A 57671-nucleotide genomic window follows, 5' to 3' on the forward strand; every position below is an offset into this window, starting at 1 on the left:
GCCTTCCGTCATGGCTACGTGGACCGTGCCGTGTAACTCGCCCTGCAGGTCTTCCTGGAAACGTTCGGCAGCGATCTGACAGGTCCGGTAGTAGTCGAGTAACCGATGGGCCGCCTCAGTTGGAATAATGCCGTAGGAACGCCGGTGGAACAGTGCGGCACCAATCTCTTCTTCCAGGCGATCGAGTTGCCGGGTAATCACAGATGCTGCCGTGTTCAGGTGATACGCGGCTTCACGTATCGAGGAGTGTTTCATGACCTCGATAAAGTAGGACCGGCGTCGATCATTCATTCTCATGAGATTCATCTAGCATATAAGTTGCAGATTAATTACGGTGCGTTGCCTTTTTCGGTTTGGCACGCAACGAAAATAGCTAGCACGCGGCGCACGCCCCCCGACTATATTGATGACCGACTGTTTCCGGAAGAGGGGTGTCCGTTCATCAGCGAGCGCGGCTGGTTCCACGCAGTGGATCGCACAGCGTGGTGGGGCAGATTCCTTGATTCGGGAGAATTTAGTGTTCAAGACAATGGTGGCAGCATCGGGCGGCGAGCAGGCGCAGTTGTTTAGCCGCATCGACAGGCGAATTCTGCCGTTTCTGGCTTTGTGCTACGCGTTTGCGAGCCTCGATCGAACCAACATCGGGTTTGCAAAATTGCAAATGGCGGGCGCGATCGGCCTCGGTGATGCCGCTTACGGTTTGGGAGCAGGCATTTTTTTCCTGGGCTATGTGCTGTTCGAAATGCCCAGCAATTTTCTGCTGACCCGAATCGGGGCCCGTAAAACGCTGAGCCGAATCATGGTCCTGTGGGGACTGACGTCGGTGGCGATGCTTTTCGTGCGAAACGAGCAGTCTTTTTATGCGTTGCGATTTCTGCTCGGTGTGTTCGAAGCTGGATTTGCGCCGGGCATGATCTTCTATCTGACCTGCTGGTATCCACGAACGCAAATGGCGCGGGCATTGTCCATCGTGCTCAGCGCGACGCCCATCGCCGCCATGTTGGGTGGGCCGCTTTCCGGATGGGCGATGACGACGTTAGACGGCGCTTACGGAATGGCTGGATGGCAATGGATGTTTTTGATTGAAGGTGCCCCGGCTGTCATTCTGGGCGTGGTGGCATTTTTCTATCTCGACGACTATCCAGTGCATGCTCGCTGGTTATCCGACGACGAGCGGCGGCAACTCGATGTTGCGCGGGGGGAACCCAGCACGCCGCGGGCGGCTTCGCTCGCCGAGGTGTCCAGGGTATTGCGAAATCCGAAAATCTACGCGTTGGCGTTGCCGTACTTCTGCATGATCAGTGGACTTTATACAGTCGCATTCTGGCTGCCCACGTTGCTGAAGATTGCAGGCGAAGACAGTACGGTCCGCATCGGTTTTTATTCGGCGATTCCTTATCTGGTTGCCATTCCGGTGATGATGGTGCTAGCCAGAAGGTCTGACCGGCTAGGCGAGCGGCGCTTGCATAGCACGATACCGTTACTGGCCGGTGCACTCGCTTTGGCGGTGGGGACATACGCCATGCATCGATTCACGATCGCACTGGTGTCGATCACGTTGGCGACAGCGCTCGTCTATTCAGCATACGGCGTGTTCTGGGCCATGCCATCTGAGTATCTAAAGGGACCGGATGCGGCGATTGGGATCGCGCTGGTCAATTCGATCGGTTTGCTCGGTGGATTCGTTAGTCCGACCATCATAGGTTGGGCGAAAGCCGCGACAGGCGATATCCGCGGCGGCCTGGCCGTGATGGTCGGTCTGTTGGTTGTCGGCGCCATATCCATGGCAATGACACGCCCTGCCACGAAGCGCGGGGAGGTGTGATGCGGATTATGCTCGCTGGGTTCCGGCATGAATCCAATACGTTTGCGTCCACCAGGGCATCTTACGAAGACTTTGTTCATGGTGGGAGTGGGCCGCCATTGTCGCGCGGTGCGGAAATCCTGACGTTCAAATCGTTGAACCTGCCTGTTGCAGGTTTTATGAAGGAAGCGGAAGCGAACGGGCACACCTTTGTTCCGTCCGTTTGGGCCAATGCGATTCCCTCTGCGCCTGTCGAACGCGAAACGTTTGAACGTCTCACGAACGAAATTGTGGATGCGGCCCGGCAACATGCGCCCGATGCCATTTACCTCGATCTTCACGGCGCCATGGTGGCCGAGCATGTCGATGACGGTGAGGGCGAGCTGCTGTCGCGCTTAAGAACGGCGATAGGAGGCAACATTCCGTTCGTGGCTTCGCTCGACCTGCATGCAAACATGACCGGCCGGATGCTGGATCATGCGAACGGACTGGTTGCATACCGCACGTATCCACATGTCGACATGGCTGAAACGGGCAAGCGCGCGGCGCGGTTGCTGGAGGTCATGTTGGGCGGCAAGCCGTTACATCGTGCGGTACGACGCGTGCCGTTCCTGATCCCGATCAATGCAATGAGCACAATGTTCGAGCCCGCGAAAGCCGTGTATGAACGACTCGCCGAGCTTGAAGTGGGAGATGTTGCATCGCTGTCGTTTACGCCCGGATTTCCCGCTGCAGATTTTCCAGAATGTGGCCCGGTTATCTGGGGTTATGGGCACGATCTCGATGCGGTCAATAGAGCCGTCGACGAGTTGTATGAGTGTGTCGTAGCGCAGGAATCCAATTGGCGCGTTCAGTTTCTGTCCGCCGACGAAGCTGTCGCCGAAGCGATCAGGATCGCTCGGGGTGCTGACAAGCCGGTCGTCATTGCCGATACGCAAGACAATCCTGGCGCGGGCGGCGACTCTAACACCACGGGAATTCTCAAGGCGTTGGTCGGGCAGCGCGCCGAAGATGCCGTGCTGGGTATTTTTTACGATCCCGCTGCAGCCAGCGCTGCACACACGGCCGGCGTTGGTGCTGCAATTTCCCTTCAGCTGGGCGCACAGTCAGGTGACGGCTTTGAGGGAACGTTTCGAGTCGAGCATCTTTCGGACGGCCGTTGCATCTGCCATGGGGAAATGCTGGCGGGCGCAACGATTGAACTCGGACCGACGGCATGTCTGAGTATCGGCGGAGTGCGGATTGTCGTGGCCTCCGCGAAAGTGCAGATGCTGGATCGAGCGTTCTACAAGGTTGCGGGTATCGATCCGGAGACGGCAAAAATCGTCGTCAACAAAAGCTCGGTGCACTTCAGGGCGGATTTTGAGCGCATGGCTGAAGCGGTATTGATTGCCAAGTCTCCTGGCTCGATGATCGCCGATCCTGCCGACATCCCGTGGACGCGACTCGCCCATGGCATGAAGGTCAGCCCGAACGGAAAGGTCTTTGAGTTGTAGTGGAAATGGTGTTTGCCTGCGGCGCTGGCACCTCGCAGCCAGTAGTTGAAGGAGCAATTGAAATGAACAGAAACGTCAAGGGATCTTCCGATCGGCACACGTCACGAAACCCGGTTTGGGCAGCTGACCACGACATGATCGATCTCGCGCCTCGATGGAGGACGCTCGTTCCGATTCTGCTTTCCGCCATCGAGCACGGGACGGAACACGGGCGCAGCAACGCGCGGCGCAGCTTTCGCAATCTTGCCGAAGAGGCGGATTCGTCACGCCAGCTTCAATTGCGAACGCGAGAAGTTCTAGCTCGCCTCGTTGCCACGTGGTCCGAAAAGTCGGCACTGAGCGTCGAAGAGCAGGACGCGCTTGCCGAGGCCTCAGCGGTCCTTGCGTTGACCGGGAAGGATCTGATGGCCGTTCGACACGACTAGGTCGGCGGACTCCTGCAGTCCGCTTTCGTCCCGTTTCAAGACTCGCCCCCTTGTTCCAGCCAGGACGGAACAACCACGTCGCCCCGCCCATAGCAATCCAGAACCCGTTGCGATAATCTCCAGCGTGCACGCCGGATCGGGTGTCGCTCGCGCACAAGTTCAGGAACATAGCCAAGGGGTTTATCTCACGATGCCTGACCGTACCGGTCGTAGTTCTGCATTGCGTCAAGTCGCAGCTTCAAGGTTCTTTCTCGGCGCAACGATTGCCATGTTTCTGTCGGGCCTTGGTACGTCAGCGGCCGCACCACAGATCGTTCTGTTCCTGGTGAAGGAACTCGGCGCCTCGCTACCGCTGGCGGGACTCTACTACCTGACGAGCCTTGCAGCGCCAGTTGCGGGGTATTGCATCGGCCGCTACTCCGATCGCACAGGCAATCGCCTCGGTCTTTTTCGCATGTGCGCCGTGGCGGGTTTCCTGGGCTGGGCGGGCCTGGCTCTCTCTACTTCGGTCTGGATGGCGTTCGTCATCGCGGTCGTTTTGCTGGCTGTTGCCGGTGCGACCGCCTCGCAGATCTTTGCGGCTGTCCACGACGAACTCAGCGACAAACCCGGCGATGCGAATGAAAGTGTCGTCGCCATCATCCGGATGGCGCTTACCGGCGGATGGATCGTCGGACCTGTCCTGGGCGCTTGGGTAGCGGCTGTCTATGGCTTGCGCCCCATGCTGTGGCTGACCGCCATCTGCATGCTGCTACAGATCGTGCCACTCGGAACACTGAATCCAGTCGCGAGCCCCAAGCTGGAATCGACGGGTGAACCCGCGCGTCACGCCAGCCTGCGCGCCATGCTTCCATTGCTAACGTTTACGGGGCTCTTCGTTCTGGTCTACGCAGGCGAGCCGGTGAAGTTCGGATTCTTGCTGATCTACATGGAAGAGCAGCTCAAGCTAAGTCCGGCTGTACGCGGTGCGGTCATCGGGATACAGCCGTTCATCGAGCTGCTCATCATGCCCTTCAGCATCGGGCTCGGCCGCAGGTTTGGTAACGTGTGGCTGATGTGTATCGCTGCCGCAATGGGGATACTGGCCAATCTTTGCTTTGCGTTGTGGTCGTCCGCGGCTGGGATGTTCGCTGGACAGATTCTGATGGGCGGTGTCTGGGGCATCTTTATGGTCTTGGGTATCCTCGTTGCTCAACGCCTGCTTCCCAACGCGGTAGCGACGGCGTCCGCAATCTTCATGAGCTCGACGGCGCTTGCCTCGGCGTTAGGAGGTATTGCGGGCGGTTTCGGCGTCGCGTTGCTGGGCTTGCCTAACGTCTTTTTGCTGCCCGCGCTCTTTGGGTGTATAGCAGTTGTCGGACTGGCATGGATGGCACGTACCGAAAGATTCAGCGCATATTGATCCCGGTCAGTTGCTTCGTCAGTCTGAATCATCACGTGGAGATTCGCTAAATGAATGCTGTTTCGCAGGCACCGTTGATTCTGATAACGGGTGGAGCCCGCGGCGTAGGCGCGGCCACTGCGCGGCTTGCTGCCGCACAAGGTTACGACGTAGCGATAAGCTTCGTCTCCGACGAGTCGTCCGCCCTTGCAGTCGTGGCCGATGTGGAAGCTGTCGGGCGCCGGGCTTTAGCCATGCGCGCAGACAGCGCCGATCCTGAGCAGGTCGTTCAGCTATTCGCGGCGATCGACCAGAAGTTTGGCCGTATCGATGTGCTGGTGAACAACGCTGCAATCATTGCACAGCAATCGAAGCTGGAGGATCTCAGCTTCGAACGGATGCAACGTATCTTCGCGGTCAACTCGATAGGTCCTATCCTCTGTGCGCAACAGGCAGTGAAGCGGATGTCGTTTCGTCACAATGGTCGAGGCGGCGTTGTGATCAACATCTCGTCGGCATCGGCCCGGCTCGGTAGTCCAAACGAGTATGTCGACTACGCTGCGTCGAAGGGTGCCCTTGAGACATTTACGATGGGCTTCGCCAAGGAAGTCGCGCGGGATGGAATACGCGTCAACTGCATTCGCCCAAGGCATATCTACACCGACATGCATGCTAGCGGTGGAGAGCCGGGACGGGTGGATCGCGTGCGAGACTCAATCCCAATGGGAAGAGGTGGTCAACCTGAAGAGGTTGCGCGAGCGATCTTGTGGCTGGCAAGCGATGAGGCTTCTTTTATCACCGGCACGTTTCTCGACGTTACCGGTGGCAAGTGAGTAAAAACGGGCGGCGCCGAGCGCTTTACTTGATATCCGCAAAAAAGAAATCAAGCGTCGGAAACGAAGCCGTCCCGTGTATGCAGTTCCACAGATAGATCGCGAACCCAGGGTCTCCGGTCCACAACGAATAGCGTAGCTGGCCGTATTGACGTTCCGCTGCCATCGTTTGCGCGATGCCGTGCATGGCGAATGCGCGTGCGCGACGCAGCCATTTGCTATCGCCAGTCCGCCGATAGAGCGACAGAAAGGCGAAGCCGTTGCCGCCCGTGCCGTGACACAGGTTCGAGCCTTTCTTCAATGGGCCTGCTGCCCAGGTTGCTTCGCCCGCGGCCAGCAGTAACGTGTCCAGTTCGTCGCCTGGCATATTGGCAAGACATATGACGAACCCCGGTGCGCCGTGACAGAACTGCATCAGGTGTGGCGCGGCATTTGCGTTTTCGCGGATGAGCTGAGCGTGCCAGTTCGCCTTTCCGTCGTCGACGACTGCGGTGCGCGAGATGGTGGTCGTGATGCGTTCACACCACTCGTTCCAGCGTTCGTCGCTCAGCAAATGCCGACCGGCGATCAGCGGTACAGCCGTGGCAACGAAACCGTGGACGCTATCGAGGTAAGTCGATTGCTTGCCATACAGATCCTGCGTCCAGTAGAAGCACGCATGTTCCGGCGACCAGAGCAACTCGGACCACAGCTTGTCCGCGGTCAGCCGAAACAGATCGGCCCAGCGCTCATCCGATGTTCGCTCGTAGAGAAACTTCGATGCCAGAAGCGTTCCAGGCGAGCCCCACATGAGTTCGCGAGTCGGATTGTCGAGATTCGACAGAATAAGATCCGCCAGATTGTCGGCGAGTTGTTCGGTTGGTGTGCGTTCGTATTCGAGCAGCAGGATCGGTACGTCGCCCATCATGTATGAGGCAAGCGACTGGGCCGATTCGTCTTGCAGCGCGATCCGGTTTCGCTCCAGCAGCATCGAATAGTGCGGAGCGTAATCCACACCGGGCGCTGTCGCGCCGGTTGATTCAAGAAAGGCGAGCGCCCAGAACGTTCCGCACGCGCCGTGATAAAGATACGTGAGCGTGTCCGACGGACCTCCATCGAGCGAGTGCGTGGGCCAGTACGTGTCTGGGTTAAAGCTGGCGTGCGTACCGGCAGCGATGTACTGGATCGTTGCCCGGGCGACGTGTTCGTCCCAGTCGGTTTCGATCAGCGGCTCATGTCGTGTGGGGTCGAAAAGTGTCATGGGTGAAGCGACGCTTCGGGGTCGGGTTAAGCGATGATCGTACCAGTCCGCTCGGTCGATATGTTAGTTAGCCCGTCGCAATACCTGAAGTCAGTTTGAGCGACACGACACCGAACGTGATGATCGAGATGCCTATCCATTGCGGCACACTCGGGCGCTCACCGCGGATAGCGAATCCAAGCACGGCCGTAACAGCACTCGCCAATGAACTGAGCACCGTGACGATCGCCACGTGACCCGTGCCCGAACCGTATGCGAGTGCGGAAAATCCGCACAGGCTAAGCAAGCTGATGGTAAGAATCAGGGCGAAAATCGAACCTCGCGGCGGGGACAGATTGCGGCTCCTGATCAATATGGCCAACAGGACAACCACGGCAACGAGGTAATACACCCACAACGTATCGACTATCCCCAGGTCCTTGACAGCGAACGCTCCCTGAAGCCAGAAACCGAGTCCAAACATTAGCGCGGAGAGCAAGCCAAGGCCGATAGAAGCGGGAGCTTCCGGCTTACCGTCCGACGACTTCGAAATACTGGCAAGGCTCGCGCCGAAAATACACAGCACGAGACTGGCCACGGCCATAGTGGTAATCGGCTCTCCAGCGATCACCGAGAGGACGGTCGTTACCGCGCCATACAGCGAGACGATCGGCGCAACGACGGAGGCCTTGCCGATCGACAGCGCCTTGAGCAAAGAAGCCATTGCAACCAGATTACAGACTGCTGCCAGGACGGCCATAGCGAGCCCAAAGCCGTTCGTGTCGACATGAAAAAGCGCTGGATGAGACACAATCCACACAGTCAAAACGAGAAATCCAAACGACTGGCTATAGAACAGCGACCTGGCCACACCAATCTGGCGAGTGGTATGTCCCGCCAGGAAGTCCGTTGCGCCCCAGCATAGAGCCGAAATCAATCCCATCAGAATTGCCATGTCTGCCTCGGTCCGTGTTTTCGTGCCCGGGACGCTTCGCTACGACGATCCATGCGTGGCCATATGCCGGGCGTCGTCACAGTAACCCGCTATCGGCACGATCGCTAAGTCAGAAATTCTCATGTGTATGTGAGCGGTATTCGCCGGTCGTTTCGCGCGGGACGGTCGTGTTTCGTCGGACGATGCTGGAATAAGTCGGTGTGCTGCAACGTTTAATGATCAGGCATTCACGTTTCGCGCGGCGGGTTTCAAGCGCTGTGGCATCGGGGCATGAATTGGCCTGGGCACACCGATGTGCCGGGTGACGCCGATGGCGCGACGTCGAAACGTCGGGAATTTACGAGGCCATACATGATGAATCGATTGCTTCGTTTTGGGACCTTGCTCGCCTGTCTTGGTCTCGCGGTGCCTGCACTCGCGCAGACATCCGATGATCTACCCGCACCGGCCGACAGCACGAATTGTCGCGCGGTGGTGGGGCAGGCGGAAATCGACGGCACGATGCAGCAGATCGTCGGACGTGCGTGCCTGCAAGGTGATGGAAGCTGGCAGATCGTACAAGGCCAGGATGGTAGCGTGCTGTGGTATCCGGTCGCGGATTATCCCTATCTCGACCCGTGGTGGTGGGGGCCGCCGGTGTTCATCGGTGCTGGTGTGAACCTGATCTTTGTCGATCGCTTTCATCACTTTCACCACTTCGATCATTACCATCTGATGGATCGCGGCCGTTTCCGCGTACCCGTTTCAGCGGGCTTTCATCGCGGTGGATTCGGTGGCGGTGGGGTGCGTGGGTTCGGTGGTGGTGGCGCGCACAGCTTCGGTGGAATGGGGCGGCGCTAGTTTGGCCTTCTCTATGAGCACTTCTCGCAACTCGCTAGTCGCACGGACGCTGCTGTGCGCGCTCGCGGGGCTGTGCCTGATCGTTTCAACGGGCACTTTCGCTCAAGAGATCGACCCGATTTCGCCGGCTTTATCCAGCACATCGGCGGAATGCACGCATGTCGTCGCCGCGGATTCCGCGAGCGCCGACGTCGATCGGTTCCGCTGCCTCACCGCAGGCGAACAGGCGGCATCGTGGCGAACGAGGATCGAAGATCGCTCGCTTCTGTCATTGCCAGACAACCAGATTCTCGCCCTGATGGATGCCATGAAACCCGAGGCGTTCGTCGAGTACGCGAGATTCGACATGATTCTCGACAACGCCTACGAATACACCATGTTCCGACGGGAGCGGGTATTCGGCAGATGGTCCGCGCGGCCCGATCACATGATCGTCCGCTACCAGGACAATCCGCGAAAAGTTTACGTGAAGTGGCTGCCTGACGGTGCTCATGCGGGACAGGAGATTCTGTACGACGAAACGACGGATCCGGATAGCGTCTACGGGCACGTGGGCGGTCCGCTGCGTATCGTGTCGGGCAAGGTCGCTATCGATGGGCCGTTCGCGCTTGCCCAGTCGCGCCATAGCGTGCGCGATATCGGCTTGCAGTTCGTCGCGCGCACCATCGAGCACGATGCGCGCAGTTTTCGTGCAGAAGGTCTTACTGAAAAGCCGGTTCGCATCGAACTCGTGAATGTGCAGGGTGCGCGGATGCTTGCCTGGACGTGGATTGCTGCGTCCGGGCCACCCGCGCACTATGCACAGCGCGTGCGACTGCTCTTCGATCTGCAACACCCCTGGCCCATCGGCGAAGCAGCATGGGACGCACATGGCGAGCTACTCGAGATGATTCATTTCGAAGACGTCGTGCCTCGTCACTGGAGCGAGTCGACCTTCGATCGGCGCAACGCTGAATACGGTTTTCGCTGATGCCGTGTAAAGCGAACGGACGCTTTCGCGGAAACGCAGGACGGACTATGACGACACTGCGGGGCGCGCGTCCTCGGCGTCGGTGCCGGCATCGGTCTCGATGCATGCACGACATGCGTGTCTAAGTCCCGCTCCAAAGCAAAGCCAGAGCGCCAGCGATCCCATCGAAACCGCACCCAGCGCGATGAACGCTGCGGAGAAGCCGAAGCGATGCGCCAATATGCCGCCCAACGCCGGGCTCAAAGCCGCGCCCGCGCCTTGCACAGTCATCACGACACCTTGCCCGGCGTTGACGCGTCCGGTCCCCTCCAGCAATCGGACCACAAGCGCGGGGACGGCAACGCTTTGCAGGCCCGCGCCAATGCCATCGAGTGCCTGCACCGGCCATACGCCCCACTGATGAAGTACCGATGCGGCAATCATCCCGCGTACCGGCAGCGCGAGAAACGTGACAAGGATCACCCACCAGTAACCGCGCCAGCGGATCAGACGGTAAGCGAATGCGGCGGCGCCGACCATCACCAGTTGTGCGATCACAATGGTTTCGGCGGTGAATGCGCTGGGGTCGCCTTGGTGAGCAGCGACGATCGCAAGCCCATAGAGCGGCAGCATCGCCGCATTGCCGAGGTGAAAGAGTGCAAGCGCTGCGGCAAGCACGACTAGCGGTCGGCATTCAAGCAGGATGCGCAGGCCGCTTACCTTTGCTTCGCTAGCGTCTCCAGTCGAAGTGTCCGTTTCGAGTCCACGTGCGACGTCGTGATCGATTGCGTCTGCGCGAATCATGGCAACTGCGATCAACGACAAGATCCCGAACACCGCGCTGAGGGCAAAGACAGCGCCGAAACCGTAACGCCAACCGAGCCAGCCGGACAGCGCGGCTGCCACGACGTTGCCCGCATGATTGGCGACCTGATTGCGTCCAAACTGCCGGTCGAAGCCGCGCTGTCGCACGATACCGAGCGTGATGCCGGCCATCGCGGGTCCAAGGGCCGCGCCTGTGACGGCAGTTGCTATCTGCGATGCCGCCACCATCCAGTAGTCGTGCGACACCCACAGTAGTCCCGATGCTGCTACCGTCATCGCACCGGCCACCACGATCAGCGCGCGCTTATGGCGAGTCGAATCGACAAGCGCGCCGGCCGGCGAGGTCGCGACCATACCGGCAATGCCGCCAATCGTCATGACGGTGCCGATCAGATCGGTGCCCCAGCCACGCGCCTGAAGAAACACGCCGAGAAACGGGCCGATGCCGGCCTGCACGTCGGCAACGAAGAAATTCAGGGCTTCGAGGGCACGGTTGGGTTTCATGAGGCGAGAATCCGGGTCGTCACGATGCCGACTCCTTACAATGGGCGTTGCACGTCGCAGAGGCTAGCAACTGCCGTTCCTGAACAATCGATCCATTCAAAACGCCGAGGAAACGATGAACCACGAGACATTGCTCACGGCTTACGAGACCGCATTGGCGAGTCACAGTTGGGAGGTTGTCGCGCCGCTGGTCCATGAAGACGCGTGCTTCGTTTTCAGCGATGGGACCTACTTCGGAAAGGCTGCAATCGGGTCGGCCGTTACGGCGAATTTCGACCAGATCAAGGAGGAAACCTATGCGATCAAGAATGTCGTGTGGACCTACGTCGGTGACAGCAGTGCGATCTGCGTCTATGACTTTGAGTGGTCTGGTTTGATCGCAGGTAAGCGTGGCTCGGGAGGAGGGCGAGGTACGACGGTGGTGGTTCGTAAAGGAGAGCGATGGCTCATTATTCATGAGCATCTTGGTCCTGCTGCGGCCTGATTGATCGCGGCGTTGCGGAAATTGTGAGAATCGCGAAGGACGTTCGCTTCAAAAGTAGTAGCGAACGTCCTTTAGGACCAGGGTTGTGTAGAAACCGCGCACGCTTATATCGCGCTGACCCCACCATCCACCGCCAGGATCTGCCCGGTGATGTGCTTGCTCGCATCGGTCGAGAATAGCAGCGCGGCGCCCTTCAGATCTTCGTCATCGCCGATACGCCGCAACGGCGCGCCGGCGGACAGTCTGTCGACACCCAGTGCCTCTAGCGAACCACGCGTCATCTTCGACGGGAAGAAACCCGGCGCGAGCGCATTCACAGTGATACCGTGCTCGCCCCATTCCGCGGCCAGTGCGCGAGTGAAGTTCACGACGGCGCCTTTGGATGTGTTGTAGGCGATCGTGTCGAGCGTACCCGGCGCGTTGCCTTTCAGACCCGCTATCGATGCAACGTTCACGATCTTGCCGTAGCCGCGCGGAATCATGCTGCGCTTACCGATTTGTTGCGTCAGCAGGAACAGACCGCGGATGTTCAGGTTCATCACCTTGTCCCACGCTTCGACCGGATAGTCTTCCGCGGGGGCGCCCCATGTTGCGCCGGCATTGTTGACGAGAATATCGACGTGGCCGAGTGTTTTCAGCGCCTCATCGGCGAGGCGGGCGACGTCTGCGTCCTTCGCGCCATCGGCGGCTATCCAGCTTGCCTCGATGCCAAGCGATTGCAGATGTGCTTGCGCGGCCTGCAACTCATCGGCCTTGCGTGCGGACAACACGATCTTCGCGCCTTGCTCACCAAGTGCTTCGGCAATCTGCAAGCCGAGGCCGCGCGAGCCGCCTGTGATCAAGGCGGTCTTGCCCTTCAGGTCGAATAGTCGTTCGATAGTGCTCATCTTGTCTCCTGCCATGTCGGTATCGAGGTTGAAGTGCGAATGGGGTCGCTTGAGAATCACGGTTTTAGAAACGCGGCCTTAGAACCACGCGTCCTGCATGTCGAGTGTCGTTCGATCGAGCGAGGCCAGCAGATCGAACTGCGGGCCGGTCTTCGGCAATTCCCAATGGAAGAAATAGCGTGCAGCCGCGAGCTTGCCTTGATAGAAACTCGCTTCGTCACCTTCGGCTTTCTCGGTTTTCGCGAGTGCTGCTGCCGCGACGATTGCCTGCTCGAGCCAGATCCACGACAGCACAATGTGGCCGAACGCTTCGAGGTAGATCGTCGCATTGGCGAGCGTCAACTGTGGGTCGCCGGTTTGCCATAGCGCCTGCGTGACGGTGGCGAGTCGCTTCATGGCCGCGTCGAGTGCCTGCGCCTGCGCTTCCTGTTCGGGGTGACCGCTTTCAATCGCTCGCCTGATCGCCGTGCCGATACGCTGACCGAGTAGCTTGAACGCCGCGCCGTCCTGCATCACGACCTTGCGGCCGAGCAGATCCATACCGTGGATGCCGTCAGTGCCTTCGTGAATCGGATTCAAGCGGTTATCGCGGTAGAACTGCTCGACGTTGTATTCGCGCGTATAGCCATAACCGCCGTGGATCTGGATCGCGAGATCGTTTGCGTGCAGGCACCACTTCGACGGCCAGCTCTTGGCGATTGGCGTGAGGATTTCAAGCAGCAGCGATGCTTGCTTTAACGCACTGTCGTCGGCGGCGCTCAGCTCTTCGTCGACCAGCCGCGCGCAATACAGATTCAATCCGATTGCACCTTCCACATAGGCCTTTTGTGCGAGCAGCATGCGACGCACATCGGCGTGTTCGACGAGCTTCACCTGCGGGCTGGCCGGATCTTTCCCTGCCGTGCCGATCGATCGTCCCTGCGGACGATTGCGCGCATAGTCGAGCGAATGCAGATAGCCCGTCGAACCGAGCATGGCCGCGCCCATGCCGACGCCGATCCGCATCTCGTTCATCATCACGAACATGGCCGACAAACCTTTGTGCGGTTCGCCCACCAGATAGCCGATTGCGCCGCTCTTGCCGCCCGGCCGATACTTCGTGCCTTCGCCGAAATTCAACAGACAGTTGGTGGTGCCGCGATAACCCATCTTGTGATTCAGACCCGCTAGCACGACATCGTTATGCTCGCCGCGCGCACCGTCCGCATCGACGACAAACTTCGGCACGATGAAGAGCGAGATGCCTTTTACGCCTGGAATCAGCTTGCCGTCCGGCCCCGGAATTTTGGCCAGCACGAGATGCACGATGTTGTCGGACAGTTCGTGTTCGCCGGCGGAGATCCACATCTTGTTGCCGGTCAAACGATACTGCGGGCCAAACGGCGAATCGCCATCGGCCTGTGCGCGCGTCACGATGTCGGACAGCGAGGAGCCGGCCTGCGGTTCCGACAGGCACATCGTGCCGAACCAGCGTCCTTCCAGTTGCGGTTTCGCGAACGTGTCGATTTGCGCCGGCGTGCCGTGCGCGAGCAGCAACGTCGTGTTTGCCACGGTCAGGAACGGGTAGGACGCGGTGCCGCAATTGGCCGCCGTGAACATGCCGAAGCAGGCCTTGCCGATCACAGTCGGCAGTTGCATGCCGCCGACCTCGTAATCGCGGCTCGATGCAATCAATCCGCTTGCGCTGAAAGCATCGAGCGCTGTCTTGACCTCGGGAATGATGTGAACGTGATCGCCGTCGAAGTGCGGTTCCTGCTGATCGTTTTTCTTGTTGTGCGTGGCGAACAGTTCGGTGGCCATGCGTTCGCTGGTATCGAGCGTCGCGTCGAACGTTTCACGCGAATGATCCGCGAAGCGCGGGCGTTGCGTCAGCGTTTCGACATCGAGCCATTCATATAACTGAAAGGCGAGGTCGCGCCGGGAAAGCAGCATGGAAGGCATCGGGTCTGCACTCACAAGGGAAGAGATCGTCATCACACGGCACCCGTCACAGCTTCTGCCGAATCGTCATGCCATGCACGGGCCGTACTTTGCGCAGTGGAACAAGGATACACAAATAATAGTACGGTCGTTTCTTTTTTGGCAAGGCGGACCGCGGGATCGGGAGTCGGCACGGCTTTAGCGGCACGTTGGAACGCTAGAATGGCGCACTTATGCGCGTTCTACAGCTTCCCGATGCGCCGGCGACAACTCGCGAGACTCGACCCACGATGAATACTCACCGCATGCTTTGCTTTGGCCGTACCGATGCGAGCGGCAACGCTGCGATCGTCGTCGAGGATTTCGCTTTGAGTGAATCAGAACGGCTGGAGTTTGCCCGTCGACAAGACGCCGCTGCGACGGTGTTCGTAACAACCGATGCTGCCGGCGACATCGTGCTCGATTACTACTATCCGCATACCCGTAGCCCGCTTTGCCTGCATGCAACGCTTGCGGCGAGCGCCGTGTTGTTTGAGCGGAACCCGGACAGCGCACGGATTCAGTTCGTCACGAGCATGCATCGACAGGTTCTCGAAGTCGAACGTACCGACGACAACATCTTGATCGGCTTGAAGCCGCAGCGCTGTCCGGAGCTGAACGTCGATCTCGCGGAAACAGCACAGCTACTTCGTGCGAAACCGATCGAACTGATGGGTATGCCGAGGCTTGCGTCGGTGGGCAGCGCAAAGCTGCTGGTGGAAGTGGCGAATCAATCGGCGTTGCAGGCGTTGCGCCCCGATCTCGCTGCCATTGCCGCGTGGAGCCGCGCACACGGCGTGTCGGGCCTCTATGCCTATTGCGGTCTTGCCGACGATGTCTATGCGGGCCGCAACTTCAATCATCTCGAGCCGTGTCTCGAAGACGCGGCGACAGGTGTGGCGGTGGGGGCACTCGCGGTATTGCTGAAGCGAAGCATTACGCTGCTACAAGGCGATGCGCTTGGTCAGCCTTGCACGCTCGCTGCCCGGTATCTGGATGGGGCGGTTCAGGTTGGCGGACGTGCGACAAGTAGCTCAGTGTAACTAGCGCTAAGAGTGACGACTGTCACTCATCACATCGCACATCCTGCTTGGGCACGGCAATAATGATCGGGTACGTTCCGCGCTCGAGTTCGACGCGCGCGACTACGGACGTCGTCGTGCTGTCGCTGTCGTCGTACACGCTGACCTTCTCATTGCGAAGGCTGGTGATGCCGGTACAGTCGGTCGCGCGACCCTCGTCGGAAATCTTGCATTGAATCGGATTTTCCGTGATGTAGCGAATCTGGTCTCTGCTGCGCGTCGCCAGGTATTCGCGCACGCTTTGTACCGATCCACCCACGCCAGTGACATAGCCAATAGCGCATTGTCGTTGGGACGTATCGCTGCTTCCGGATGCCTGGGCGTTCGCGGCCACACTGGTGGCTGCGAGAATCGCTGCGAGTGTCGATGCAAGTAGAAATCTCATGGCGCAAATCACGGTTGTCGGATCGAAGTGTCCGATTGTAATGGCATCCTGTCCGTGAGGTGCGAAAGCGCCGATCTCGCTCAAGGTTCAAGCTTCGGCGAGTTGTCCGAGACCGAGGCCTTCCAGCAACTGCGCCTGGACCGACGCAGCTTGAGCATTGATGACGTCCGTGCCGAATGACTGTCCCACTACCAGACGTGCAGGACGTTTGCCGTCTGGTTGCTCGACGACCTGTGCAATCGCTTCGGCTACGTCATGCGGGTTCGGCGCGTTGTCGCTTTTGAACAGCTCCATCAAGGTTTCCACCATCTTGCCTGGAATCGCACCGATTTCACCGTACCCGAGACTGCGTGCGGTGTCGCTGGGCGACTGGGCGCTCGCAAAAATGTTCGTCGGATAGTTGCTCGGCTGGATGAGCACTACGTCGATGCCCAACTTCGATAACTCATAGCGATAGCTGTCGGTCAGTGCTTCGATCGCAAACTTCGACGCGCCATAGAGACCGAAAAAAGGAAACGTTACGCGGCCAAGAATCGAGCCGACATTGATCACCAGGCCGCGCCCGTGTTGCCTGAAAGCTGGCAACACGGCTCTTAGCATCCGTTGGACGCCGAATACGTTGACATCGAAGAGTGCGCGTACCTGCTCGGTCGTGAACGCTTCGGAGATACCCGCTGAGCCGATGCCTGCATTGTTGACGAGGACATCGAGATGTCCAGCCTTTGCGAACACGGAAGCCACGCCATGCTCGACGGAAGCTTCGTCTGTCACGTCCAGTTCGACGACATGAATACCTCTGGTTTGCAAGGCATCGGCATGGGGCCGGTTACGCCCGCCGATATCGCGCATGGATGCGAATACCTGGTGTCCGGCACCGGCGAGTGTTTCCGCCGTATCGCGGCCAAAGCCGCTGCTAGCCCCGGTAATAAGAATGTTTTTAGACATGACGACTTCCTTCTACTTGCTGGTTTTATAGAACGGCGGCTTAACGCGGACCGGCATGTCCGACGCGAGTAAGGTGGAACGTACGACGCAAGCTGAAGCCAAGACGCTCATACAGCCCAATTGCTGACGCGTTGTGGCTGAAGACATGCAGAAACGGTGTTTCTCCGCGTTGCTCGATCTCACTGCGCAAGACATTCATGAGTCGACCCGCAAGGCCGCGTCCGCGGTAGTCGTCGTCTACGCACACGGCGCTGATCTCGACGTATCCGGCGATATGCATCCGTTCGCCGGCCATCGCAATGAGACGCCCGTGGTCGCGGATGCCGATGTAATTGCCCATCTCGTGCGTTCGCTTGCCAAAAGGTCCGGGCTTGGTCTTCTGCGTCAGATCGAGCATGTCTTTCGCATCCGCGTTACCCAGCCGGATAACATCCCCGTTGTCTGCATGTGTTGCTTCACCGTGCGACGCGATCATCTGATGGATGACGCCCACGGGCGTTATCTGTAGCCCGTCGATTGCATCGATCGGTTCCGCGGAATGCAGGAGCGCAGCCTGTTCCTGAGGCAGTAGTAGCTGGCGCAGTGCCTCGTATGCGTCGGGTGTTTCGGATGCCGGCGCAGCAAACGGCGCGACATCGGGGTGGTATCGACGGGCAAGCGCGTCGCCATACCCGAGGTGCGCCTGGTTCGTCGTGAGTGCCGCCCAGATCGGACGGTCGAGTTCAGCCTGTATCGAATGATTCATGCTATCTCCGCGCGCAGGCGCAGCTGTGTTCCAACGGATTGATCGAATGTCCGACCCGGGCATCGACCTGGCGGCATTGCTACGCAGTCTAGACTTCTACCTGGAGCGGGGCTATAGTCGTAAATGACATTAATAGAGGTATTTGCGACATGAGAGTGGCCATCCTCGCGCTGGACGGACTGTTCGATACCGGGCTCACGGTGTTTCTCGATACCTTCGCAATGGCCAACGAACAGGCCGCAGCCCAGGGGTTCCCTGCACCGCCCTTCGACGTACGCGTGGTAGGGGTGCGCAGACGCATTCGCACCGCGCACGGGCTGTCGACAGCGGTCGAACTGGCCAGCACCATCGGTCGTCCGGATTGGGTCGTGGTGCCTGCGCCGAGTGTCCGGCAGCCCGATCGCCTGATCGAGGCGCTGGCGCGTCGCGATACGCTCGATGCGATGGCGGCCCTTCGTGCGTGGCACGCTGACGGCGTCAGCGTCGCGGCGGCCTGCATCGGGACTTTTCTGCTAGCCGAGGCCGGGCTTCTGGACAATCGCGAGGCGACGACGACGTGGTCGCTGGCGCCTTTTTTCCGGCAACGCTATCCGGCCGTCAAACTGGATGATTCGCGCATGGTCGTCGCTTCGCAAAGCGTGGTCACCGCGGGTTCCGCGATGGGGCATCTCGATCTTGCGCTATGGCTGCTGCGCCAAACGAGTCCTGAACTTGCGACGCTCGTTGCGCGTCTCATGCTGATCGACAAGCGTTCGTCGCAGGCCGAATACATCATCCCCGATCATCTCGCGCATGCCGATCCACTGGTCGAGCGATTCGAGCGATGGGCGCGCGATAATCTTTCGGTGGGTTTTTCGCTGCAGGCAGCGGCGAGTGCGTTGTCCGTTGGGCCGCGCACGTTGCAGCGTCGTACCGAGGCCGTGCTTGGCAAGTCACCGCTGGCGTTCTTCCAGGACCTGCGTATCGAACGGGCGCAGAACCTCGTTTCGATTGGCTACGATATCGAGAAGATTGCAAGCGAGGTGGGCTATGCCGACTCGGCGACATTGCGGACTTTGCTGCGTCGAAGGCTTGGGCGTGGGGTGCGGGAGCTTCGGGCGGAGATGCAGCGGTAGGCGCGCACGTGGCCATCGACAGGTTCAAACACAGTTTTCGTGGAGGTACGTATGGTTTCTGAAGATCGTCAAAACGCTAAGAGTAACGGCGGCGCAGTCAAGCAGTACCCGGTACGCGACTTCTTCCGCAGACCAGACAAGCATGCGTTCACCATCGCGCCCGATGGGCGGCACCTCGCCTTTCTCGCGCTACACGTGGGCCGCCAGAACATATTTGTGCAAGGGATCGATGCCGAAGGCTCTCCCGTAGGCGAACCAAGGCCCTTGACCAGCGAGACGGAACGCGACGTGCCGGATCATGCATGGAAGGGCAACGGTCAGATTCTGTTCGTCAAAGACTTTGGCGGCGACGAGAACTTCCACGTACTTTCGGTTCCGATCGACGGCGGCGAACCGCGCGATCTGACGCCATTCGATGGAGTCAGGGCCAGCATTGTCGATGAACTCCGGGACGACGACCGCCACATCCTGATCGAGATGAATCGTCGCGATCCGCAGGTCTTCGACGTTTTCCGTGTCGACGTTTTGACGGGTGAGCTAACGCAGATCGCGGAGAACCCGGGCAATGTCACGGGCTGGATGACGGATCACGATGGACGGTTGCGCGTCGCGATCGCTACTGACGGCGTGAACAACACATTGCTCTATCGCGACCTCGAAACAGAGCCTTTTCGCGCCATTCTGACAACCGGCTTCCGCGAGACCGTCGCGCCGTTGTTCTTCACGTTCGACAACAAGCAGATCTACGTTATGTCGAACCGGGGGCGCGACAAAACCGCCATTTTCGAGTTCGATCCGCAAACAGCTAAGGAAGGCACATTGCTGTTCGAGGCCGCGCATGTCGATGTGGGTGGGCTCAGGTATTCGGAACATCGACGCGTGCTGACAGCTGCGTTTTATATCGACGATCGGATTCATCGTCATTTCTTCGACAGCAAAACTCGGGACATCAGAGCAGATCTCGAACGTCAGTTACCGGATCAGGAAGTCGCCGTCGTAAGCAACACGCGCGACGAATCGCGCGCAATCGTGCATGCCACTAGCAATCGATCGCCCGGTTCGGTCTGGATCTACGACATCGAGCGACGGCGCCTCGCGAGGCTGGCTGACATGGCGCCATGGCTCGACGCTAACGATATGGTGCCAATGCTGCCGATTCATTTCACAGCACGCGATGGCCTGCAGATCAACGGCTATCTGACGTTACCGGCAGGGTTCGAACTTGGGCAGACATTCGCCGAGCCGTTGCCGCTGATCGTCAATCCGCATGGTGGCCCCTGGGCGAGAGACATGTGGGGTTTCAATGCCGAAGCGCAGTTGCTTGCGAATCGTGGCTATGCGGTGCTTCAGGTCAACTTCCGCGGTTCGACGGGATATGGGCGCGCGTTCTGGGAGGCCAGTTTCGGGCAATGGGGCCGCGCGATGCAGAACGATATCGATGACGGTGTTGACTGGCTCGTGTCGCAAGGGATCGTCGATCCGGCGCGGGTCGGGATCTACGGGGGAAGTTATGGTGGCTATGCAACGCTTGCGGGCGTCGCCTTTACCCCGGATCGATACGCGGCTGCCGTTAGCTATGTCGGTGTATCGAACCTCTTCAGTTTTCTCGAATCGGTGCCACCGTATTGGGAGCCGATGCGCGCCATGCTGTACGAGATGATCGATGATCCGCGGACTGAAGAGGGCAAGCGCGCATTGCACAATGCGTCGCCGCTATTCTTCGCGGACAAGATCGTGACGCCGCTCCTCGTCGCGCAAGGCGCCAACGATCCGCGAGTCAAACAGGCCGAGAGCGATCAGATCGTCGCTGCCTTGCGCGCACGTGGCGTCGACGTGAAATACATTCTCAAGGAAAACGAAGGGCACGGTTTTCATAACGAGGAGAATCGGTTCGAGTTCTATGAAGCGATGGATGCGTTCTTTGCCGAGCATATTGGCGGGGCATCGAGGAAGTAATCGGGCCTGCGCCACCCGCAATTCATGATCGCGAGCGGGTGTCGCTTCGAGGTTTTCGGACGCTTTGACTTTCTGATATCGTTTTCAACGCGCCGCAGATCCTGTCGCGCAACACCTGCCGTGCGGACACCGCTCCGCCTGACGAGACTACGCAGCCCTGTAAGCACTGCCTTGCAAGCTGCCTCTGGCTCATTCGATGGAGCATCGATATGGAAACCACGTTGTCCGCGCCGCATGGCGTCAGTTTCGGAAGACTCGCACCGGGTCTCGGGGTTCAGGACCTCAACCGAAGTCTCCAGTTCTACTGCGGTGTGTTGGGGTTCAACAAGGTATTCGAGAACGGAAATCCTGTCGGCTTCGTCATTCTTAAGAAGGACAAGGCTGAACTGCATCTATCGTTGAACAAGAACCATAAGGCATCCGTCGATAACGTCGCGCACCTTATGGTCGAAGACGCAGCCGCCCTTTACAGGTATTGCACGGCGCAGAACGTTCGAATCATCAAGTCGTTGCGCGATGCCGATTTCGGGCTTCGGTGTTTCGTGCTGGCCGATCCCGATGGGAATCGCATCGATATCGGCGAGGTTCTGCCTAACCCTCGCGTCGAGGTTTGATCGATGGCTGACATCCTGATCGTTGGGGCCGGCCCGACAAACACTAGCTGACGAAAGCTCTCCGGCAGCACGGTTATCCGACGCGCTATTGCCGAGTGAAGAAGTCAACCAGGCTCTGAGGCGCGTTGTCGCCGAAGCACATCTTGATGACCCGGCTAGCCTCCGCAGCCTCGGCAGCACTGCGGGGAAAGAGGTCCTTCTCATACGCGAGAAGCGCGGCTTCAATATCGCGAGGGTTGGCGGCAATGGCCCTGGCGAGTTCAGCGCCGTCATACATGGCGAGGTTGGCGCCTTCGCCAGACGGGATCATCAGGTGCGCTGCATCGCCAAGCAGTGTCACCCCCGGTACACGATCCCATTTGTGCTCGACCGGGAGCGCAAAAATCGGACGAGGCACAGGAGCAGTTTCGCCATCGGTGATGAGCGCTGTCAGCGCCGGTGCCCAGCCGTCGAATTCCGCGGCGACGAGGGCGAGGGCAGTCGCGGAGTCGGAGAAAAACAGGCAGGCAATCCAGTCTTCGGGCTTATTCAACGCTACGTAGGTGTGCAGCACGCCGTTGGGTTCGCGATGTGCCTGAATACCCTTTCCGGGCGCTAGCGCAAACAGCGAGCCGCTACCCACCGCTTGCGCGCTTGCCGCGTGATGCGTGTCGCTGTCGAACAGATATGTCTCGATGAACGAGACGCCGGCATAGACCGGTTTAGCCTCGGAAAGAAGCGGTCGAACCTTCGACCAGGCGCCATCGGCACCGACAAGAAGATCGCTCGTCACCGTCGATCCGTCTGCAAACGTCAACATGTGTCGCCCACCGCCGAGCGAAGTTGCCGCTGTGACCTTGTGTCCCCAGCGGACCGTACCGGCAGGAAGTGACTCAAGCAGAATCCGGCGGAGTTCTCCTCGGGGTACCTCGGGTCGACCGCCTGTGCCGTCGTCGGGCTCGTCGTACAGGACGTTGCCGTCCTTATCGAGTACGCGCGTTGCCTCGCCGCCAGGGTGAATGATTTCGTGAAATTTATCGAAGAGTCCCGCCGCCTTGAGCGCGGGCTGCCCGTTGTTTTCGTGGATGTCGAGCATACCGCCCTGGGCTCGCGCGTTCTCCGACGCGTCCGCTTCATAGACCGTCGCAGCAATGCCGTGGACGTGGAGGACGCGGGCGAGCATCAGCCCACCGAGCCCCGCCCCAACGATCGCAATTGAAGTATTCATTCTGATTCCATGAGAGTGCAGATTGCCAGGAGATTTGCTGCCGATCACCTATGGAACGACATTCCATGCTAATGTTGGAACAACATTCCATACGTGTCAAGACGAGACATGGTTAAAAAAGCACGCAATACGCAACGACGGGAAGAATCGCTCTCGCGGGATCAGATCATCGAGACCGCGATTGCGCTTCTGGATAGCGGCGGAGAGAGCGGGTTGACGTTCCGCGCGTTGTCCGAGCAACTCGCCACCGGTCCGGGGGCGATTTATGGGCACATCGCGAGCAAGAGCGACCTACTGATCGCTGCCAGCGACGCTATCGTCGCCGGCGCAATGGACGCATCTGTGGATAGCGCGACGCCCGAGGCGACCATTCGCGCAGTCGCGCTGGGTATGTTCGATGCGATCGATGCGCATCCGTGGGTTGGTTCGGCGCTAACACGAGCTCCGGGGAAGTTGCCGGCGGTGCGCATTCTCGAACGCATAGGTCAGCAGCTTCGCGCGCTTGGCGTGCCGGACGAAGAACAGTGGGTAACGGTGTCGGCGTTGTTGAGCTACATCCTGGGTGTCGGTGGGCAGAACGCGGCGAACACGCACCTCGCGCTGGAGCAGGAGACCGACAGGTCCGACTTTCTGGATGAGGTGGCGACCATGTGGTCCGAACTCGATCCGGATGAGTACCCGTTCACCCGCAGCGTAGCTGGGCAGTTGCGCACGCATGACGACAGGGTTGATTTTCTCGCGGGGATCGATCTGATCCTTCGGGGGATTGAAGCGGCGCGCGATCGATGACAATCCAGGGTGTACCAGCGACGTATTGACGACATGGACGAATTCGAAATATATCGATCGGACTTCTACAAACTGAGCCAGGCGTACAGCTTCCGCTTGCCGGGCTATCTGATCCTAGAGTCTCTCTTGCCGCTCACTGAGTTTGGCGACCTTCCGCCTGCCGCCGATGCAGATCTGGCGAAATGTTTTCGTGTCGCGGAGCGACTTCTTAACGCGTTACTGCTTCCCGAACGCATCTACTTCTCGCGGTTCGGTGAGACGACTCAAGCTATACATTTCCACGTCGTGCCACGCACCGCAGAAATTGCGCGAAGGTATTGCCACCCGGCGGCTGTCACTCCTGGGCTTAACGGTGCAGAAATCATGAGCTGGATATGGGCCAATCATGGTGACCTCGACTACTCGGACGCGGACATTCGTGAATTTATTCGCTCTGCGCGGCAATATCTCCAAGCCTGACGCTAGAAAACCCGAATGAACATAACCTACAAAGCAACCACAACTGCCGACGCCGACGCACTCGTCGAAATCCGCATCCTCGCGATGAGAGAAAGCCTTGAGCGCATCGGCCGGTTCGACGCACAGCGTGCGCGCAACCGGTTTCTCGCTTCCTTCGATCCGTCGCTATGCCGCTACATCGTTGCCGACGGAACAACGGTCGGTTTCGTCGTAGTCAGGCCAATGCCCGATCACATTCTTCTCGATCATCTCTATGTACTTCCGGAGCACCAGGGTAAAGGCATCGGCGCTTCGGTGCTGCGAGACGTTGTGGCAGATGCGAACTCGAAATCGATGCCAATCAAAGTCGGCGCCTTGCGCGGCAGTGACTCGAACCGTTTCTATCAACGAAATGGTTTCGTCAAAGTGGATGAAGGAGAATGGGATATCTACTACGTCCGTGCTGCTGGTCCGGAGGCCACACTGTAGGCGAGTACCCTGAGCGCAGAAGTAGCATGTGCAAACAGGTCTTCACACAGGAACCCGCAAGTGAATAACGATCAAGTGGTAATCAAACCATTGACGATAGATGACGCCGATGCATTCAAGGCACTCCGTCTGCACGCCATTCAGGATGCGCCCGCATCGTTCTGGCCGACTTACGAAGAGGAAGCGCGGCTTGCTGTGGAAGATGTTCGCAACCGGATTCGACCGACAGAAAACCAGGTTGTGTTCGGCGCTTTTAGCGGCAACGCGCTGATCGGTATCACCGGCTTACGGCGCGAATCGCTTGAGAAGATCACTCATAACGCCACCTTGTGGGGCGTATTCGTTGAACCCGAGTGGCGTAGAAGTGGCGTCGCCCGCAGGTTGCTCGAAGCGGCCGTTGCCCATGCTCGCGAGACTCAGGTGCTGCAAATCCGGCTCTTCGTGCACACGGAAAATCCGCGCGCGCAACAGTTGTATCGATCGGTTGGGTTTATCCCTTACGGCATCGAACAGCGTGCGATCCGTGTCGGAGACCGGTTTTATGACGAAGAGCATATGATGCTGCGCCTGGATGAATAAGAGCGAGCCCACACAACCGCGTTGAGCCAACGTCGACGGTCACTTGCCGACGTTCGCTAGAGTGGTCTAAATTGCGGCAAGCCCATCGACGCAGGAACGAGCCTCTATGTCCAATCCAGACACTTCTCGGTTGCCTAAGGACGCACATGACCACGTCGAGACCGAAAATGCTCATATCGAGGGGCTCGCAACTGAGCTCCTGAATGCAATTAACTCGTTCAGCCGTCAGTCGATACGGAATTTCTTAGTTAATAACACCAATCTCCCAACCTCAAACGACTCGCTTGTCGATGAATCTGTGGCGTGGCTACATGGTTTCGCGCGCCTATCCGGACGGCTCACCTTGCGCGAAATCGTGAGTCCGACGACCGACTCCCCTTGGGTCGTGAGGGTCGAGGACGCAGTCTATTCCCTGCCACACTTGATACACATTCAGATCCAGCCGGACGGCGGGGGCAAGATCATCGGATTGAATCTGCTTCCTGGTGAGTTGGAAGACGACCCGATCACGCTGGAAGCCGCGGTCGAACAAGGTCAGCGGCTTTGCGAAAGCGGTACGAAAGCCGATGTGTTTTCAGGAGCAGTACTGGTAGCCCGTGGGCCGGACATTCTCTTCGAATATGTGAGTGGTCACGCCGACAAGCGCCACAACACGCCAAACAACCTGGATACCAGGTTCAATCTTGGTTCGATAAACAAGATGTTCACTGCCATTGCCATTGCCATTGCTCAACTGGTCGAGCAGGGGCGACTCGGTTTTATGGACACCATCGACCGGTACATCGATGAAACGTGGCTCCCAGAATCGGTCACCAAAGAGATCACGGTTCATCATCTGCTGTCGCACAGTTCGGGCCTCGGAAGTTTTTTCAACGAGACATTCACCAATGGGTCGCGGGCGCGGTTTCGGAACATCGCGGACTACAAGCAACTCATTAAGGACGATCGCCCGTCGTTCACACCGGGAGAGCGCTTTGAGTACAGCAATACCGGGATGCTCCTGGCTGGGGTGATAGTCGAACGCGTAACGGGCGTGAGTTACTACGACTACGTACGCGATGCGATCTACGCGCCTTGTGGCATGAATCATACGGATTGCTTTGACATCGATGCACCGGTTCCCAACCTCGCCATGGGCTACATCCCGGAGATCATCGAAACGTCGATGCAAAGCGATCGTCCCTTCGTTCGCTGGCGCGAGAATATCTTCGAGCACGTTGCCAAAGGTGGGCCGGCCGGCGGCGGCTTTTCCACCGTGCGTGACCTGCGCCGCTTTGCTGACGCGCTTCTCGCCGATACCCTCGTTAGTCGGAGCATGCGTGACACGCTATGGACGGACCACTATGGCGCGGGATACGGATACGGATTCGAGGTCGTTCAGCATGCGGGCGAAAAATCTATCGGACATTCGGGCGGCTTCGCGGGTATCAGCGCAAGCTTCCTGGTCGGCGTAGACACGGGTCTGGTCGAGGTCCTTCTGTCCAACCATGACGCGGGCGTGTTCGGGTTGGAACGATTCATCTACAGCACATTTGGCCGAGTTCGCTTTTAAGAGCTTGCACGATGACTTGGCATCTACACGTTCTGCTCGAGTATCCATTCACGAATTCTCCCCAAGCCTCACAACACCAATCACCCAACCGCAAAAGCCCCACCACCCCCAAACACCACCCTCGCAAACCGCTCGCCAATCCGACGGTGCGTAGCCCCATCCGGATGAAGCTGATCGGGAAGCGGCAACTCCGCGAAATCCCGTTGACCATAGAGCTCAAGTCCATCGAGGTAGTGCAGATGACGATCGTCGTCGGCGCGTTGCTCTACGATGCGCCGCAACTCATCCCGGATAACACCGAGCGTCAGCTTCCCGGCCTTGCGCTCAGCCGGATCGCCGGTCGCCCGAAACGACACTTTCCCGGAAGCCAAGGCCGTCATATCGAATGCGCCAGGCCCCGGCGTGTCTTCATGAATCGGGCAGTAGAGCGGCGAAATCACGAGCAGCGGTGTAACCGGATGGCCTTCGCGGATGGTATCGAGAAACCCATGCACCGCAGGGCCAAACGCACGTAGTCGCATCAGATCGGCATTGACCAGGTTGATACCGATCTTGAGGCTGATCAGATCAGCAGGCGTATCGCGCATGGCCCGGGCAGTAAACGGATCGAGCAACGCACTTCCGCCAAAGCCGAGATTGATCAGTTCCACGTCGCCGGCAAACGATGCATGCGCAGCCCAGGTCGCAGTCGGGCTGCCCGCGTTGGAACCATGGCTGATCGAACTGCCGTGATGTAGCCAGACTCTTCGGCCATCGCTGGAAACGGGCTCGACGGGCGCGTTGGTTCGTAGCGCGACGAGTTCGGTGGTTTCGTTATGCGGTAACCATATCTCGACGACTGCCTTCTCGTCACGGTCACGCTTGGCCACCACATCGGCGAACTTCACCGTCCCAACCGCACCCTGCCGACGCGACGCCGTGCCGGCAGCCATATCGATCGCCACGATATCGCCACCGTCCGCATTCCCCTGACCGACGAGCTTGCCAGCGATCAACAGGTCGTACACCCCCACCGGACGAGGCGGAACACCCGCGTAGACATAGCGGGTCGGCAGTACGTCGAGCTCGATTTCGGTTGCCTGCGTGCGGAAGACAAGGCGCACACCCGACGGCTGCGACTCCGCCATCGCCAGTTGTGGATCCGCACACTGGGCACGAGCCCGAGCAGGCAGGCGATGCGGCAACACCCCCCGGTCGGTGCGTTCGAGCTCGAGTGCACCGCGCACGAACTCCGCGGTAATCGGTGTCGTGATCCAGCGGCTCTGGTCGTTTGTCATATGATCGATGGCAGGTTGCGAGTGTGCGATGTTACCCGTGTGCCTCGCCGCGAAGAATGTGAAACCCCGATTCTGTGCGGATGCGGCATAGGTCGCACCGCAACGGTGCAAATCGCTGAGAGGCAATCCCAGCGCGGCGCTCGGTCTGCCGTGTTGTTTCATCGGCATGGAAGTTGCGTCGTACGAATCGGCGCCTGGTTGTCTAGTCGTCGCGACCGATACCGCCGTCGGTGCCGTGCAGGCACTCACCGGTAGCCAGGGTTTTTCGCGACAAGACGAAAGATGCATGCCCGTCTGGAGACGCGGTAGCATGCGTAAGTTCAGGATCGGGCGAATGAGTCATGACTGACCCGCTTCTGTCGTCGCGTGCAAGCGCGACGGGGTAGCGAGCCTCGATCGGAACCGCGTCAAGCGAGCGAGGGCGAGTGCAACCAGGAGATTGGAAGTCGCCACTTCGGTATGCACATCACATGGAAGACCGGTTATGACGCAAGCTTTCTTCAATGAAATGTTCCAGCGCTCCGAGATGCACGCGGCCGGCTTGCCGGCGGCGGCGTTTTCCGGAGCAGGCGATCCGCGCACGCACTATCGTGAGTTCTTTACGTGGATGTGCGGGCAGAGCGTCCAGCAGATCACCAACAAGCGCGCAGAGGCCGAACTCAACTTCCGGCGTGTCGGTATCACGTTCGCGGTGTATGGCGCGAAGGATGAAACCGGCGTCGGCACCGAGCGCACCATTCCATTCGATGTGATTCCACGCATCTTTCCCGCCGCGGAATGGGGCGCACTCGAACGCGGTCTACGTCAGCGCGTCAATGCGCTGAACCGCTTCATCCACGACATCTATCACGAGCAGAACATCATTCGGGCGGGCGTGATTCCCGCTGCGCAGATCACTGGCAATACGCAGTACCGGCCTGAAATGCGTGGTGTGAATGTCACGCGCGACATCTATGCGCACATAGCCGGCATCGACATCGTGCGTGCCGGTGAGGGCGAGTTCTACGTGCTGGAAGACAACTTGCGCGTGCCGTCGGGTGTGTCGTACATGCTCGAAAACCGCAAGATGATGATGCGGCTGTTTCCCGATCTGTTCTCGCGCAATCGCGTGGCGCCGGTCGCGCACTATCCGGACATGTTGCTCGATACGCTGCGCGCGGCGGCGCCCGAGGGTGTGGACAATCCGACCATCGTCGTGTTGACACCCGGCATGTACAACTCGGCGTATTTCGAGCACGCGTTTCTCGCGCAGCAGATGGGCATCGAACTCGTCGAAGGTCAGGATCTGTTCGTCGAGAACGACTACCTGTACATGCGCACGACCCAGGGGCCGCAGCGCGTCGACGTGATCTATCGGCGTGTCGATGACGACTTCCTCGACCCGTCGGTGTTCCGTTCCGATTCGACGCTGGGTGTCGCCGGTCTGATCGGTGCGTATCGCGCGGGCAATGTGACGCTGTGCAATGCGGTCGGTACCGGCGTCGCCGACGACAAATCAATCTATCCGTACGTGCCCGACATGGTGCGCTTCTACCTCGGTGAAGAGCCGATACTGAACAACGTGCCGACGTGGATGTGCCGCAAGCCCGACGATCTCAAGTACGTGCTCGATCATCTGCCGGAACTCGTCGTCAAGGAGACGCATGGTGCCGGTGGCTACGGCATGCTGGTCGGGCCGGCATCGACGCACGCGGAAATCGAAGCGTTCCGCGCCGCGCTGCTCGCGCAGCCGGACAAATACATCGCACAGCCGACGCTCTCGCTGTCCACCTGCCCGACCTACGTCGAGGCCGGCATCGCGCCGCGCCATATCGATCTGCGGCCATTCGTCCTGTCCGGGCACGAGGTGCGCATGGTGCCGGGCGGTCTCACGCGGGTCGCTTTGCGCGAGGGTTCGCTGGTCGTGAATTCGTCGCAGGGTGGCGGAACCAAGGACACCTGGGTACTGGAGCGCTAGGCCGCCGCGACCGCCGGCCGATCCGCGTACCAGTCCACGTCAACGAGAACTATCGGGAGCACCCATGCTGAGCCGTACCGCCGACCACCTCTTCTGGATGGCGCGCTATACCGAGCGTGCCGAAAACACCGCACGGATGCTCGATGCGAACTACCAGATGTCGCTGCTGCCCCAGTCCGACGAATACGCGGAACTGGGCTGGCGCGCGATGCTGTCGATCTCGGAACTGAGCGGCGTCTATGCCGCCGCGCACCAGGGCATGAAGAGCCACGACGTGATCGAGTTCATGTCGCGCGACCTGGCTAATCCGTCGTCGATTGTCAGTTGCCTGCGAGCCGCGCGCGAAAATGCGCGGGCCGTGCGCGGCTCGATCACCACCGAGCTATGGGAAACGCTCAACACGACGTGGCTCGACTGCCAGCGGTTGTTGCTCGACGGCATTCTCGAGCGCGATCCGTACGAATTCTTCGAATGGGTCAAGTTTCGCTCGCATCTGTCGCGCGGCGTGCAACTCGGCACGATGGTCAAGGACGATGCGTTCTACTTCATGCGGCTCGGTACGTTCATCGAGCGTGCGGACAACACCGCGCGGATTCTCGACGTGAAGTTCGAGATGCTCGAACAGCGTGCCGACACCTCGGCTCAATCGCTCGACTACTACCACTGGGCTGCGGTGCTGCGGTCGGTGTCGGGTTTCGAGGTGTATCGCAAGGTGTATCGCGATGTGATCACGCCTGAGCGCGTCGCCGGACTGCTGATCCTGAACGGCGACTGGCCGCGTTCGCTTGCCGCGAGCATGACGGAGGTCGGACAGATCGTCGAGCGTGTGACGAACGGCCGGTCGGAAGCGACGTCGCGGCTCGCCGCGCAGCTTTCCGCCGAACTGCGCAGCGCGCGTGTCGGCGACATTCTGGCCGGCGGTCTGCACGCGTATCTGGTCGACTTCCTCGCGCGCGTCAACGACCTGGCGAGCCGTGTGAGCCGCGATTTTCTGGTGCCGATTGCGGCCGAAACGGAGGCCGGCGCAGCCACGCAAACCCAGAGCCAGACGAGAGCTGCGGCGTGAAGCTGGACTCGCAGCGAGAGTGGGGTCGTGCGTTCAACCCTGCGCGATGCCGCTCGCAGACGCCGCACTCGCCGCAATCACCCGATGCACGAAGCGCAGCTTGTCGATCACCGGCGGCGCGAGCATGAACGGATAGCCGTCCTGCAGTCCGAGGCTGCGATTCAGGCTGTTGAGCACATAAGTAAGTGGAAACCAGCGTTTCATCAGATTATCGAAGCTGGTTTCATCGACGGGCGTCTGGTCGGTGAGCCTCGGTTCGTGCGGGCTGTCCGGCACGAGCTTGAGTCCGCAGGATACGGCGGTGTCGAGCGTGTCGACGATATGCAGGTAGTGCGCCCAGGTTTCCGCCCAGTTTTCCCACGGATGCATCGTGGCATAGGCGCTGACGTAGTGCTGCGGCCAGTCGGCCGGCGGCCCGTTGTGATAATGGCTGTCGAGCGACGCCGCATAGTCGGCGCGCTCGTCGCCGAAGCACTGGCGAAACGGTTCGAGCCAGCGCGACCCGGCAATCAGACGATCGAAGAAGAAATGGCCCGACTCATGACGGAAATGCCCGAGCAACGTACGGTACGGTTCGCCGAGCGCAGAGCGGGTGCGCTCGCGGTGCGCATCGTCGGCTTCGGCAATGTCGAGCGTGATCAGGCCGTTCTGATGTCCGGTCGTCACGGGCTTGCCATCCGCGGTATCGCCTTCCAGAAACTGGAACTGCAGGGTGTGATCCGGGTCCGCCTCGCGGGACGGCGCGAACAGCCCGAGCGTGGCGAGCGTGTACAGCAGGCGCCGCTTCGCGCTTTCGATGCGGTACCAGTAGAGCCGGTTGTCGGGCGCAGTGAGATTCGGGATCGTGCTTGTCAGCTGGCACGAGCGGCACAGCGTGTCGGGGGAATCGGCGGGAATCATCCAGTTGCACACGTTCTCCACGGCATAGTTGTGGCACTGCCGGAACAGCGCGCCGTCGGCCTGCGGATGCAGGCTGCGCCAGCGGCCTTCGCCCGCGTCGTCGAAGGCGCTGATCTCGCCGATTTCGGGCACGTAGCCGAGCAGCGCTTCGCAGTGTTCGCAGCGGATGTTTTCGAAGAACACCGTTTGATCGCATCGGTTGCAGTGGAACGTTTTCATTGCGTTGATCAGAACCAGAAAGAGGAAAACAACCGGCGCTGCATGCCGGTTTCGTATGGTCCGCGTGCGGCCTGCGGACGGACCGCGGCTCGTGTGGGCCCGTCAGGTTATCGCAAGCATCGTGCCGCGCGTACCGGTGTTCACGCCGCTTGTCATGTTTTTCTCGCCGGACACAGGCATCATCAGCCGTTGCACGGTGCTGGGGTGCGGGTTCGTCCTGCCAGGCCTGCGCTTCACCGGCAGGCATCGCTTATCGTTTTTTCATCGAGGAGTCCGGTGTGTCCATTCGAGTCGCATTGAACCACGTCACGCACTACCGCTACGACCGGCTGGTCAATCTTTCGCCGCAGGTCGTGCGGTTGCGTCCGGCGCCGCATTGCCACACACCGATCGTGTCGTACTCGCTGCGCATCGAGCCCGAAACGCATTTCATCAACTGGCAGCAGGACGCGTTCGCGAACTACCAGGCACGGCTCGTGTTTCCGGAGCCGACCCGCGAATTCAAGGTCACGGTCGACCTGGTCGCCGAGATGGCGGTCTACAACCCGTTCGATTTCTTCCTCGAACCCGAGGCGCAGCAGTTCCCGTTCAAATACGCGGATGAGCTGCGGCGCGAACTTGCCCCTTACCTCGTCAAACGCGAGCCGACACCGCGTTTTGCTGCGTTCGTCGAGAGCATCGACCTGACGCCGCGTGTCACGATCGACTTCCTCGTCGAGCTGAATCAGCGCCTGCAACACGACATCCGCTATCTGATCCGGATGGAACCGGGTGTGCAGACGCCGGAAGAGACGCTCACGAACGGTTCGGGTTCGTGCCGTGACTCTGGCTGGCTGCTCGTCGAGACGTTCCGTCAGCTCGGTCTTGCCGCGCGTTTCGTGTCGGGCTATCTGCTGCAGCTTACGCCCGATACGAAGGCGCTCGACGGTCCCAGCGGCACCGAGGTCGACTTCACCGACCTGCACGCATGGTGCGAGGTTTATCTGCCAGGCGCCGGCTGGATCGGGCTCGATCCGACCTCGGGCTTGCTCGCGGGCGAAGGCCACATCCCCGTTGCGTGCACGCCGGAGCCGGGCAGCGCCGCGCCGATCTCGGGCGCCGTCGACGAATCGGAAGTCGAGTTCACCCACACGATGTCGATCCAGCGCGTGCTCGAAACGCCGCGCGTGACCAAGCCCTACACAGAAGCGACGTGGGAAGCGGTCCAGCAGATGGGGGCACACGTCGACGCGCAACTGACCGACATGGACGTGCGGCTGACGATGGGCGGCGAGCCGACCTACGTGTCGGTGCGCGACCGCGATGCCGCCGAATGGAACACCGATGCGCTCGGGCCGACCAAGCGCGGCTATGCGGTCGCGCTGATGGACAAGCTGCGCACGCGCTACGGCGCGAACGGTTTCCTGCATATCGGCCAGGGCAAGTGGTATCCGGGCGAGCAGCTGCCGCGCTGGGCGCTGTCGCTGTTCTGGCGCGCGGATGGCGAGCCGTGCTGGCAAGACCCGACGCTGTTTGCCGACGAGCGCACACCCGATTCCTACACATCGGAAGATGCGTCACGGTTCGTTCGCCATCTGGCGGACAAGCTCGCACTCGATACGCAGCACATCGTGCCGGGCTACGAGGATGTCTGGTACTACCTGTGGCGCGAACGTCGCTTGCCGGTCAACGTCGATCCGTTCGATTCGCGGCTCGACGACGAACTCGAACGCGTGCGGCTGCGCCGCGTGTTCGATGCGGGTTTGCCGTCGGTGACGGGCTATGTGTTGCCGCTCGCGCGCGAGAACGATGTGCCGCTGCAGCCGGCGCGCTGGATCAGCGGCCCGTGGTTCTTCCGCGAAGACCGCATGTACCTGATTCCCGGCGATTCGCCGATGGGCTACCGTTTGCCGCTCGATTCGTTGCCGTGGGTGTCGAAGGCCGATTATCCGTGGCAACACGAGCACGATCCGTTTGCACCGGTCGCGCCGCTGCGTAACGCAACCGAACTGCGGATGCAGTATGGCGATGCGGTACACGCTGCGTTGTCGCACGACACGTCAGGTGCCTCAGGTGCATCAGGCGCGGCCGGCGACCACCGCGCTGCCCATGCAACCGCATCGGCCGCCGCCCGCGATGCGCGCAGCGAGCGCGCACCCGAAGCCGGAGAATCGGCAGCATGGCTCATGCGCACGGCAATCTGCGTCGAGGCACGCGACCCCGCACGCGCTGCCGGTCCGAAGGTCGAGACTGACACATTCGGCAGCGGGCACAAACTGCTGCACGTGTTTATGCCGCCGCTCGCCGCACTCGACGACTACCTCGACCTGCTCGCCGCCGTCGAAGCGACCGCGGCCGAGTTGCGCGTGAAGGTGATCGTCGAAGGTTATCCGCCGCCGCGCGACCCGCGTCTGAAGATGCTGCAGGTCACGCCGGACCCGGGCGTGATCGAAGTGAACATCCATCCGGCGTCGAGCTGGGACGAACTCGTCGATAACACCGAGTACCTGTATCAATCCGCGCACGAAACCTGGCTGTGCCCGGAGAAGTTCATGACCGACGGGCGCCACACCGGCACCGGCGGCGGCAATCACTTCGTATTGGGCGGCGCGACGCCGCCCGACAGTCCGTTCCTGCGCCGCCCCGATGTGCTCGCCAGTCTGATCGCTTACTGGCTCAACCATCCGTCGCTGTCGTACCTGTTCTCGGGGCTTTTCATCGGACCGACGAGTCAGGCGCCGCGCGTCGACGAGGCGCGCAACGACCAGGTCTACGAACTCGAACTCGCATTCCGCGAACTTCAGCACCAGCTCGATCTGCTCGGCGGACGCGAGAGCGCGACGTTGCCGCCGTGGCTCGTCGACCGCACGTTGCGCAATATCCTCATCGACGTGACCGGCAACACTCACCGCTCCGAATTCTGTATCGACAAGCTGTATTCGCCGGATGGTCCGACCGGGCGCCTCGGTCTGCTGGAGCTGCGCGGTTTCGAAATGCCGCCGCATGCGCGCATGAGCCTCGTGCAACAGCTTCTGCTGCGCACGCTCGTCGCGCGTTTCTGGCACAAGCCGTACACGACGCGGCTTACGCGCTGGGGCACCGAGCTGCACGACCGCTTCCTGCTTGGGACTTTCGTGCAGATGGATTTCGACGACGTGCTCGACGATCTGCGCAACGCAGGCTATGCGTTCGATCGCGAATGGTTCGCACCGCACTTCGAATTCCGCTTCCCGCTGGTCGGCGAACTGCAGACAAACGGCGTCGACATCACGATCCGCAATGCGCTCGAGCCGTGGCACGTGATGGGCGAGGAGGGTTCGTCGGGCGGGACGGTGCGTTATGTGGATTCGTCGGTGGAACGACTCGAGGTGCGGGCACTGGGGCTGAACGGCAATCGCCATGTGATCACGGTGAACGGCGTACCGCTGCCGCTGCAGCCGACGGGCCGCGTCAGCGAGCATGTGGCCGGCGTGCGCTTTCGCGCCTGGTCGCAACCGACGGCGCTGCATCCCTCCATCGGCGTGCATGCGCCGCTCACGTTCGATCTCGTCGATACATGGACGGGGCGCTCGCTCGGCGGATGCCAGTATCATGTCGCACATCCTGGCGGACGCAGTTACGACACGTTCCCGGTCAACGCCTATGAGGCCGAAAGCCGGCGCCGCTCGCGCTTCTTTACGATCGGCCATACGCCGGGCGCGCTCGTACCCGAGCCGCGCGAGCGCAGCATGGAGTTTCCGTTCACGCTCGACCTGCGTTATCGTTGATCCGCACGTCGGGTGTTTCGACGGCTGCCGGCCAGTCCGGCGGCACTGCAGCCCGCCTGATCCGGCGCTGCTGTGCCGCCGCCCATGACAACCACACCGAACCCTTCGACGCGACACGATCTTGGCTTTTCAATCGACCCTGCCTTTCGACATCACCGCCACGCAACCGGATGCGCTGGCGCTGCTGCACGCACTACCCGCAAGAGAGGGGCACCGCGAGGAGCTACGCGATGAAACCGGCGCGCTGCGTGCGCCGTGGCGGCAGTTCTTCGATCTGCTCGGCGAAGAGGGGATCGCGGGTCTCGATCATGGCATTGCATCGGTCGCGCAGCAGATCCGCGACAACGACATCAGCTACAACGTCTACGCAGACAAGGGCGAGTCGCGGCCCTGGGCGCTCGACCTGCTGCCGTTCCTGATCGACGAGGAAGAATGGGCGTTGATCGCGCGCGGCGTGGCGCAGCGCGCGCGGCTGATCGAAGCGATCGTCGCCGACATCTACGGCCCGCAGACCTTGTTGCAGCGCGGGCTGCTGCCGCCGGCGCTGGTGTTCGGGCATCCCGGTTACCTGCGCGCGGTGCGCGGCTTCAAGCCCGCTTCCGGTCAATATCTGCAGATCGTCGCCGTCGATCTGGCACGCGCGCCGGACGGCGCGTGGACCGTCATGTCGCATCGCACCGAGGCGCCATCGGGCCTCGGTTATGCGCTCGAAAACCGCCTGATCGTCTCGAGCCTGTTCGCCGATCCGTTCCGCGCCATGCGCGTGAGCCGTCTCGCGCCGTCGTACTCGCAGTTGGTCGCGACGCTCGCGCAAGCGGCGCGCGCGACGATGCGCGACGGTGATCGCGAGGAATCGCCGCATATCGCGCTGCTCACGCCGGGTCCGTTCAGCGAGACTTACTTCGAGCATGTGTTCCTCGCGCGCTATCTCGGCGTGACGCTGGTGGAGGGCAAGGACCTCACGGTGCGCGACGACAAGCTCTATCTGAAGACGCTGGCTGGGCTCGAACGCGTGCATGCGGTGCTGCGCCGGCTCGACGACGCGTTTTGCGATCCCGTCGAACTGCGCGCCGATTCGACCATCGGTGTGCCGGGCCTGCTGCAGGTGATGCGGGCCGGCAATGTGATGGTGTCGAACGTGCCGGGCTCGGGCTTTGCCGAGTCGCCCGCGCTGCATGGATTCATGCCGGGTATCTCTCAGGCGCTGCTCGGCGAACCGCTTGCGCTGCCGGCCGTGCCGACGTGGTGGTGCGGCGAGGAAGCAGCGCGGCAAGAAGCGTTTGCGCAACGCTACAGCGCTTTCCTGCTGCCGACCTGGCCTGGTGCGCAGGGTGGCACCTCCGGTACGTCTGGCGCGTCGTCTGGCTGGCCGCTCGGCATCGCGCCCGGTCCGCAGCGACTCGCCGACTGGCGCGAGCGGATCGAAAGCACGCCCGAGTCGTACACGATCCAGGCGCCGCTGCCGTATTCGTGCACGCCGCGCTACGAGGAAGGCACGCTCGGCGCGCGGCCGTCGGTGCTGCGCGTGTATGCGATTGCGGGTATCGACGGGCAGTGGAGCGTGCTGCCGGGCGGTTTCACGCGGCTTGCCGCGGAGCGCCAGGCGACCGTGTCGATGCAGCACGGCGGCAGCAGCGTCGATACGTGGGTGCTGTCGAGCCAGGCGGGTTCGACGTTGTCGTTGCTGCCGTCGCCGATGCAGCCAGGCGATCTCGCGCGCAAACATCGCACGGTGTCGAGCCGCGCCGCGGAGAACCTGTTCTGGGCCGGTCGCTATGGCGAGCGCGCGGAAAACAACGTGCGGCTGTGCCGGCTGATTCTCGGCTCGCTGGAGGGCAGCGATGCGGACGAGATGTTCGCGACGCTCGCCGAACTCGCGTCGCAATGCGGACTGATTCCTTCTGTCGATACGCTCGCGCATACCTCGCCGCAGGCATTCGAGCGCACGCTGATTGCCGGCATGAGCGAGGCAAGCGGCGAGACCAGCATCGGGCAGAATCTCGCGAGCCAGGTGCGCGCGTGCGGCGAGATCCGCGGGCGGCTGTCTAACGATCACTGGCGCACCATTCTTGCCGCGCGCAATGACTTCCGCGACGCGCAGCATCGGCTCGTGCTCGCAAGCGGCGTGGGACGCTATGACCGCGTGATGCTCGCCGATGCACTCGAATATCTCGCGACGCAGCTGTCTGCGATCAGCGGCGCGCAAGGCGACCGGATGATGCGCGACGAGGCGTGGCGTCTGCTGTTTGTCGGGCGGCACATTGAGCGTGTGGTGACGATGTGCACGTTCCTGCGCGCGGTCGCCGGGCAGGGCACGCTGGCGCGGCCCGCGGGCTTCGATCTGCTGCTGCAACTGTTCGACTGCACGTTGACCTACCGTTCGCTGTATCCGGGCCGCTTCGAGGTGCCGGCGCTGATCGATATGCTCGTGGTCGATCAGACCAATCCGCGTGGTTTGTACGGCGTTTACACGCGGCTGCGCAAGAAACTCGATGAAATCGCGGCTGCCGCGGGCAGCACGCGACGCATGCCGTTCTCCGAGCTGATGCCGCCGATAGCGTCGCTACCCCCGCTCGAAGCACTGTGCGAGAGCGATGCCGAGGGCGGTTATCCCGCGTTGATCGACCTGTGCGACCAGTTGAGTCAATACATGGCTGCGGCATCGAACGAGATTAGCGGACGCTATTTCAGCCACGCGAACACGCAGCTGTCCGCGCAGGTGCAGGTGCAGACACAGACGCAGGTGTCTGCATGACGACCGCAACCGTACTGTCGGTGTCACACCGCACGGCGTATCGCTATTCGACGCCGGTCGAAACCGCGCAGCACCTGGCGACCATTCGACCGCTCGCGTGCCCATGGCAGCGGGTCGTTTCCCACACCGAGCAGATCGAGCCGACGCCTTCGTATCTGAACAGCCGCATCGATGCGTTCGGCAACGACGTGCTGTATTTTTCGCTCGATGCCCCGCACGAGTCGCTACAGATGACGAGCGAAACGGTAGTGCGGTTATCGCCGCGCTGGCATGCGCTCGACCCTGACGCGACGCCCGCATGGGAAGAGGTTGCCGAGCGGCTGCGCTTTCGCGCCGGTGGCGAATTCTTCCCGGAGTCGGAGTTCTGCTTCGCGTCGCCGAACATCGTGCTGCTGCCCGCGTTGCGCGCGTACGCGCTGCCGAGTTTCGCGCCGGGTACACCGCTCGTCGCGGGTGCGATCGATCTGATGCACCGCATCCATGCCGATTTCGAATATCGCCCCGCCACGACGACTTTCGATACACCGGCGCAACGCGCGTTCGAACTGCGCAGCGGTGTGTGCCAGGACTTCGCGCAGGTGATGATCGGTTGTCTGCGTGCTTTGGGTTTGCCGGCGCGCTATGTGAGCGGCTACCTGCGCAACGATCCGCCACCGGGGCAGCCACGTCTGATCGGTGCGGATGCATCGCATGCGTGGGTGTCGGTGCATTGTCCGCAAAGCGGATGGATCGATCTCGATCCGACCAACGACGTGCTCGCCGATCTCGATCACGTGACGCTTGCGCTCGGTCGCGATTACAGCGACGTGTCGCTGCTGCGCGGGATGATACTCGGCGGCGGCGCGCATCAGGTCGAGGTCGGCGTCAGCGTGCTGGCGCTTTGAACGGCGGTGGCCACATCGACCCTGCTACGCCTCCTGCGTCAGCGCCCCTAGCCTACCCTCGATCCCGAGTTCGGCCTTCAACCCCGCCCATCCTACCGGGGTAACCTGCACGACCCGCGATGCATTAACCCGCCGCATCCAGCCGTTCGTACACAGCGCGCTCATGAACTGCACGCCGAGCGGTCCCGCCAGATGATGCTGCCGTTCAGTCCAGTCGAGGCACTGCCGTGCGATGCCGCGTCGCGTGGCGCGCAACTGGTTCATGTCGAGCCCGATATGCCCGAACCAGTCGAGGCCGGCAGCCGTTACATCGAAGCGCTTGTCCTGCGCGGCCACGATAAAGCCGCGCTGTTGCAGCGCCTGGGTCACCGCGACGCCGACCTGTCCCGCGAGATGGTCGTAGCAGCAGCGCGCAAAACGCAGGTTCTGCGCGTCGCGGCCGAGCGGCCGGCGGCGCACCTCGCCGGCGGGCACGATAGCGGCGAGATTTTCCAGCACGAGCGCCACATGTGCTCCCGACAGCCGGTAGTAGCGGTGCCGTCCTTCGGCTTCGACGGTGACGAGGCCGCCGTCGAGCAGCTTCGCAAGATGCGTACTGGCGGTCTGCGCCGTGACGCCCGCGGCATACGCGAGTTCGCCGGCCGGCAGCGCGCGCCCGGCGACGAGCGCCATCAGCATATTCGCGCGGGCCGGGTCGGCGATCAGGAACGCGGTGGAGGCGATATTCGGTTGAGAGCACATGTCCGGTCTCCAGAGATGTTGTCATCATAGGCCGTCAATCCGGCTCGACGTTTCGATGCGCATCGAAACATCGAAAATGCCTGGAACCCACGCCAAACCTGCTCTAACCGTGGCAAACCGCGCCGCACCGCTAGAATGCGGTATCTCTCACGGAGGCTGGATGAACACGAGCGACGCGAGGCCCCAGGCCGACCGGCGGCAGTTGCAGCAGATCATCGCGGGGTTGACCGAAGGGATCATCCTCATCGATCCCGATGGATCGATCGTCTGGGCCAATGAGACGGCGCTTGCGATCCACGGCGTCGAGACCGTCGAAGCGCTAGGCGGTAACCCACGCGGTTTTCGCAAGAAGTTCAAGCTGACTTACCGCAACAACCACGCGTTGCAGGCGGATCAGTATCCGATTGCCCGGATCATCGCAGGGGAGTTGTTCAGCGATGTGATCGTCGAAGTTACGCGCTCCGACGACGAAGACTTCCGGCACATGCACCAGGTACGCAGTCTGATTTTGACCGACGCGAGCGGCGCGTCGGAATCGTTGGCGCTGGTGGTTCAGGACGTCACCGAGCGCTTCAGCGCCGAAGAGCGCTTCGAGAAAACCTTTAACGCGAACCCCGCACCGGCAGTGATCTGCCGGCTCGCGGATCTGCGCTACGTGAAGGTGAATCAAGGCTTTCTGGAGATGACCGGTTACGCGCGCGAAAACGTGATCGGCCGCTCGACGTACGAAGTCGACGTGCTAGAAGGCGCGGACAAGCGCGAGCAGGCGATCGTCAATCTCAACGAGGGCCGTACGATCGGACAGATGGAAGCGACGCTACAGTTGCCGGACGGGACGACGAAACTGGTGATCGTGGCTGGCCAGCCGATCGAGATCGGCGAAGAGAACTGCATGTTGTTCACGTTCATGGACATGGAGCCGCGACGCAAGGCCGAAGACGCGCTGCGACATACCGAAGAGCGTTTTTCGAAGGCATTCCGGCTTGCGCCGGTACCGATGACGGTCAGCTCGCTCGATGGTTTCGTGCTGATGGATGTGAACGATGCGTTTGTCGCGACGACCGGTTACGAGGCTGAGGAAGTCGTCGCGCGACAACCCGAAGAGATCGGCCTGTGGTCACGCAGCGACGCGTACCGGAAACTGCGCGCGGAAATGGAGACGCACAGCAGCGTGCGCAACTACGAAATCCAGCTGCAGACGAAATCCGATGTGGCGGTGGACTGTCTTGTTTCCGCAGAGGCGGTGACCATCCACGGGGAGCGCTGCCTGTTGAGCGTGATCCAGGACATCACCGAGCGCAAGCGTTCCGAAGTGGAACTGCTGGCTGCGATCGAAGCCGTGATGAAGGACACGTCGTGGTTTAGCCGCACGGTAATCGAGAAGCTCGCGCAGATCAGGCAACCGAACGGCGCGCAGCAGGCGGGTAGCGATCTGTCGGAATTGACATCGCGCGAGCGCGAAGTGCTGGGGCTGATCTGCCAGGGCTACGACAATGAACAGATTGCCGAAGCATTGAATCTTGCGCCGAACACCATCCGCAATCACGTCGCCACGTTGTACAGCAAGATCGGCGTGCACCGGCGCAGCGCGGCGATTGTGTGGGCCCGCGAGCGCGGCATAGTCGGCTACGAGAAACCGAAGCGCCGCACGGGCGGCACGGCAGATTGATCGCAGATTGGTGTAAAAGTACTGGTTTAACCGGTATCCGGGCATCTAGGCCCACGGATTGCTCACAGGTACATTGACCTGCATCCACTACATCCACGTATGCAGGTGGATTTCAGATGCATAACCTTTTGGGAGCAATCATGGACACAGATCGGATCAAAGGTGCAGCAAAGGAAATCAAGGGATCGGTGAAGGAAGCGGTCGGCAAGGTGACCGGCAATCGCACTACTGAAGCTGAAGGCAAAGTCGAGAAAGCCACCGGTACCGTGCAGCGCAATTTCGGTGAAGCGAAGGACAAGGCGCGCGACGCTATCGACAAGAAGTAAAACTATCCGTTGCCGGTCAGGTTCATGACCGGCTGCGTTTCTCCAGACAGCCGCCCCGGCGTGATTGCGGGGCGGCACGCTTGCGTTGGAACCATGAACCACGACAACGACAACGATCAGAACAGTCGCAATCAGAAGAGCTTTTACATGCTGCTGGCCGCGGTTTCGCTGGCGCTTATCTGGATCCTGCTGCCGTACTTCGGCGCGATCTTCTGGGGGACGATACTCGCAATCCTGTTTCAACCGCTGCAGCGCAGTCTCACGTTTCGCTTCGGTAACCGGCCCAATCTCGCGGCACTAACGACACTCGCGCTGTGCGTGCTGATCGTGATCCTGCCGGTGAGCGTCATGATCGGCACGCTCGTTCAGGAAGTCGCGTACGCGTATCAGCAGATCCGGCAAGGGCAGTGGGATTTCGGCCTGTATTTCCAGCAGATCGTGCAGGCGCTGCCGGCGTTTGCGCAACGCGCACTCGATAACGTCGGCCTTGCCGACATGCACGGCTTGCAGGCGAAACTCTCGGACGGTGCTGCGCGTATCAGTCAGTTCGTGGCCGGCCAGGCTGTCGTGATCGGGCAGAACACGCTGCAGTTCGCGGTCGGCTTCGGCATCATGCTGTACCTCGTTTTCTTCCTGCTGCGCGATGGTCGCGCGATCTCGCGACGCATCCGCGATGCGATTCCGCTCGAGCGTTCGCATAAGGATCGTCTGTTGATCCGCTTTGCGACGGTGGTGCGCGCGACGGTGAAAGGCAACATCGCGGTGGCGGCGGTGCAGGGTGTGCTCGGCGGGATTATCTTCGCGGTGCTCGGCATCAAGGGCGCGCTGCTGTGGGGTACGGTGATGGCGTTCCTGTCGCTGCTGCCCGCGATCGGCTCGGCGCTCGTCTGGGTGCCGGCGGCCGTGTACTTTCTGCTGGCGGGGCCGCTGTGGAAGGCGATCGTGCTGATCCTGTTCTGCACGCTCGTGATCGGCACCGTGGATAACGTGCTGCGGCCGATTCTCGTCGGTAAGGACACCAAGTTGCCGGACTGGGTCGTGCTGATTTCGACGGTGGGCGGGATGTCGGTGTTTGGGATCAACGGGTTCGTGATCGGGCCGTTGATTGCTGCGCTGTTTATCTCGTGCTGGGATATCGAGGCGCCGCCGCAGAGCGCGGTGGCGAATGTGCCTGCCGATGGCGGCGGTGCTATCGAGGTGGCCGAGGCGGCTGAATCGGCTGCGCCTGCTGAGGGGGAACGGCCTCGCGCCTGAGCGTTACGGTCGATGTTCCTGTCGATGCGTGTGCTTCGAACGGCCCGAATATTCCGGCTACCGCAACAACGGCGCGCTCTCGCGGCATGCATTCACGCGATGCGATCTAACGCAGACCTGCATCGCGTGTATCTGACCTTTACTCTTCGTTTGCCGCGCCCGCAGCCTTGCGCGGCCGACGTGGCCGTGCCGCCGATTTACGCGCGGCAGACTTCTGCGCCGGTTTGCGCGGTGCGGTTTCGCCGACAGGGGCGGCGGCGGGCGGTGCGCTCGCTGCCTCCGTAGCCGGTTGCGCAGCCGCTGCGGTCTTCTTCGCCGCAGGCTTGCCGCGACGCGCGGTCGGGCGCTTGCGTGCCGGTGCCGGCGTTGGTTGCGACTCGCTTTCGCTATGCGTCTCGACAGGCACATGCAGCGCTTCGTCGACGCGCTCCGGTTCGCGCATGGTTTCGTATGTCTCGTACGTCTCGAGCGTTTCGTAAAGATCAGGCTGACGATGCGTGTCGTGTGCTTCATCGACCGGCGCTTCGGTCCCGTGCTGCTCGACCGCCTGTCTGCCCGAAGTCGCACCCTTGCGATGTCCCTTCTTGTCGTTAGCCGGGCGGTTGCCAGATTTGTTGCCCGACTTCGACTTACCCTTCGTGCCATCTTCGTTTGCGGCGTTTGCCGGAGCACTTGGTGCCACCGGTTGCGCCGCTTCTGTCGGGCTCGACCGATACACAAACGAACCCGACTTCTCGTCACGCCCAACTTCGAACAGTCCACGCGCCTGGACCTCGTCCAGCAGATTGCCGAACGCACGGAAACCGTAATAGGACTCGCTAAAGTCGGGCTTGCGCCGCTTGATCGCGCTCTTGAGCACGGAAGCCCAGATCTTGCCGCTTTCGCCGCGTTCGGCGGCGAGTGCGTCGAAGGTTTCGACGGCCAGCGCAATGGCGATATTCTTGCGTTCATCGCCTTCCTTCTTGCGTTGCCGGTCTTCATCGGGTGAACGGCGTGTGCCCGCGCTCGGCTCGCGCCGCGCGGCAGCGCGCTGTTGCTCGCGCACGAGGTCGTCGTAGAAAATGAATTCGTCGCAGTTCGCGACGAGCAGGTCGGAGGTCGACTGTTTGACGCCGACACCGATCACTTTCTTCGCGTTCTCACGCAGCTTCGACACGAGCGGCGAGAAATCCGAATCGCCGCTGATGATGACGAACGTATCGACGTGCGATTTCGTATAGCAGAGATCGAGTGCATCGACGACGAGGCGGATATCGGCGGAGTTCTTGCCCGACTGGCGCACGTGCGGAATTTCGATCAGCTCGAAGCTCGCTTCGTGCATCGCGGCCTTGAAGCCCTTGTAGCGCTCCCAGTCGCAATAGGCTTTCTTCACGACGATGCTGCCTTTAAGCAGCAACCGCTCGAGAATCGGCTTGATGTCGAACTTCTCGAACTTGGCATCGCGCACGCCGAGTGCGACGTTTTCGAAGTCGCAAAACAGCGCCATGCTCGCGCTTTCCTGGATTGAGGCCATATCTTCTCCGGCTGTCTACCGCGAAGGCGGCAGAGGGTAATGTGCACATCATAGCGGGTTACGCGGTGCGGACCGTTTCGCGGCGCTCGGGCGCCATATCTCGCACACGCGTTTAGTCCGCTCGACGCGAGTTTTTCTTCGTTGCGGCGCGCACGAACGAAACGAAACGCTCGACCACCGCATCGTCGCGCGCGGACTGCCACGCGAGACCGACGTGCCAGCGTGCTGACGGGTCGCGTAGCGACAAAACGCGCGCATCGCGCAGCAGATATCGAACCCTTGACGGCAGAAGCGCCGCACCGACACCGGCTGCAACGGCTGCGAGCACGGACTGGATATCGTCGGTGTGCTGGATCACGCGCGGCACGAAGTCATGCTTGTTGCACCAGCGGTCGATCTGCGCGGCGAGCCCCGGCCCACGGCTACGCGCAAGCGCAATGAAACCGATCTGGTTCAGCTCGTTCAGATTCGCGGGCAGGCGTTTCCATGGTGCATGCTCCGGTACGGCGAGCGCGAGTGCCTCGTCGACGACGGGAAACGCGGACAGGCCCGCTTCGGCAGGCAGCCGCAGAAAGCCGACGTCGAGCTTGCCCGACAACAGCAGCCGGCTTTGTTCCGCCGACGACAGATCGTTCAACGTCACGCCAACTTCCGGATTGCGGCGGCGGAATTCGGCAATCAGCTTCGGCGTGAGCGTCAGCGTGGAAAGCCCGAGACCGATGCGCAGATGACCGCGCTTGCCGCTGCTCGCTTCGCGGGCGCGCATGAGAACCTCATCGGCTTCGCGCACCAGCGATCTGGCATCTGCGGCGAAACCCACACCGAACACCGTCAGTTCGGCACCGTGCCGCCCACGCTCGAACAACCGCCCGCCGAGCGTCGCTTCGAGCGCGCCGATCTGTTTGCTGAGCGCAGGCTGGGTGATGTGCAGCGTGTCGGCGGCGCGGCTGAAGTGACCGGTTTCGGCGACTGTCAGAAAGGCACGCAACAGTTTGAGTTCCATTCCACAGAGTAATCAGATCGGTAAAAACATTCATTTTACTTATCGAATGCCGGAAGGTCCAATGGAGCAGTGTTTCGGCGCTTTAACTTCAGGAGAGGATCTTGGTCGGTTCAACGCTGCGGGTCGCATCGGTGCCGTTCGTTTCGCGCGACGGCGATTGCGCGCATAACGCCGCGCAGATAGCGGCTTGTCTCGTCGGTGTGGCACGCGAAGGCATCGCGCTTGCGGTGTTTCCTGAGCTATGCCTGAGTGGCTATACGGATACGGCGAAGTTGTCGCGTGCGTCGCTCGACGCTTTGGCGGAACCGCTCGATGGCGCATCGATCCGCACAGTCGCAGCGGCCGTCGAGCGTACCGGTGTGGCATGCGGCGTCGGATTGATCGAGCGCGCGCCGGATGGGCGGCTCTTCAATAGCCACGTGATGTGTCTGCCGGACGGCGCGCTGCACTGTCATCGCAAGCTGCATGCTGCGGAGCATCGGCGCATTGTGAGCGGCGATCGCTATACCGTGTTCGATACAGGATGGGGCGTGCGGATCGGTATTCTGACCGGCGGCGACAGCTATCTGGTCGAGAACGTCCGCATGACCGCGCTGCTCGGTGCAAGCGTGTTGATCGCACCGCATCGGTCTGGCCGTGCGAGCCGCCCGGGCGAACATCCGCTGCAGCCGCTGCCGATGATGTACAGATCGAAGTCGCCTGTGGACACGGACACGATGGAAAGCATGCACGGATGGCTGTGCGCACGCGCGGCCGACAACGGCATGTTCATCGTTTTCAGCGATAGCCACGAAGCGTCGAACGATCAGGCGACAGATGCGGCGGCAGTCATCGTCGATCCGTCGGGGCGGGTGCTTGCGGCGAGCGGTACGCCAGAAGGTTACGCCGCAGCGAATCTCGATCTCGCGTTGATCGAGCGCAGTCGTGGAAGGCAATGGCTGGCTGCGCGTCGTCCCGATCTGTATGCGCTCCTTGCGCAGTCGGCAGCGGATCGCTCACGTGCATACGACGAGCCGCCGAATGCGTCGGCAAGAGGCTCTGTGGCGCTGGGTTTCGCTGTAGTCAGCCGGCACCGTTTGATGCGCTAGCAAGCGCGTAAACGGACAACGCGCGACCACGCGCGACTACGCCCGATCAAACTCAACGATCGAGCAACATCGCGCTCAACACGCCGAACGCAGTACCGGGCAGCTCGTGCAGTTTCCTCACGACGATACTGCGCGGATAGAACGCCTCGACCGCATCGTCGAGTATGCCTACGCCGACAATCTCGATGCCGGCGCGGCCAATCGCATCGATGCGTGCGTGCAGATCGCTGCGCAGGATGGCAGGATTGCCGTCGCCAGTGGCGGGGTCGCCGTCGGAGAGCACCATCAGGATCTTGCGGTCTGCGCGATGCTCGGCGAGCCGTCCGGCAGCCCATGCGAGCGCTTCGCCATCGGGGTTCTCGTGGCCGCATTCGATATCGGCGAGGCCGCTTAAGTCGGCGGCGCCGAAGCGTTTGTAGATCTGCAGATCGAGCCGTTCGACTGTGCGGTTGTAGGCGCTCAGATCGGCGCCGCTGTCCCGCTGCCGTTCGTACAGCTGTCGCATTTCCGCGGATTCAATGGAACTGTAGCCAAGCACTTCCGAGTCGAAGCCGAGTTGCGTGAGCGCATCGCACAGCGCAGCCACGCAGAGTCGCGCGAGTTCGATCTTCCTGCCCGCCATCGATCCGCTGCGATCGATCAGCAGCGTCACGGCCGCATCGCGTCCCTTTGTCACGCGCTTCACGCGGAATGGCGTGCGATAACCCGGTGCAATCGCAAGACGCGCAAGCGCCGTTCGATCGATTTCGCCGCGTTCCTGTTCGCGTTTCCAGTGCGTGAGTTCGTCGGCTTTGAGCGCGCGTTCGAGCTTTGCTTTTAGCGGCGAAGTCTCGGCGCGCGCAAGCGAACGCAGCGCGTGCCAGCTGCGCGCATCGCCGCGGCCGGTGCGGTCGGCGACGACGTCGAATTCTGTCGTGAGCGGAACGGAGAGCCGCGAGCGCGCCTGGCCGTCTGGTTGTGGCCCACCCGATGCGACCGCCGAAGCAAACGATTCCGACGGTGTACCGAGCGGCGAGTGACCCATGCCCGCGCCATCGATGACGTTGCTGCTGGCGGCTTGCGTGAGGGATGCGTCCGACGCGTTATCGGGCGCCGCCGTGCCGTCGCCATGACTGGGCGGTCCGTCGAACGTTGCGGGTACCGATTCCGCATCGAAGCCGTCAGCGTCGCCCGGCGTGAACATCATGTTGTGCGCCCCGCCCGACGACGACAGCGCACGCACCGTCGCAATCACGGCGCGCGCGGCGGCGATGCTGTCGTCAGTCGAACGGCTTGAACGGGCAGCGGCGATCGTTTCATCGACCGCATGCAGCGCGGCCGACAGCGACGGGCTCAGTTCGCCGGGCTCCGGCGCTTCGAGCCACAAACGCCGCTCGACGAGCCACACGAGCTTGTCGCGCCACGACAGCTTTTGCCAGCGATGACGTGCGTCCTGCGCAGCGCGTTGGCGCAACTGCGCGATAAACCAGCGAGCACCAGGATAGTTGTCGAGCAACCGACGACACACGCGCTGATCTTCGATCGCCTGCGCAAGGCGCGCATCGGTACCGTTACCGAGCGCGGTGAGCGCCTCGTTCGACGAATATTTCGAGCGCGCGACCAGCAGATCGAGGTAGCCGACAAGCGTGTCGCGATCGCGCTCGTCGACGATGTCGTACGACGGGATCACGATGCGATCGCGCTCGACACGCGGACCTTCGGGGCTGAACGCAACCGCGATGCCGTACTGGCCCGTCAGCACGCGTGCGATCTTGCCGAGTGTCGATTCGAAGCCGAACGTATCGGTGCCGCGTGCCGGTTGCATGGCGCTACGCCTGCGTCGCGATGTAATGGCGGATGATGCTGCGGATCAGCGCGGCGTCTTCGGGGCTGACCTTCGCATAGATGGCCGGGCCCGCGGCACGCTCAGGGTCGCCGGTGCGTAGCATCAGTTGCGCCCAGTCGAGCAGGCGCCGCGTCGAGAATGCGCTCGCAAGGTCTTCGCGTGCGAAGGCCGCGCGGCAATCGGCGGCGATTGCCGCGAGCGTGTGCGCCATCGTTTGCGACAGATGCGGGGCGAGCGTGCGCATCAGCACCTCGGCCTCTTCGTCGGGCGACAGATAGTCGATCAGGTACACGCGCCAGCGATCGAGAAACGCTTCGTTCATCAGATTCGCGCCCTGATACAGATGACGGAACTGGCTCATCGCACCGACTGCATTGGCCGTAGCGAAGAGACGGAACGACGGATGCGGCTCGACGATGTCGTTGCCTTTTTCCTTCATCAGCAGCCGGCCACCCGGTTCGAGTACGGCAGTGAGCACCGCGAGAATAGCCGGTTCCGCAAAGTCGACCTCGTCGACGATCAGCCAGCGACCTTCGCGCATCGCGGCCGGCAGCACCCCGTCGACCCATATCGTCTCGCCGCCTTTCACGGTCCAGAAGCCGACGAAATCGCCGACCGTCGTCTGGCCGTTCATGTTCGAGCGCAGCACACCGTACTGCGCACGCGCTGCGATCTGTTCGATCAGACTCGTTTTGCCCGAGCCCGTGTGCCCGATCAGCATCACGCGACGGTTTTCGACGATGTCTTCGACGATGTCGTTGAAACGTTCGGTAAAGAGCCACGCGGGGTTGATTGCCGGTACGAGCGGGTTCGGTGTGCCGAGCGGTACGTCGATTCGACCGATGGTTACGATCTGAGCGGTACTGCGCGATGTAGCGGCTCTGACAGTTGATTGTGCGAACGCATTTGATGCGCGTGCGAGATCGACCATGAAATCGGCGGAGGCTTGCGGTGCGGCGGCAAGCTGCTCGCGTTCGGTTTCAGACAGATAGCCTTCGCGATGCCATTTCTGCAGCTTCGCATCGAGATTCTCCTGATCGACGACGGTGTCGATATCGACCGAACCGTCGTCGCGGCCGTGCTCGATCCGGTACATGAACGCGCGCTCCGATAGCGATACGCGCCACCACTCAGCGCCGCTGCCGATCGAGCGCGTGTAGACGCCTATGCTGGGGTTGTCGTCGGATAGAAGGGATGCGTTCATGGTCGGCGCCGGGCGGGAAGGACAAAAGCGTGCGGATGCGATGATCGGATGGCAGCGCGTCCGCAAGGTGACGGATGCCGTCCGATGCTATCAGCAACCCCGCGGCGGTGCAAAACCGGGGCGTACGACGATGATGCTTGCGACGCGGGTAACGTACGAGCGAACGGTGTCACCCGGCGCGGCGGAAGATGTCTCTATGACGAGTGCAGGTCGTCAATCCAGAAACACGTATAGCTCATGAATCTTGCCGTCGCGGGTGACGGCGACGTCGACGCCGGTCACGGTGGCCGGATTGTCTTCAGGCCCATAGCCCCATGCGACGCGCCCAACACCATGCATAGCCTGAACGTCCCCACGTTCGACAAAATTGAAACCGGGGAATCTTGCCTGTAGCTGGGCAACTCGCTGATCGATCGCGTCGATGCCGACATGTCGACCATCCGGATCGACGAACACACCGTCAGGCTGCCAGATGGCTTTCAGTTCCGCCATGCGTGCTGCGGCATTGCGCTCGCCGAAGATGCCGAGCAGGTTTCGTTTGAGAAGTTCGTTCACTGTGAAGGGCATCGCGGATTCCTTTGCGTAGTCGGAGGTTCTGCTGTCAATGTCGGGCCGCTGCGGATACGGCGAAGCTGTCTTCGAACATCAGAAAGCTCGCGATCTTTCCCTCGGGGGAGAACGTCAGTACGAATGCAAATGCGGTGTCGATCAGCTTTCCGGTGGCCTTGATCCGCGATTGCAGGTGGCCGAGGATGACAGCGCGACCGTCACTTGCAAGTACGTCCTGAATGCTGAAACTGACACTTTCGACCGAGGCCCGTATGCCGCTTACGAAATCGAACATGGCCTCGCGGCCTTTCTTGTGACCGACCCACGGCAGCACGCCTGTGTCGCCGGGAATGTTGAAGTCGAGATCGGATGTACACAACGCGGCGATCTCATCGGCGCTCGCGCCCGAGCCCATTTTTTCAAGGAACTGCTGGGCGAGGCGAAGGTTCTCGGCTGAACTCATGATGTTTTTCCGTTGGTGCCGCGCTTATGCGCGGATAAGCGCGGCGTGTTGATCGATTACACCTGTACGAGGCCGCCGTCGACGAACAACTCGATACCGGTGACATAGCTCGCATCGTCGGAGGCGAGAAAGGACACGGCCTTGGCGATTTCGTCGGTGGTGCCGACGCGGCCAAGCGGTGTCGTTGCGGACATTTGCTGGCTGTAGGCCTCGATCTGCTCATCGGTCATCTTGAGCTCGGTCTTATACGCAGGTGTGGGGACCACGCCGGGCGCGACTACATTGACGCGGATGTTGCGTCCTTTAAGATCCGACGACCACGTGCGCGCAAACGAGCGCAAGGCTGCCTTGGTGGCCGCATAGACACCGAATGCCGGCACACCTTGCACCGATGTGATCGAACCGGTAATCACGATTGCGCTTCCGGCGGGCATGAACGGCAACGCGCTTTGCACGGTGAACAACGTGCCTTTCATGTTGATGCCGACATACTTGTCGAATTGCGCTTCGGTGATCTCGCCAAGCGGCACGAATTCGCCGCCGCCGGCGTTGGCGAACAGGATGTCGATTCTTTCGCGAGCCGCCGATACGACCTTCACGATGCGCTCGAGATCGGCTGCTACCGAGATGTCGCCACGAATCGCCGTGGCGCCATGGCCGATTTCCGCCACCGCGGCCTCGAGCTCTGCCTCGCGTCGGCCGGTGATGAACACCGTCGCGCCCTCGCGAGCGAGACGCTTTGCCGTAGCGAGACCGATACCGGTGCTGCCGCCGGTGATGAGTGCAACCTTGCCGGCGTGTTTTGTCGTGTGGATGTTGGTGTAGAGCGAAGCAGTCATGAGTGGCCTCCTTGCGGCCTGATTCAATAACTGCAGCTTATTGAAAACACGTACGGATATAAATAGGCTATATGTGGATTCTTTGTGCACAGATGTGAATAATAGAAGCCATCGCGTGCCATTCTGGAGTCGAACCGATGGATCATCTGCAGGCCATCCGCATTTTTGCCCGCGTCGTTGAAACGGGTGGTTTCGGACGAGCTGCGCTCTCGCTGAAAATGCCCAATGCCACGGTGAGCAAGTGGATCAAATCGCTGGAAACGCATCTCGGCGTGAAGCTGCTGGAGCGCAGTACGAGGAGCGTTAGCGTAACGACCGATGGCGCCGCTTATTACGAACGCACCCGCCACCTGCTCAGCGAACTCGACGACATCGAAGCGACGTTGGGCCGTGCTCAGGCAAATCCGCGCGGCGCACTCAGGGTCGACACGGGCGGGTCGGTCGCGAGCGGCATCGTGATTCCTGCGTTACGGGCGTTTCGCGAGCGGTATCCGGACATCCAGGTGCAATTGAGTGTGACGGACCGGACCGCCGATCTCATTGCGGAGAACATCGACTGCGCGATTCGCAGCACGGCGGACGATCCCGGTCTGATCACGCATCGGATCGGCGGGCTTGCATGGACGACCTGTGCGACGCCGGCGTGTCTGGCGAAGTACGGAACGCCGAAGCATCCCCGCGACATCGTCGATAAGGACATGCCTGTTGTCGGCTATTTCTCGGCAAGCAGTGGCGTGACGCAGCGGCTTGCCTTCCGTCGCGGCGATGAGGTGCTGACGCTCGACCGGGTGCGTAACGATGTGATCGTCAGCGAAAGCAATGCGCATCTTGCGACGGCGCTTGCGGGGCTCGGCATCGTGCATACGCTGGACTTCATGGCGCGACCGTTTATCAGGCAGAAGAAACTGGTGCCTGTTCTCACTGAGTGGCGGCCCGATCCACTTGATGTGTACGTGGCGTATCCGCCTAGCCGTCGATATAGCACCAAGGTGCGGGTGTTCGTCGACTGGGTGACGGCGTTGTTCGGGGCGATGTGAGGCGAGTGGGCTGCGGCATAATCGATTTATCGGAGCGACGCGTCGGCCTTGCGCGCTTTTATGTCATCAGCCCTTGTAACAACGGAGCCACTACGCCATGACGATTGAACTGGACAAGGACGTACGCAAGGAAGCCATCGCATCTATCCAGCGGTATTTCGACGAGAACCATGAGGAGCGCATCGGTAATATCCAGGCGGGGGCGTTGCTGAATTTCTTCGTGGAAGAGCTTGGGCCGGTGATTTACAACATCGCGATTCAGGATGCGCAGGAACGCTTGCAGGCGCGTGTGTCAGAGCTGGATCTGGAGTGTCATGAAGAGGCGTTTGGGTATTGGAAGAAGTATGAGAGGAAGCGGTAGGGGTTTGCATACTTCCCGGTTCGCAACCTTATTGTCACGGACCAACAGATTTCAGTTCAACAACCCCACTACTCAACCGTCACCGATTTCGCCAAATTTCTCGGCTTATCAATATCCGTCCCCCTTGCAAGCGCCGCATGAAAAGCCAGCAACTGCATCGGAATCGTATGCAGGATCGGAGACAGCGGCCCGTAGTATTCGGTGAGCCGGATCACCTCGATCCCCGGCCCCGGCGAAATCCCGCAGTCGATATCGGCAAAGACAAAGAGCTTCCCGCTACGCGCACTGACCTCATGCATGTTCGACTTGAGTTTCTCGATCAACGTGTTGTTAGGTGCAACAGCGACCACGGGCATTTCGTCGCTAACCAATGCAAGCGGACCGTGCTTCAATTCGCCGGCTGCATACGCTTCCGCATGAATGTAGGAAATCTCCTTCATCTTCAGCGCACCTTCCATAGCGATGGGATAGTGCATGCCGCGCCCGAGAAAAAGGATGTTCTGCTTACGCGTCAGCTCTTCGGCCCACGCGATGATCTGCGGCTCCAGCGCAAGCACCTTCGTCATCGCGTCGGGCAGATGCCGAAGCGCCCGCAGATGCTGCTGTTCATCCTCGTCGGAAAGTCGTCCGCGTACCTGGGCCAACATGAGCGCGAGCAGAAACAGCGCAACGAGCTGCGTCGTAAAAGCTTTCGTCGAAGCGACACCGATCTCGATGCCGGCACGCGTGAAGAACGTCAATGCGCATTCACGAGCTAAAGCGCTGCTCGGCACATTGCAGATCGCGAGCGTGCGATGCATACCTTGCTGCTTCGCCACCTGCATCGCGCCAAGCACGTCCGCGGTTTCTCCGCTTTGCGATACCGCGACGACCAGCGTGTTTGGATTCGGCACGCCGTCGCGATAGCGGTATTCGCTGGCAATCTCGACGCTGACGGGCAACCGCGCCAGACTCTCGATCCAGTAACGCGCCGTCAGCGCGGCATGGTAACTTCCGCCGCACGCGAGCAGCAGCACCGAATCGACGCTGTTCAGCACGCGCCACGCGGAGTCGCCGAACAGCTCGGGCATGATCGACGTGATGTCCTGCAGCGTATCGCTCACGGCGCGCGGCTGCTCGAAAATTTCCTTCTGCATGTAGTAGCGATAGAGGCCGAGATCGGCGGCACCGCTATGCGCGGCCACTGTATGTACCGGGCGCTCGGTACGGCGACCCTGCGCATCCGCAATTGCGTAGCGATACAGCTGCACATCGACGATGTCGCCGTTTTCCAGGTAGACGATCCGGTCCGTGACGTTCGACAGCGCAATCGCATCGGAAGCCAGAAAGTTTTCGCCTTCACCGACGCCGACCACGAGCGGCATGCCATCGCGAGCACCGACCACACGATGCGGTTCGTCGCGGCAGAGCACCGCAATCGCATAGCTGCCGCGTAACTGGCGCACCGCCTGCTGCACGGCTTCGAAGAGATCGCCATCGTACAGATGATCGATCAGATGCGTGATGACTTCCGTGTCGGTCTGGCTCGTGAAGACATACCCGTGGTCTTGCAGCATCGCGCGCAACGCATCGTGATTTTCGATGATGCCGTTGTGCGAGAGCGCGATGCGCGGCGCCTGCTCATCGGGTGAAAAATGCGGGTGGGCGTTTTCGGTGACGGGCTTTCCATGCGTCGCCCAGCGCGTATGCGCGATGCCGGTGTAGCCGGACAGCGCGCGCTTCGCGATGTCGTCCTGCAGGTTCGCCACCCGATCTACGCTGCGTGCGCGCAGCAACTGCCGGTCGCGATAGACGGCGACGCCGCACGAGTCGTAGCCGCGGTATTCGAGGCGTTTGAGGCCATCGACCAGGTTCGGCAGGATGTCCCGTTGCGCCACCGCTCCGACAATTCCACACATCGCATTTCTCCAGAAAGGCCCCTGCTGGACCCGGTGAGGCGATAGTAGAGTGCCCGATGAGAAATTTAATTTCATAATTTCTATAAAAATGAAACTAGACGTTCCGACAAAGTCATGATGAAATTTAATTTCATCCGAAACGACAGCGGGAGCCGACGAAGTGGCCATCTATCTGGACGACCTGGACCTGCGGATCCTCGCGATCCTGCAAACCGATTCGTCGGTCTCGAACCTTGAACTGGCGGGTCGTGTGCACGCGTCGCCGCCCACTTGTCTGCGCAGGGTGCGCAACCTCAAGGAAGCCGGAGTGATCGCGCGGCAGATCGCGGTGCTCGATCACGCGAAGATCGGCACGACGCTGATTGCGCTCGTCGAAGTAAGTCTTGACCGCCAGGCTGCGGAAGATCTCGACGCCTTCGAAACGTATATCTGCGCGGAGCCCGCGGTGACGCAATGCTATCGGGTGTCGCCAGGACCGGACTTCATTGTCGTCGCCGAGGTCGCCGATATGCCCGAATACGACGAACTCGCACGGCGGCTCTTTCGTGCCTCTTCGAATATTCGCAACGTGCGGACTTTTTTCTCGACGCATCGCGCGAAGTTCGAGGCGAATGCTCGCATTCGTGTGGAAGCGCGGGTGAGTTGAAGCAGCCGCGCTCGCCGCGGATCGTGTCATTTACAATGCTCGCCTGGCGGTGCACCGTGCTGCACTCATTGGGCATTTCATTACCGAGGTTGTCATGATCATCAAACCGCGCGTACGCGGCTTTATCTGTGTGACTACGCATCCCGTTGGCTGCGCAGCCAACGTCAAGGAGCAGGTCGATTACGTCACGGCCCAGGGGCCCATCGCGCATGGCGCGAAGAAGGTGCTGGTGATCGGTGCATCGACCGGTTACGGGCTCGCCGCACGCATTACCGCCGCCTTCGGCTGCGGTGCCGATACGCTAGGTGTGTTCTTCGAGCGCGCAGCGAGCGATGGCAAGCCAGGCAGCCCGGGCTGGTACAACACGGCCGCGTTCCAGCAACTGGCGGCGGCTAAAGGAATGTACGCAAAGAGCATCAACGGCGATGGCTTTTCCGATGCGATCAAGCAGCAGACGATCGATGTCATCAAACGCGATCTCGGTCAGGTCGATCAGGTGATCTACAGTCTCGCGGCGCCGCGGCGCACGCACCCCAAAACCGGCGAGGTGTTCAACTCGACGCTCAAGCCGATCGGCCGCGAAGTCAACGTACGCACGATCGATACCGACAAGGAAGCGATCAAGGAAAGCTTGCTGCAACCGGCGACGCAGCAGGAGATCGACAGTACGGTCGCGGTGATGGGCGGCGAGGACTGGCAGATGTGGATCGACGCGCTGCTCGAAGCCGGTGTGCTGGCCGACGGTGCGAAGACGACCGCCTTCACGTATATCGGCGAGAAGATCACGCACGATATCTACTGGGACGGTTCGATTGGTGCCGCAAAGAAAGACCTGGACCGTGCCGCGCTCGAGATTCGCAGCAAGCTCGCTGCGGTGAACGGCGATGCGCGTGTATCGGTGCTGAAGGCGGTGGTAACGCAAGCAAGTTCAGCGATTCCGATGATGCCGCTCTACCTGTCGCTGCTGTTCCGCGCGATGAAAGAGCAGGGCACGCACGAAGGCTGTATCGAGCAGGTCTACGGGCTGTACCGCGACAGTCTGTCCGGCCACGCGCCGCACATCGATCAGGACGGCCGCCTGCGTGCGGACTACAAGGAACTCGATCCCGCAGTGCAGGCACGCGTGCTGCAACTGTGGGACCAGGTAACAAGCGACAACCTCTACGAACTTACGGACTTCGCGGGCTACAAGCAGGAGTTCTTGCGGCTGTTCGGATTCGGGATCGAAGGGATCGACTACGAGGCCGATGTGGATCCCGACGTGGCGATTCGCGATCTGGTTTAGGTTCGAGCGGCGCTAACGTTTAACGGCGAGCGCGGCCTATGCCGGCTTGCCGTCCGGCGACGTGCCCGCATCCAGCAGATGCTGCACGAGCAACCCCGCTTGCGGCGTGAGCGCGGCGAAATCGCGGACACATAGATGAAGCTGGCGCGATGCCCATGGGTCGAGAATCGGCAGGACGGCAAGGCCTGGACGGCGTAGCTCGCCGACAAACGCTTTCGAGAGGATCGCGAGACCGATGCCCGCTTCGACGAACATCCCGACCTGCTCCACGTTTCTAAGCTGCACGCGATAGTTGATCTGACGGCCCAGGCGGGACGCCCGTTCCGCCAGATGGATTTCCAGCGCCGTGTCCTTGATCCCCACGAATGCTTCGTCGACGATGTCGGCAAACGCGACCCGTTCCTGTGACGCGATGCGATGGTCTTTGCCTGCGACGACCATGAGCTGGTCTTGCGCGATCAGATGGGTTTGCAGCATCGCGAGGTCCGCAATGTCTGCAACGATGCCGACGTCGGCGCGGCCTTCGGCGATCGCCAGCACGATCTCGTTGCTGGGGCGCTCGTCGAGGTCGACGGACAGGTCGGGGTAGGCGGCCAGAAAGCGGCGCAACTGCTGAGGCACGAACGCGGCGAGCGCCGCAGTATTCGACAGCAAACCGACGCGGCCCTTCAATCCCGTTGCGTACGCACGCAGCTCGCCGCGCATCTGC

52 protein-coding genes (2 of these 52 running past the window's edge) are annotated in these 57671 nt (G+C 61.0%); 30 read left to right on the forward strand and 22 right to left on the reverse strand.

Annotated elements, in window-relative coordinates:
- Window positions 1-291 carry the 5' portion of a LysR family transcriptional regulator gene (locus M0D65_RS18505; RefSeq protein ID WP_266253973.1) on the reverse strand. It extends 621 nt beyond the left edge of the window, so only the first 291 of its 912 coding nucleotides appear in the window; it begins with the start codon at window positions 289-291; its stop codon lies beyond the left edge, outside the window.
- 238 nt (window positions 292-529) lie between these two features.
- On the opposite strand from M0D65_RS18505, the gene M0D65_RS18510 reads away from it, so the two are divergent.
- From M0D65_RS18510 to M0D65_RS18530, 5 genes are all read left to right on the forward strand, one after another.
- Window positions 530-1825: an MFS transporter gene (locus M0D65_RS18510; RefSeq protein ID WP_266254164.1), complete on the forward strand. Its 1296-nt coding sequence runs from the start codon at window positions 530-532 to the stop codon at window positions 1823-1825.
- Window positions 1825-3300: a M81 family metallopeptidase gene (locus M0D65_RS18515; protein ID WP_266253974.1), complete on the forward strand. Its 1476-nt coding sequence runs from the start codon at window positions 1825-1827 to the stop codon at window positions 3298-3300. Before M0D65_RS18510 ends, M0D65_RS18515 begins: the two co-directional genes overlap by 1 nt.
- 134 nt (window positions 3301-3434) lie before the next feature.
- Window positions 3435-3725: a hypothetical protein gene (locus M0D65_RS18520; protein ID WP_266253975.1), complete on the forward strand. Its 291-nt coding sequence runs from the start codon at window positions 3435-3437 to the stop codon at window positions 3723-3725.
- A gap of 190 nt (window positions 3726-3915) precedes the next feature.
- A complete protein-coding gene (locus M0D65_RS18525; RefSeq protein WP_266253976.1) occupies window positions 3916-5127 on the forward strand; it encodes an MFS transporter in 1212 nt (403 codons plus the stop codon).
- 50 nt (window positions 5128-5177) lie between these two features.
- Complete coding sequence (locus tag M0D65_RS18530; RefSeq protein ID WP_266253977.1) at window positions 5178-5939, forward strand: SDR family oxidoreductase; 762 nt, start codon at window positions 5178-5180, stop codon at window positions 5937-5939.
- 25 nt (window positions 5940-5964) lie between these two features.
- Here M0D65_RS18530 and M0D65_RS18535 read toward each other — a convergent pair whose 3' ends face one another.
- Together M0D65_RS18535 and M0D65_RS18540 are read right to left on the reverse strand one after the other, a co-directional pair.
- Complete coding sequence (locus M0D65_RS18535; RefSeq protein ID WP_266253978.1) at window positions 5965-7179, reverse strand: LanC-like protein; 1215 nt, start codon at window positions 7177-7179, stop codon at window positions 5965-5967.
- A gap of 67 nt (window positions 7180-7246) precedes the next feature.
- Window positions 7247-8113: a DMT family transporter gene (locus tag M0D65_RS18540; RefSeq protein WP_091011718.1), complete on the reverse strand. Its 867-nt coding sequence runs from the start codon at window positions 8111-8113 to the stop codon at window positions 7247-7249.
- A 354-nt stretch (window positions 8114-8467) separates the two neighbouring features.
- Here M0D65_RS18540 and M0D65_RS18545 point away from each other — a divergent pair, with 354 nt between their 5' ends.
- Complete coding sequence (locus tag M0D65_RS18545) at window positions 8468-8953, forward strand: hypothetical protein (protein ID WP_266254165.1); 486 nt, start codon at window positions 8468-8470, stop codon at window positions 8951-8953.
- 13 nt (window positions 8954-8966) lie between these two features.
- Window positions 8967-9923: a DUF1571 domain-containing protein gene (locus tag M0D65_RS18550; RefSeq protein ID WP_266253979.1), complete on the forward strand. Its 957-nt coding sequence runs from the start codon at window positions 8967-8969 to the stop codon at window positions 9921-9923.
- Window positions 9924-9968: 45 nt separating this feature from the next.
- Here the strand turns inward: M0D65_RS18550 and M0D65_RS18555 are convergent, their stop codons facing one another.
- Window positions 9969-11231: an MFS transporter gene (locus M0D65_RS18555; protein ID WP_266253980.1), complete on the reverse strand. Its 1263-nt coding sequence runs from the start codon at window positions 11229-11231 to the stop codon at window positions 9969-9971.
- A gap of 115 nt (window positions 11232-11346) precedes the next feature.
- Here M0D65_RS18555 and M0D65_RS18560 point away from each other — a divergent pair, with 115 nt between their 5' ends.
- The gene (locus M0D65_RS18560) at window positions 11347-11715 is read left to right on the forward strand and encodes a nuclear transport factor 2 family protein (protein WP_266253981.1); all 369 of its coding nucleotides are present in this window, start codon (window positions 11347-11349) and stop codon (window positions 11713-11715) included.
- A 104-nt stretch (window positions 11716-11819) separates the two neighbouring features.
- Here the strand turns inward: M0D65_RS18560 and M0D65_RS18565 are convergent, their stop codons facing one another.
- Complete coding sequence (locus M0D65_RS18565) at window positions 11820-12602, reverse strand: SDR family oxidoreductase (protein WP_266253982.1); 783 nt, start codon at window positions 12600-12602, stop codon at window positions 11820-11822.
- A 78-nt stretch (window positions 12603-12680) separates the two neighbouring features.
- Entirely contained in the window at window positions 12681-14543 is a 1863-nt protein-coding gene (locus M0D65_RS18570; protein WP_266254166.1) for an acyl-CoA dehydrogenase, read from the reverse strand.
- A 269-nt stretch (window positions 14544-14812) separates the two neighbouring features.
- Between M0D65_RS18570 and M0D65_RS18575 the strand changes: the two genes are divergently transcribed.
- A complete protein-coding gene (locus tag M0D65_RS18575; protein ID WP_266253983.1) occupies window positions 14813-15604 on the forward strand; it encodes a PhzF family phenazine biosynthesis protein in 792 nt (263 codons plus the stop codon).
- A 22-nt stretch (window positions 15605-15626) separates the two neighbouring features.
- On the opposite strand, the gene M0D65_RS18580 is transcribed toward M0D65_RS18575, so the two are convergent.
- The 3 genes from M0D65_RS18580 to M0D65_RS18590 form a co-directional block, all read right to left on the reverse strand.
- Window positions 15627-16028, reverse strand: coding sequence for a hypothetical protein (locus M0D65_RS18580; RefSeq protein ID WP_266254167.1), 402 nt, complete (start codon window positions 16026-16028; stop codon window positions 15627-15629).
- Window positions 16029-16115: 87 nt separating this feature from the next.
- Complete coding sequence (locus M0D65_RS18585) at window positions 16116-16973, reverse strand: SDR family oxidoreductase (protein ID WP_266253984.1); 858 nt, start codon at window positions 16971-16973, stop codon at window positions 16116-16118.
- Between the two features lie 40 nt (window positions 16974-17013).
- Window positions 17014-17718 (reverse strand): GNAT family N-acetyltransferase, encoded by a 705-nt coding sequence (locus M0D65_RS18590; RefSeq protein ID WP_266253985.1) that lies wholly within the window; start codon window positions 17716-17718, stop codon window positions 17014-17016.
- A 149-nt stretch (window positions 17719-17867) separates the two neighbouring features.
- On the opposite strand from M0D65_RS18590, the gene M0D65_RS18595 reads away from it, so the two are divergent.
- From M0D65_RS18595 to M0D65_RS18605, 3 genes are all read left to right on the forward strand, one after another.
- Window positions 17868-18833 (forward strand): GlxA family transcriptional regulator, encoded by a 966-nt coding sequence (locus M0D65_RS18595; protein ID WP_266253986.1) that lies wholly within the window; start codon window positions 17868-17870, stop codon window positions 18831-18833.
- A gap of 51 nt (window positions 18834-18884) precedes the next feature.
- Window positions 18885-20789, forward strand: coding sequence for a S9 family peptidase (locus tag M0D65_RS18600; protein WP_266253987.1), 1905 nt, complete (start codon window positions 18885-18887; stop codon window positions 20787-20789).
- Between the two features lie 209 nt (window positions 20790-20998).
- A complete protein-coding gene (locus M0D65_RS18605; RefSeq protein WP_266253988.1) occupies window positions 20999-21403 on the forward strand; it encodes a glyoxalase superfamily protein in 405 nt (134 codons plus the stop codon).
- An 85-nt stretch (window positions 21404-21488) separates the two neighbouring features.
- On the opposite strand, the gene M0D65_RS18610 is transcribed toward M0D65_RS18605, so the two are convergent.
- Entirely contained in the window at window positions 21489-22610 is a 1122-nt protein-coding gene (locus tag M0D65_RS18610) for an NAD(P)/FAD-dependent oxidoreductase (RefSeq protein WP_266253989.1), read from the reverse strand.
- A 108-nt stretch (window positions 22611-22718) separates the two neighbouring features.
- Here M0D65_RS18610 and M0D65_RS18615 point away from each other — a divergent pair, with 108 nt between their 5' ends.
- The 5 genes from M0D65_RS18615 (at window position 22719) to M0D65_RS18635 (ending at window position 26457) form a co-directional block, all read left to right on the forward strand.
- Window positions 22719-23399 carry a TetR/AcrR family transcriptional regulator gene (locus M0D65_RS18615; protein WP_266253990.1) on the forward strand — a complete coding sequence of 227 codons (681 nt, stop codon included), beginning with the start codon at window positions 22719-22721 and terminating at the stop codon, window positions 23397-23399.
- Between the two features lie 33 nt (window positions 23400-23432).
- Complete coding sequence (locus tag M0D65_RS18620) at window positions 23433-23858, forward strand: hypothetical protein (RefSeq protein ID WP_266253991.1); 426 nt, start codon at window positions 23433-23435, stop codon at window positions 23856-23858.
- 15 nt (window positions 23859-23873) lie between these two features.
- Complete coding sequence (locus M0D65_RS18625) at window positions 23874-24326, forward strand: GNAT family N-acetyltransferase (protein WP_266253992.1); 453 nt, start codon at window positions 23874-23876, stop codon at window positions 24324-24326.
- A gap of 60 nt (window positions 24327-24386) precedes the next feature.
- Window positions 24387-24905, forward strand: coding sequence for a GNAT family N-acetyltransferase (locus M0D65_RS18630; RefSeq protein WP_266253993.1), 519 nt, complete (start codon window positions 24387-24389; stop codon window positions 24903-24905).
- Between the two features lie 106 nt (window positions 24906-25011).
- A complete protein-coding gene (locus M0D65_RS18635; protein WP_266253994.1) occupies window positions 25012-26457 on the forward strand; it encodes a serine hydrolase in 1446 nt (481 codons plus the stop codon).
- Window positions 26458-26537: 80 nt separating this feature from the next.
- Here the strand turns inward: M0D65_RS18635 and M0D65_RS18640 are convergent, their stop codons facing one another.
- The gene (locus tag M0D65_RS18640; RefSeq protein WP_266253995.1) at window positions 26538-27734 is read right to left on the reverse strand and encodes an SGNH/GDSL hydrolase family protein; all 1197 of its coding nucleotides are present in this window, start codon (window positions 27732-27734) and stop codon (window positions 26538-26540) included.
- Between the two features lie 484 nt (window positions 27735-28218).
- On the opposite strand from M0D65_RS18640, the gene M0D65_RS18645 reads away from it, so the two are divergent.
- On the forward strand, window positions 28219-29691 hold the full coding sequence (locus M0D65_RS18645) for a circularly permuted type 2 ATP-grasp protein (protein WP_266253996.1): 1473 nt from the start codon (window positions 28219-28221) through the stop codon (window positions 29689-29691).
- Window positions 29692-29755: 64 nt separating this feature from the next.
- A complete protein-coding gene (locus tag M0D65_RS18650) occupies window positions 29756-30757 on the forward strand; it encodes an alpha-E domain-containing protein (protein ID WP_266253997.1) in 1002 nt (333 codons plus the stop codon).
- Between the two features lie 33 nt (window positions 30758-30790).
- Here the strand turns inward: M0D65_RS18650 and M0D65_RS18655 are convergent, their stop codons facing one another.
- On the reverse strand, window positions 30791-31876 hold the full coding sequence (locus tag M0D65_RS18655) for a putative zinc-binding metallopeptidase (protein ID WP_266253998.1): 1086 nt from the start codon (window positions 31874-31876) through the stop codon (window positions 30791-30793).
- Window positions 31877-32154: 278 nt separating this feature from the next.
- Between M0D65_RS18655 and M0D65_RS18660 the strand changes: the two genes are divergently transcribed.
- The 3 genes from M0D65_RS18660 to M0D65_RS18670 all read left to right on the forward strand — a co-directional run bounded on the left by M0D65_RS18660 (window position 32155) and on the right by M0D65_RS18670 (window position 39261).
- The gene (locus M0D65_RS18660; protein ID WP_266253999.1) at window positions 32155-35622 is read left to right on the forward strand and encodes a DUF2126 domain-containing protein; all 3468 of its coding nucleotides are present in this window, start codon (window positions 32155-32157) and stop codon (window positions 35620-35622) included.
- Window positions 35623-35743: 121 nt separating this feature from the next.
- Complete coding sequence (locus tag M0D65_RS18665) at window positions 35744-38377, forward strand: circularly permuted type 2 ATP-grasp protein (protein ID WP_266254000.1); 2634 nt, start codon at window positions 35744-35746, stop codon at window positions 38375-38377.
- On the forward strand, window positions 38374-39261 hold the full coding sequence (locus M0D65_RS18670) for a transglutaminase family protein (RefSeq protein WP_266254001.1): 888 nt from the start codon (window positions 38374-38376) through the stop codon (window positions 39259-39261). The genes M0D65_RS18665 and M0D65_RS18670 overlap by 4 nt, the downstream gene beginning before the upstream one ends.
- 24 nt (window positions 39262-39285) lie before the next feature.
- Here M0D65_RS18670 and M0D65_RS18675 read toward each other — a convergent pair whose 3' ends face one another.
- A complete protein-coding gene (locus tag M0D65_RS18675; RefSeq protein WP_266254002.1) occupies window positions 39286-40002 on the reverse strand; it encodes a helix-turn-helix transcriptional regulator in 717 nt (238 codons plus the stop codon).
- A gap of 160 nt (window positions 40003-40162) precedes the next feature.
- Here M0D65_RS18675 and M0D65_RS18680 point away from each other — a divergent pair, with 160 nt between their 5' ends.
- The 3 genes from M0D65_RS18680 to M0D65_RS18690 all read left to right on the forward strand — a co-directional run bounded on the left by M0D65_RS18680 (window position 40163) and on the right by M0D65_RS18690 (window position 43251).
- A complete protein-coding gene (locus M0D65_RS18680) occupies window positions 40163-41671 on the forward strand; it encodes a helix-turn-helix transcriptional regulator (RefSeq protein WP_266254003.1) in 1509 nt (502 codons plus the stop codon).
- A 140-nt stretch (window positions 41672-41811) separates the two neighbouring features.
- Window positions 41812-41997, forward strand: a complete 186-nt coding sequence (locus tag M0D65_RS18685) for a CsbD family protein (protein WP_266254004.1) — start codon at window positions 41812-41814, stop codon at window positions 41995-41997.
- Window positions 41998-42090: 93 nt separating this feature from the next.
- The gene (locus M0D65_RS18690; RefSeq protein WP_091011694.1) at window positions 42091-43251 is read left to right on the forward strand and encodes an AI-2E family transporter; all 1161 of its coding nucleotides are present in this window, start codon (window positions 42091-42093) and stop codon (window positions 43249-43251) included.
- 139 nt (window positions 43252-43390) lie between these two features.
- On the opposite strand, the gene M0D65_RS18695 is transcribed toward M0D65_RS18690, so the two are convergent.
- Window positions 43391-44764, reverse strand: coding sequence for an NYN domain-containing protein (locus M0D65_RS18695; RefSeq protein WP_266254005.1), 1374 nt, complete (start codon window positions 44762-44764; stop codon window positions 43391-43393).
- 112 nt (window positions 44765-44876) lie between these two features.
- Window positions 44877-45767, reverse strand: a complete 891-nt coding sequence (locus M0D65_RS18700) for a LysR family transcriptional regulator (RefSeq protein WP_266254006.1) — start codon at window positions 45765-45767, stop codon at window positions 44877-44879.
- Between the two features lie 101 nt (window positions 45768-45868).
- Here M0D65_RS18700 and M0D65_RS18705 point away from each other — a divergent pair, with 101 nt between their 5' ends.
- Window positions 45869-46855, forward strand: coding sequence for a nitrilase-related carbon-nitrogen hydrolase (locus M0D65_RS18705; RefSeq protein ID WP_266254007.1), 987 nt, complete (start codon window positions 45869-45871; stop codon window positions 46853-46855).
- A gap of 52 nt (window positions 46856-46907) precedes the next feature.
- Here the strand turns inward: M0D65_RS18705 and M0D65_RS18710 are convergent, their stop codons facing one another.
- From M0D65_RS18710 to M0D65_RS18730, 5 genes are all read right to left on the reverse strand, one after another.
- Window positions 46908-48659, reverse strand: a complete 1752-nt coding sequence (locus tag M0D65_RS18710; RefSeq protein WP_266254008.1) for a VWA domain-containing protein — start codon at window positions 48657-48659, stop codon at window positions 46908-46910.
- A 4-nt stretch (window positions 48660-48663) separates the two neighbouring features.
- On the reverse strand, window positions 48664-49884 hold the full coding sequence (locus M0D65_RS18715) for an AAA family ATPase (protein WP_266254009.1): 1221 nt from the start codon (window positions 49882-49884) through the stop codon (window positions 48664-48666).
- A gap of 213 nt (window positions 49885-50097) precedes the next feature.
- Window positions 50098-50451: a nuclear transport factor 2 family protein gene (locus M0D65_RS18720; protein WP_266254010.1), complete on the reverse strand. Its 354-nt coding sequence runs from the start codon at window positions 50449-50451 to the stop codon at window positions 50098-50100.
- 34 nt (window positions 50452-50485) lie between these two features.
- Entirely contained in the window at window positions 50486-50896 is a 411-nt protein-coding gene (locus M0D65_RS18725) for a nuclear transport factor 2 family protein (RefSeq protein ID WP_091011688.1), read from the reverse strand.
- A 56-nt stretch (window positions 50897-50952) separates the two neighbouring features.
- A complete protein-coding gene (locus M0D65_RS18730) occupies window positions 50953-51735 on the reverse strand; it encodes an SDR family oxidoreductase (protein WP_266254011.1) in 783 nt (260 codons plus the stop codon).
- A 137-nt stretch (window positions 51736-51872) separates the two neighbouring features.
- On the opposite strand from M0D65_RS18730, the gene M0D65_RS18735 reads away from it, so the two are divergent.
- Window positions 51873-52772 (forward strand): LysR family transcriptional regulator, encoded by a 900-nt coding sequence (locus M0D65_RS18735; RefSeq protein WP_266254012.1) that lies wholly within the window; start codon window positions 51873-51875, stop codon window positions 52770-52772.
- A gap of 97 nt (window positions 52773-52869) precedes the next feature.
- On the forward strand, window positions 52870-53133 hold the full coding sequence (locus M0D65_RS18740) for a DUF2164 domain-containing protein (protein ID WP_091011685.1): 264 nt from the start codon (window positions 52870-52872) through the stop codon (window positions 53131-53133).
- 68 nt (window positions 53134-53201) lie between these two features.
- Here M0D65_RS18740 and glmS read toward each other — a convergent pair whose 3' ends face one another.
- The gene (glmS, locus tag M0D65_RS18745) at window positions 53202-55031 is read right to left on the reverse strand and encodes a glutamine--fructose-6-phosphate transaminase (isomerizing) (RefSeq protein ID WP_266254013.1); all 1830 of its coding nucleotides are present in this window, start codon (window positions 55029-55031) and stop codon (window positions 53202-53204) included.
- Between the two features lie 160 nt (window positions 55032-55191).
- Between glmS and M0D65_RS18750 the strand changes: the two genes are divergently transcribed.
- Together M0D65_RS18750 and fabV are read left to right on the forward strand one after the other, a co-directional pair.
- A complete protein-coding gene (locus M0D65_RS18750; protein WP_266254014.1) occupies window positions 55192-55677 on the forward strand; it encodes an Lrp/AsnC family transcriptional regulator in 486 nt (161 codons plus the stop codon).
- Window positions 55678-55771: 94 nt separating this feature from the next.
- Window positions 55772-56962 carry an enoyl-ACP reductase FabV gene (gene fabV / locus M0D65_RS18755; protein WP_266254015.1) on the forward strand — a complete coding sequence of 397 codons (1191 nt, stop codon included), beginning with the start codon at window positions 55772-55774 and terminating at the stop codon, window positions 56960-56962.
- Window positions 56963-56998: 36 nt separating this feature from the next.
- Here fabV and M0D65_RS18760 read toward each other — a convergent pair whose 3' ends face one another.
- Window positions 56999-57671, reverse strand: partial view of a LysR family transcriptional regulator gene (locus M0D65_RS18760; protein WP_091011682.1) — the 3' portion only. 233 nt of this gene lie beyond the right edge of the window; 673 of the gene's 906 nt are visible here — the last part of the coding sequence; its start codon lies beyond the right edge, outside the window — the gene reads right to left on this strand; the stop codon is at window positions 56999-57001.

Source organism: Paraburkholderia sp. CHISQ3, assembly GCF_030464945.1.
GTDB classification, from domain to species: Bacteria; Pseudomonadota; Gammaproteobacteria; order Burkholderiales; family Burkholderiaceae; genus Paraburkholderia; species Paraburkholderia megapolitana.

Excerpts from the sequence above, each read along its gene's own strand:
- M0D65_RS18510 (WP_266254164.1), top strand. The coding sequence starts at position 530 with ATGGTGGCAGCATCGGGCGGCGAGCAGGCGCAGTTGTTTAGCCGCATC.
- M0D65_RS18515 (WP_266253974.1), top strand. The coding sequence starts at position 1,825 with ATGCGGATTATGCTCGCTGGGTTCCGGCATGAATCCAATACGTTTGCG.
- M0D65_RS18520 (WP_266253975.1), top strand. The coding sequence starts at position 3,435 with ATGATCGATCTCGCGCCTCGATGGAGGACGCTCGTTCCGATTCTGCTT.
- M0D65_RS18525 (WP_266253976.1), top strand. The coding sequence starts at position 3,916 with ATGCCTGACCGTACCGGTCGTAGTTCTGCATTGCGTCAAGTCGCAGCT.
- M0D65_RS18530 (WP_266253977.1), top strand. The coding sequence starts at position 5,178 with ATGAATGCTGTTTCGCAGGCACCGTTGATTCTGATAACGGGTGGAGCC.
- M0D65_RS18535 (WP_266253978.1), bottom strand. The coding sequence starts at position 7,179 with ATGACACTTTTCGACCCCACACGACATGAGCCGCTGATCGAAACCGAC.
- M0D65_RS18540 (WP_091011718.1), bottom strand. The coding sequence starts at position 8,113 with ATGGCAATTCTGATGGGATTGATTTCGGCTCTATGCTGGGGCGCAACG.
- M0D65_RS18545 (WP_266254165.1), top strand. The coding sequence starts at position 8,468 with ATGAATCGATTGCTTCGTTTTGGGACCTTGCTCGCCTGTCTTGGTCTC.
- M0D65_RS18550 (WP_266253979.1), top strand. The coding sequence starts at position 8,967 with ATGAGCACTTCTCGCAACTCGCTAGTCGCACGGACGCTGCTGTGCGCG.
- M0D65_RS18555 (WP_266253980.1), bottom strand. The coding sequence starts at position 11,231 with ATGAAACCCAACCGTGCCCTCGAAGCCCTGAATTTCTTCGTTGCCGAC.
- M0D65_RS18560 (WP_266253981.1), top strand. The coding sequence starts at position 11,347 with ATGAACCACGAGACATTGCTCACGGCTTACGAGACCGCATTGGCGAGT.
- M0D65_RS18565 (WP_266253982.1), bottom strand. The coding sequence starts at position 12,602 with ATGAGCACTATCGAACGACTATTCGACCTGAAGGGCAAGACCGCCTTG.
- M0D65_RS18570 (WP_266254166.1), bottom strand. The coding sequence starts at position 14,543 with ATGCCTTCCATGCTGCTTTCCCGGCGCGACCTCGCCTTTCAGTTATAT.
- M0D65_RS18575 (WP_266253983.1), top strand. The coding sequence starts at position 14,813 with ATGAATACTCACCGCATGCTTTGCTTTGGCCGTACCGATGCGAGCGGC.
- M0D65_RS18580 (WP_266254167.1), bottom strand. The coding sequence starts at position 16,028 with ATGAGATTTCTACTTGCATCGACACTCGCAGCGATTCTCGCAGCCACC.
- M0D65_RS18585 (WP_266253984.1), bottom strand. The coding sequence starts at position 16,973 with ATGTCTAAAAACATTCTTATTACCGGGGCTAGCAGCGGCTTTGGCCGC.
- M0D65_RS18590 (WP_266253985.1), bottom strand. The coding sequence starts at position 17,718 with ATGAATCATTCGATACAGGCTGAACTCGACCGTCCGATCTGGGCGGCA.
- M0D65_RS18595 (WP_266253986.1), top strand. The coding sequence starts at position 17,868 with ATGAGAGTGGCCATCCTCGCGCTGGACGGACTGTTCGATACCGGGCTC.
- M0D65_RS18600 (WP_266253987.1), top strand. The coding sequence starts at position 18,885 with ATGGTTTCTGAAGATCGTCAAAACGCTAAGAGTAACGGCGGCGCAGTC.
- M0D65_RS18605 (WP_266253988.1), top strand. The coding sequence starts at position 20,999 with ATGGAAACCACGTTGTCCGCGCCGCATGGCGTCAGTTTCGGAAGACTC.
- M0D65_RS18610 (WP_266253989.1), bottom strand. The coding sequence starts at position 22,610 with ATGAATACTTCAATTGCGATCGTTGGGGCGGGGCTCGGTGGGCTGATG.
- M0D65_RS18615 (WP_266253990.1), top strand. The coding sequence starts at position 22,719 with ATGGTTAAAAAAGCACGCAATACGCAACGACGGGAAGAATCGCTCTCG.
- M0D65_RS18620 (WP_266253991.1), top strand. The coding sequence starts at position 23,433 with ATGGACGAATTCGAAATATATCGATCGGACTTCTACAAACTGAGCCAG.
- M0D65_RS18625 (WP_266253992.1), top strand. The coding sequence starts at position 23,874 with ATGAACATAACCTACAAAGCAACCACAACTGCCGACGCCGACGCACTC.
- M0D65_RS18635 (WP_266253994.1), top strand. The coding sequence starts at position 25,012 with ATGTCCAATCCAGACACTTCTCGGTTGCCTAAGGACGCACATGACCAC.
- M0D65_RS18640 (WP_266253995.1), bottom strand. The coding sequence starts at position 27,734 with ATGACAAACGACCAGAGCCGCTGGATCACGACACCGATTACCGCGGAG.
- M0D65_RS18645 (WP_266253996.1), top strand. The coding sequence starts at position 28,219 with ATGACGCAAGCTTTCTTCAATGAAATGTTCCAGCGCTCCGAGATGCAC.
- M0D65_RS18650 (WP_266253997.1), top strand. The coding sequence starts at position 29,756 with ATGCTGAGCCGTACCGCCGACCACCTCTTCTGGATGGCGCGCTATACC.
- M0D65_RS18655 (WP_266253998.1), bottom strand. The coding sequence starts at position 31,876 with ATGAAAACGTTCCACTGCAACCGATGCGATCAAACGGTGTTCTTCGAA.
- M0D65_RS18670 (WP_266254001.1), top strand. The coding sequence starts at position 38,374 with ATGACGACCGCAACCGTACTGTCGGTGTCACACCGCACGGCGTATCGC.
- M0D65_RS18675 (WP_266254002.1), bottom strand. The coding sequence starts at position 40,002 with ATGTGCTCTCAACCGAATATCGCCTCCACCGCGTTCCTGATCGCCGAC.
- M0D65_RS18680 (WP_266254003.1), top strand. The coding sequence starts at position 40,163 with ATGAACACGAGCGACGCGAGGCCCCAGGCCGACCGGCGGCAGTTGCAG.
- M0D65_RS18685 (WP_266254004.1), top strand. The coding sequence starts at position 41,812 with ATGGACACAGATCGGATCAAAGGTGCAGCAAAGGAAATCAAGGGATCG.
- M0D65_RS18690 (WP_091011694.1), top strand. The coding sequence starts at position 42,091 with ATGAACCACGACAACGACAACGATCAGAACAGTCGCAATCAGAAGAGC.
- M0D65_RS18695 (WP_266254005.1), bottom strand. The coding sequence starts at position 44,764 with ATGGCCTCAATCCAGGAAAGCGCGAGCATGGCGCTGTTTTGCGACTTC.
- M0D65_RS18700 (WP_266254006.1), bottom strand. The coding sequence starts at position 45,767 with ATGGAACTCAAACTGTTGCGTGCCTTTCTGACAGTCGCCGAAACCGGT.
- M0D65_RS18710 (WP_266254008.1), bottom strand. The coding sequence starts at position 48,659 with ATGCAACCGGCACGCGGCACCGATACGTTCGGCTTCGAATCGACACTC.
- M0D65_RS18715 (WP_266254009.1), bottom strand. The coding sequence starts at position 49,884 with ATGAACGCATCCCTTCTATCCGACGACAACCCCAGCATAGGCGTCTAC.
- M0D65_RS18720 (WP_266254010.1), bottom strand. The coding sequence starts at position 50,451 with ATGCCCTTCACAGTGAACGAACTTCTCAAACGAAACCTGCTCGGCATC.
- M0D65_RS18725 (WP_091011688.1), bottom strand. The coding sequence starts at position 50,896 with ATGAGTTCAGCCGAGAACCTTCGCCTCGCCCAGCAGTTCCTTGAAAAA.
- M0D65_RS18730 (WP_266254011.1), bottom strand. The coding sequence starts at position 51,735 with ATGACTGCTTCGCTCTACACCAACATCCACACGACAAAACACGCCGGC.
- M0D65_RS18735 (WP_266254012.1), top strand. The coding sequence starts at position 51,873 with ATGGATCATCTGCAGGCCATCCGCATTTTTGCCCGCGTCGTTGAAACG.
- M0D65_RS18740 (WP_091011685.1), top strand. The coding sequence starts at position 52,870 with ATGACGATTGAACTGGACAAGGACGTACGCAAGGAAGCCATCGCATCT.
- glmS (WP_266254013.1), bottom strand. The coding sequence starts at position 55,031 with ATGTGTGGAATTGTCGGAGCGGTGGCGCAACGGGACATCCTGCCGAAC.
- fabV (WP_266254015.1), top strand. The coding sequence starts at position 55,772 with ATGATCATCAAACCGCGCGTACGCGGCTTTATCTGTGTGACTACGCAT.